Origin of the sequence: Pseudomonas sp. UBA7500, assembly GCF_002478435.1 — a bacterium.
GTDB classification, from domain to species: domain Bacteria; phylum Pseudomonadota; class Gammaproteobacteria; order Pseudomonadales; family Pseudomonadaceae; genus Aquipseudomonas; species Aquipseudomonas palmensis.
Map to the genome: position 1 here is coordinate 114,500 of NZ_DLNW01000018.1, position 55,941 is coordinate 170,440.

50 protein-coding genes and 3 pseudogenes (1 of these 53 running past the window's edge) are annotated in these 55,941 nt (G+C 66.3%); 25 read left to right on the forward strand and 28 right to left on the reverse strand.

The window, feature by feature from the left end; translation table 11 throughout:
* The first annotated feature begins 141 nt into the window (after positions 1 to 141).
* The 7 genes from B4I46_RS08535 (at position 142) to B4I46_RS08565 (ending at position 6,508) form a co-directional block, all read left to right on the forward strand.
* Complete coding sequence (locus B4I46_RS08535; protein ID WP_078481712.1) at positions 142 to 669, forward strand: Csu type fimbrial protein; 528 nt, start codon at positions 142 to 144, stop codon at positions 667 to 669.
* 28 nt (positions 670 to 697) lie between these two features.
* Entirely contained in the window at positions 698 to 1,231 is a 534-nt protein-coding gene (locus B4I46_RS08540) for a Csu type fimbrial protein (protein ID WP_043863971.1), read from the forward strand.
* 16 nt (positions 1,232 to 1,247) lie between these two features.
* Entirely contained in the window at positions 1,248 to 1,781 is a 534-nt protein-coding gene (locus B4I46_RS08545) for a Csu type fimbrial protein (protein ID WP_043863970.1), read from the forward strand.
* A 3-nt stretch (positions 1,782 to 1,784) separates the two neighbouring features.
* Positions 1,785 to 2,282 carry a Csu type fimbrial protein gene (locus B4I46_RS08550; RefSeq protein ID WP_286899637.1) on the forward strand — a complete coding sequence of 166 codons (498 nt, stop codon included), beginning with the start codon at positions 1,785 to 1,787 and terminating at the stop codon, positions 2,280 to 2,282.
* Between the two features lie 45 nt (positions 2,283 to 2,327).
* Complete coding sequence (locus B4I46_RS08555; protein ID WP_376787193.1) at positions 2,328 to 3,113, forward strand: fimbrial biogenesis chaperone; 786 nt, start codon at positions 2,328 to 2,330, stop codon at positions 3,111 to 3,113.
* Between the two features lie 168 nt (positions 3,114 to 3,281).
* Positions 3,282 to 5,522, forward strand: a complete 2,241-nt coding sequence (locus B4I46_RS08560) for a fimbria/pilus outer membrane usher protein (protein ID WP_116055334.1) — start codon at positions 3,282 to 3,284, stop codon at positions 5,520 to 5,522.
* 47 nt (positions 5,523 to 5,569) lie between these two features.
* A complete protein-coding gene (locus B4I46_RS08565) occupies positions 5,570 to 6,508 on the forward strand; it encodes a Csu type fimbrial protein (protein WP_078481722.1) in 939 nt (312 codons plus the stop codon).
* Here B4I46_RS08565 and B4I46_RS08570 read toward each other — a convergent pair.
* Complete coding sequence (locus B4I46_RS08570; protein ID WP_078481709.1) at positions 6,472 to 7,686, reverse strand: MFS transporter; 1,215 nt, start codon at positions 7,684 to 7,686, stop codon at positions 6,472 to 6,474. The two genes, B4I46_RS08565 and B4I46_RS08570, sit on opposite strands and share 37 nt — an antisense overlap.
* A 96-nt stretch (positions 7,687 to 7,782) precedes the next feature.
* On the opposite strand from B4I46_RS08570, the gene B4I46_RS08575 reads away from it, so the two are divergent.
* On the forward strand, positions 7,783 to 8,238 hold the full coding sequence (locus B4I46_RS08575; protein ID WP_043863967.1) for a winged helix-turn-helix transcriptional regulator: 456 nt from the start codon (positions 7,783 to 7,785) through the stop codon (positions 8,236 to 8,238).
* A 105-nt stretch (positions 8,239 to 8,343) separates the two neighbouring features.
* On the opposite strand, the gene B4I46_RS08580 is transcribed toward B4I46_RS08575, so the two are convergent.
* The 3 genes from B4I46_RS08580 to B4I46_RS08590 form a co-directional block, all read right to left on the reverse strand.
* Entirely contained in the window at positions 8,344 to 9,492 is a 1,149-nt protein-coding gene (locus tag B4I46_RS08580) for a M14 family metallopeptidase (RefSeq protein ID WP_286899640.1), read from the reverse strand.
* 48 nt (positions 9,493 to 9,540) lie between these two features.
* Positions 9,541 to 10,053 (reverse strand): DUF4880 domain-containing protein, encoded by a 513-nt coding sequence (locus B4I46_RS08585; protein ID WP_043863965.1) that lies wholly within the window; start codon positions 10,051 to 10,053, stop codon positions 9,541 to 9,543.
* A 434-nt stretch (positions 10,054 to 10,487) separates the two neighbouring features.
* Positions 10,488 to 10,820 (reverse strand): DUF6124 family protein, encoded by a 333-nt coding sequence (locus B4I46_RS08590; protein ID WP_054914395.1) that lies wholly within the window; start codon positions 10,818 to 10,820, stop codon positions 10,488 to 10,490.
* Positions 10,821 to 10,952: 132 nt separating this feature from the next.
* On the opposite strand from B4I46_RS08590, the gene B4I46_RS08595 reads away from it, so the two are divergent.
* The gene (locus B4I46_RS08595) at positions 10,953 to 11,570 is read left to right on the forward strand and encodes a LexA family protein (RefSeq protein ID WP_078481708.1); all 618 of its coding nucleotides are present in this window, start codon (positions 10,953 to 10,955) and stop codon (positions 11,568 to 11,570) included.
* A 72-nt stretch (positions 11,571 to 11,642) separates the two neighbouring features.
* Here the strand turns inward: B4I46_RS08595 and B4I46_RS08600 are convergent, their stop codons facing one another.
* The 4 genes from B4I46_RS08600 to B4I46_RS08615 form a co-directional block, all read right to left on the reverse strand.
* Positions 11,643 to 13,601 (reverse strand): acetyl/propionyl/methylcrotonyl-CoA carboxylase subunit alpha, encoded by a 1,959-nt coding sequence (locus tag B4I46_RS08600; protein WP_104572528.1) that lies wholly within the window; start codon positions 13,599 to 13,601, stop codon positions 11,643 to 11,645.
* Positions 13,598 to 14,416 (reverse strand): gamma-carboxygeranoyl-CoA hydratase, encoded by an 819-nt coding sequence (locus B4I46_RS08605; RefSeq protein ID WP_286899645.1) that lies wholly within the window; start codon positions 14,414 to 14,416, stop codon positions 13,598 to 13,600. Before B4I46_RS08605 ends, B4I46_RS08600 begins: the two co-directional genes overlap by 4 nt.
* A 3-nt stretch (positions 14,417 to 14,419) precedes the next feature.
* The gene (locus tag B4I46_RS08610) at positions 14,420 to 16,024 is read right to left on the reverse strand and encodes a carboxyl transferase domain-containing protein (protein WP_043863960.1); all 1,605 of its coding nucleotides are present in this window, start codon (positions 16,022 to 16,024) and stop codon (positions 14,420 to 14,422) included.
* Between the two features lie 83 nt (positions 16,025 to 16,107).
* On the reverse strand, positions 16,108 to 17,271 hold the full coding sequence (locus tag B4I46_RS08615) for an isovaleryl-CoA dehydrogenase (protein WP_043863959.1): 1,164 nt from the start codon (positions 17,269 to 17,271) through the stop codon (positions 16,108 to 16,110).
* A 204-nt stretch (positions 17,272 to 17,475) separates the two neighbouring features.
* On the opposite strand from B4I46_RS08615, the gene B4I46_RS08620 reads away from it, so the two are divergent.
* Positions 17,476 to 19,149: an AMP-binding protein gene (locus B4I46_RS08620; RefSeq protein WP_286899647.1), complete on the forward strand. Its 1,674-nt coding sequence runs from the start codon at positions 17,476 to 17,478 to the stop codon at positions 19,147 to 19,149.
* Between the two features lie 132 nt (positions 19,150 to 19,281).
* Here B4I46_RS08620 and B4I46_RS08625 read toward each other — a convergent pair whose 3' ends face one another.
* A complete protein-coding gene (locus tag B4I46_RS08625; RefSeq protein ID WP_167400188.1) occupies positions 19,282 to 19,437 on the reverse strand; it encodes a hypothetical protein in 156 nt (51 codons plus the stop codon).
* 142 nt (positions 19,438 to 19,579) lie between these two features.
* On the opposite strand from B4I46_RS08625, the gene B4I46_RS08630 reads away from it, so the two are divergent.
* Genes B4I46_RS08630 through glgB form a run of 3 tightly spaced genes read left to right on the forward strand, consistent with a single transcriptional unit; the run spans position 19,580 to position 27,136 of the window.
* Positions 19,580 to 21,586, forward strand: a complete 2,007-nt coding sequence (locus tag B4I46_RS08630) for an alpha-1,4-glucan--maltose-1-phosphate maltosyltransferase (protein WP_286899649.1) — start codon at positions 19,580 to 19,582, stop codon at positions 21,584 to 21,586.
* A gap of 27 nt (positions 21,587 to 21,613) precedes the next feature.
* Entirely contained in the window at positions 21,614 to 24,922 is a 3,309-nt protein-coding gene (gene treS / locus B4I46_RS08635; RefSeq protein WP_286899652.1) for a maltose alpha-D-glucosyltransferase, read from the forward strand.
* The gene (gene glgB, locus B4I46_RS08640) at positions 24,923 to 27,136 is read left to right on the forward strand and encodes a 1,4-alpha-glucan branching protein GlgB (RefSeq protein WP_286899655.1); all 2,214 of its coding nucleotides are present in this window, start codon (positions 24,923 to 24,925) and stop codon (positions 27,134 to 27,136) included. It begins immediately after the preceding gene.
* Between the two features lie 114 nt (positions 27,137 to 27,250).
* Here glgB and B4I46_RS08645 read toward each other — a convergent pair whose 3' ends face one another.
* From B4I46_RS08645 to B4I46_RS08665, 5 genes are all read right to left on the reverse strand, one after another.
* Positions 27,251 to 28,222, reverse strand: a complete 972-nt coding sequence (locus tag B4I46_RS08645; protein WP_054914401.1) for a PDR/VanB family oxidoreductase — start codon at positions 28,220 to 28,222, stop codon at positions 27,251 to 27,253.
* 23 nt (positions 28,223 to 28,245) lie between these two features.
* The gene (locus tag B4I46_RS08650; protein ID WP_043863953.1) at positions 28,246 to 29,694 is read right to left on the reverse strand and encodes an NAD-dependent succinate-semialdehyde dehydrogenase; all 1,449 of its coding nucleotides are present in this window, start codon (positions 29,692 to 29,694) and stop codon (positions 28,246 to 28,248) included.
* A 45-nt stretch (positions 29,695 to 29,739) separates the two neighbouring features.
* On the reverse strand, positions 29,740 to 30,861 hold the full coding sequence (locus tag B4I46_RS08655) for an aromatic ring-hydroxylating oxygenase subunit alpha (protein ID WP_043863952.1): 1,122 nt from the start codon (positions 30,859 to 30,861) through the stop codon (positions 29,740 to 29,742).
* Positions 30,862 to 31,013: 152 nt separating this feature from the next.
* Positions 31,014 to 32,636 carry a BCCT family transporter gene (locus B4I46_RS08660; RefSeq protein ID WP_043863951.1) on the reverse strand — a complete coding sequence of 541 codons (1,623 nt, stop codon included), beginning with the start codon at positions 32,634 to 32,636 and terminating at the stop codon, positions 31,014 to 31,016.
* Positions 32,637 to 32,831: 195 nt separating this feature from the next.
* Positions 32,832 to 33,923, reverse strand: a complete 1,092-nt coding sequence (locus B4I46_RS08665; protein WP_043863950.1) for a tartrate dehydrogenase — start codon at positions 33,921 to 33,923, stop codon at positions 32,832 to 32,834.
* Positions 33,924 to 34,022: 99 nt separating this feature from the next.
* On the opposite strand from B4I46_RS08665, the gene B4I46_RS08670 reads away from it, so the two are divergent.
* On the forward strand, positions 34,023 to 34,940 hold the full coding sequence (locus B4I46_RS08670) for a LysR substrate-binding domain-containing protein (RefSeq protein WP_054914402.1): 918 nt from the start codon (positions 34,023 to 34,025) through the stop codon (positions 34,938 to 34,940).
* Here the strand turns inward: B4I46_RS08670 and B4I46_RS08675 are convergent.
* Positions 34,937 to 35,236, reverse strand: a complete 300-nt coding sequence (locus B4I46_RS08675) for an RcnB family protein (protein ID WP_043863948.1) — start codon at positions 35,234 to 35,236, stop codon at positions 34,937 to 34,939. The two genes, B4I46_RS08670 and B4I46_RS08675, sit on opposite strands and share 4 nt — an antisense overlap.
* A gap of 249 nt (positions 35,237 to 35,485) precedes the next feature.
* On the opposite strand from B4I46_RS08675, the gene B4I46_RS08680 reads away from it, so the two are divergent.
* On the forward strand, positions 35,486 to 36,238 hold the full coding sequence (locus B4I46_RS08680) for an outer membrane beta-barrel protein (RefSeq protein ID WP_043863947.1): 753 nt from the start codon (positions 35,486 to 35,488) through the stop codon (positions 36,236 to 36,238).
* Between the two features lie 3 nt (positions 36,239 to 36,241).
* On the opposite strand, the gene B4I46_RS08685 is transcribed toward B4I46_RS08680, so the two are convergent.
* Positions 36,242 to 36,808, reverse strand: coding sequence for a GNAT family N-acetyltransferase (locus B4I46_RS08685; protein ID WP_043863946.1), 567 nt, complete (start codon positions 36,806 to 36,808; stop codon positions 36,242 to 36,244).
* Positions 36,809 to 36,939: 131 nt separating this feature from the next.
* Here B4I46_RS08685 and B4I46_RS08690 point away from each other — a divergent pair, with 131 nt between their 5' ends.
* Positions 36,940 to 37,476: a hypothetical protein gene (locus B4I46_RS08690; RefSeq protein WP_043860251.1), complete on the forward strand. Its 537-nt coding sequence runs from the start codon at positions 36,940 to 36,942 to the stop codon at positions 37,474 to 37,476.
* A gap of 58 nt (positions 37,477 to 37,534) precedes the next feature.
* The gene (locus B4I46_RS08695; protein WP_286899658.1) at positions 37,535 to 38,011 is read left to right on the forward strand and encodes a GNAT family N-acetyltransferase; all 477 of its coding nucleotides are present in this window, start codon (positions 37,535 to 37,537) and stop codon (positions 38,009 to 38,011) included.
* A gap of 19 nt (positions 38,012 to 38,030) precedes the next feature.
* Here B4I46_RS08695 and B4I46_RS08700 read toward each other — a convergent pair whose 3' ends face one another.
* The 3 genes from B4I46_RS08700 to B4I46_RS08710 all read right to left on the reverse strand — a co-directional run bounded on the left by B4I46_RS08700 (position 38,031) and on the right by B4I46_RS08710 (position 40,845).
* Positions 38,031 to 38,375 (reverse strand): carboxymuconolactone decarboxylase family protein, encoded by a 345-nt coding sequence (locus B4I46_RS08700; RefSeq protein WP_078481264.1) that lies wholly within the window; start codon positions 38,373 to 38,375, stop codon positions 38,031 to 38,033.
* A gap of 183 nt (positions 38,376 to 38,558) precedes the next feature.
* The gene (gene lpxO, locus B4I46_RS08705) at positions 38,559 to 39,458 is read right to left on the reverse strand and encodes a lipid A hydroxylase LpxO (RefSeq protein ID WP_043860248.1); all 900 of its coding nucleotides are present in this window, start codon (positions 39,456 to 39,458) and stop codon (positions 38,559 to 38,561) included.
* A gap of 136 nt (positions 39,459 to 39,594) precedes the next feature.
* On the reverse strand, positions 39,595 to 40,845 hold the full coding sequence (locus B4I46_RS08710) for a DUF1835 domain-containing protein (protein WP_229590160.1): 1,251 nt from the start codon (positions 40,843 to 40,845) through the stop codon (positions 39,595 to 39,597).
* Between the two features lie 258 nt (positions 40,846 to 41,103).
* Here B4I46_RS08710 and B4I46_RS08715 point away from each other — a divergent pair, with 258 nt between their 5' ends.
* From B4I46_RS08715 to mnmH, 8 genes and pseudogenes are all read left to right on the forward strand, one after another.
* The gene (locus B4I46_RS08715; RefSeq protein ID WP_043860246.1) at positions 41,104 to 41,547 is read left to right on the forward strand and encodes a bifunctional diaminohydroxyphosphoribosylaminopyrimidine deaminase/5-amino-6-(5-phosphoribosylamino)uracil reductase RibD; all 444 of its coding nucleotides are present in this window, start codon (positions 41,104 to 41,106) and stop codon (positions 41,545 to 41,547) included.
* A gap of 123 nt (positions 41,548 to 41,670) precedes the next feature.
* Positions 41,671 to 42,309, forward strand: a complete 639-nt coding sequence (locus tag B4I46_RS08720; protein WP_043860245.1) for a TetR/AcrR family transcriptional regulator — start codon at positions 41,671 to 41,673, stop codon at positions 42,307 to 42,309.
* A gap of 222 nt (positions 42,310 to 42,531) precedes the next feature.
* Positions 42,532 to 43,536: pseudogene (locus B4I46_RS25595) on the forward strand (cache domain-containing protein); the annotation flags it as partial.
* An 87-nt stretch (positions 43,537 to 43,623) separates the two neighbouring features.
* Positions 43,624 to 44,391 (forward strand): methyl-accepting chemotaxis protein, encoded by a 768-nt coding sequence (locus B4I46_RS25600; RefSeq protein WP_370409269.1) that lies wholly within the window; start codon positions 43,624 to 43,626, stop codon positions 44,389 to 44,391.
* Positions 44,392 to 44,579: 188 nt separating this feature from the next.
* Positions 44,580 to 45,350, forward strand: a pseudogene (locus B4I46_RS25605) (MCP four helix bundle domain-containing protein); the annotation flags it as partial.
* A complete protein-coding gene (locus tag B4I46_RS25610) occupies positions 45,345 to 46,208 on the forward strand; it encodes a methyl-accepting chemotaxis protein (protein ID WP_370409268.1) in 864 nt (287 codons plus the stop codon). The pseudogene B4I46_RS25605 and the gene B4I46_RS25610, both read left to right, overlap by 6 nt.
* Positions 46,209 to 46,281: 73 nt before the next feature.
* On the forward strand, positions 46,282 to 47,316 hold the full coding sequence (selD, locus tag B4I46_RS08735; protein WP_043860242.1) for a selenide, water dikinase SelD: 1,035 nt from the start codon (positions 46,282 to 46,284) through the stop codon (positions 47,314 to 47,316).
* Positions 47,316 to 48,413 (forward strand): tRNA 2-selenouridine(34) synthase MnmH, encoded by a 1,098-nt coding sequence (mnmH, locus tag B4I46_RS08740; protein ID WP_054914408.1) that lies wholly within the window; start codon positions 47,316 to 47,318, stop codon positions 48,411 to 48,413. The genes selD and mnmH overlap by 1 nt, the downstream gene beginning before the upstream one ends.
* Positions 48,414 to 48,452: 39 nt before the next feature.
* On the opposite strand, the gene B4I46_RS08745 is transcribed toward mnmH, so the two are convergent.
* The 9 genes and pseudogenes from B4I46_RS08745 to lepA form a co-directional block, all read right to left on the reverse strand.
* On the reverse strand, positions 48,453 to 49,505 hold the full coding sequence (locus B4I46_RS08745; protein WP_054914409.1) for a permease: 1,053 nt from the start codon (positions 49,503 to 49,505) through the stop codon (positions 48,453 to 48,455).
* Positions 49,506 to 49,562: 57 nt separating this feature from the next.
* Positions 49,563 to 50,642, reverse strand: a complete 1,080-nt coding sequence (locus B4I46_RS08750; RefSeq protein ID WP_286899668.1) for a lipocalin-like domain-containing protein — start codon at positions 50,640 to 50,642, stop codon at positions 49,563 to 49,565.
* Positions 50,632 to 52,362, reverse strand: a complete 1,731-nt coding sequence (locus B4I46_RS08755) for a LysR substrate-binding domain-containing protein (protein ID WP_286899712.1) — start codon at positions 52,360 to 52,362, stop codon at positions 50,632 to 50,634. Before B4I46_RS08755 ends, B4I46_RS08750 begins: the two co-directional genes overlap by 11 nt.
* A pseudogene (locus B4I46_RS08760) lies at positions 52,354 to 52,530 on the reverse strand (helix-turn-helix domain-containing protein); the annotation flags it as partial. The pseudogene B4I46_RS08760 and the gene B4I46_RS08755, both read right to left, overlap by 9 nt.
* A gap of 19 nt (positions 52,531 to 52,549) precedes the next feature.
* Positions 52,550 to 53,095 (reverse strand): DNA repair protein RecO, encoded by a 546-nt coding sequence (gene recO / locus B4I46_RS08765; RefSeq protein ID WP_286899670.1) that lies wholly within the window; start codon positions 53,093 to 53,095, stop codon positions 52,550 to 52,552.
* A 34-nt stretch (positions 53,096 to 53,129) separates the two neighbouring features.
* Complete coding sequence (gene era, locus B4I46_RS08770) at positions 53,130 to 54,020, reverse strand: GTPase Era (protein WP_006389299.1); 891 nt, start codon at positions 54,018 to 54,020, stop codon at positions 53,130 to 53,132.
* Positions 54,017 to 54,784 carry a ribonuclease III gene (rnc, locus tag B4I46_RS08775; RefSeq protein ID WP_349681952.1) on the reverse strand — a complete coding sequence of 256 codons (768 nt, stop codon included), beginning with the start codon at positions 54,782 to 54,784 and terminating at the stop codon, positions 54,017 to 54,019. The genes era and rnc overlap by 4 nt, the downstream gene beginning before the upstream one ends.
* Positions 54,781 to 55,665 (reverse strand): signal peptidase I, encoded by an 885-nt coding sequence (gene lepB, locus B4I46_RS08780; protein ID WP_020924690.1) that lies wholly within the window; start codon positions 55,663 to 55,665, stop codon positions 54,781 to 54,783. The genes rnc and lepB overlap by 4 nt, the downstream gene beginning before the upstream one ends.
* A 22-nt stretch (positions 55,666 to 55,687) precedes the next feature.
* Positions 55,688 to 55,941, reverse strand: the 3' portion of a protein-coding gene (lepA, locus tag B4I46_RS08785; RefSeq protein WP_006389296.1) for a translation elongation factor 4. The gene runs 1,540 nt beyond the window's last position; the window shows 254 of its 1,794 coding nt (coding positions 1,541-1,794); the start codon falls outside the window, past its right edge; its stop codon occupies positions 55,688 to 55,690.

Sequence of the window (55,941 nt, forward strand, 5' to 3'; positions counted from 1 at the left end):
GGCTGCCAGTCATGTCGTGCCTGGCAGGTCATGTAGGAAGGTTCTTGTACGCGGCCTATACATTTCCGAGCTTGCTGGCAGGTTTTTCTTCGGCTGCTACCCTCTGGAACAGATGGATCCTGCATTGCAAGGAGGGTAACGGTGAAGGGACGCTCTCTGGCTGCGCTGCTCGGGCTGGTTGTCGCAGACGCTGCCGCCGCCGCAGATTTTCTGGTGGAAGTTCGCGTGGATGTACAGCGCGGTTGCCAGCTGGTGCACCAGACCCGCGATGCCGGCGCCCAGGCCCAGGGCCTGCTCGACTTCGGCCGTACCGCGCGCCTGGACGATCCGCAAGGCCCGCTGACCGGCGCCTTGCTGCAACAACGCCCCCCACGTCTGGAATGCAACCCCGACACGCTGTACCAGGTGAAGGTCGATGGCGGCCAGCATGGCGGCGTCGGCGAGGTGCGCTACCTGGCCAGCGACACGCCACAGGCCCGCCCCATCCCGTACCGTCTCTACCAGGACCCGGCCTGGCGCACTCCGCTGGCGGTGAACATCGCCCAGCACGCACGCGTACCCGACTCGGGGTCGGTGGAACTGCCGCTGTACGCCCGCATCGACACCCTGGCCCAGGTGCCCCGTGTCGGCCATTACTCGGACTTGCTCAAGGTGACCGTCACCTGGTGACCCTGTGCGTGCTAAAGGAACTGGCAGCATGAAGACATCGCAGATTCTGTTGATCAGCCTCGGGCCCTTGCTGTTGTGTCCGATGGCCAATGCCGCCCTCAGCGGGCATATCCAGGCACGCCTGGTGATCAGCGCAGCCTGCCAGATCAGCAATGTGCCGGACGACAGCCCGGCCGGTGGCGGCCTGGGCCTGCTGGACTTCGGCACCCAGGGGCCAAGCTGGGCCCGCCCGCTCAGCGCCAACCTCGACCAGACCGGCGGCAGCGGCACCCTGCAGGTCAGCTGCAACCCCTCGGTGCGGGCCTTCACGGTGAGCATCAATGGCGGCAGCAACGATGCCAACGGCGTGCGCCGCCTGCGCAACGGCAGCGAGCTCATCCCCTACCAGCTGGCGGCCGACCCAAGCGGTGCAGTGCGCTACGGCATCGGCCAGCAGCGCAACTTCTCGATCAGCAGCGCTGCGCAAATCCCCATACCGATCTACGGCGCCGTGGTGGCACACCCCAGGGCGCTGCCGGCCGGCATCTACCGTGACACCCTGATGGTGACCCTGGACTGGTAACAACAAGGAGTGACTCATGCATCCCAACGTCTCACGCATACTCTTCGCCGGGCTTGGCCTGGCCCTTGCCAGCCAGGCCCAGGCGGCCACGGTCACGGGCAATATCAACGCCACCCTGACCCTGACCGCGGCCTGTCAGGTGAACGGTTCGACCGCCACCACCGGGGTCAACTTCGGTAACCTGGATTTCGGCTCGCAGATTGCCCTGTTCACCGAGGCCAGCGCCCAGGTGATCGGCACCGGTGGTGGCGGCGCCATCAGCGTGCTGTGTTCGCCCGGCGCCACGCCGGTGGTGAAGGTGGGCGCAGGCGCGCATGACGCGGCCACCACCGGTGGCAGCCGCGCGCTGGCCATGGGCACCAACTACGTGCCCTATGACTTCTACACCGATGCCGGGCACACCAATCTGCTGGCAATCAACGGCACCATCACCCTCGCCACCAGCACCGGGGTGGCGCAGACCGTCAACCTGTACGGCCGCGCCGTGGGCAAGCCGTCGCTGCCGCCAGGGGTGTACACCGACACGGTGGCGGTCGAGCTGAGCTTCTAGGTCATGCGCCGGTTGCTCGGTGGCCTTGCGGTGCTGGCCTGGGCAGTGCCCATGCCGCTGGATGCCGCGCTCACCAGCACGCTTCAGGTCAGCGCAACGATTGCGGCAGGTTGCCTGGTGGTGGGCGGCGCCAGCAACTACGGCACCCTGGACTTCGGCACCCGTCCGGCGCTCGGCGCTGCCAGCGTGAACACCCAGCTGGCCGGCACCACGGTGACCCTGCAATGCACCCCCGGGGTGGCCCTGAAGATGAGCGTCGACGGTGGCCTGAACAACAACGGGGTACGCAACCTCAAGCGCACCAGCGGTACCTCGCTGGTGGCCTATCAGTTGTACCGCGACGCGGCCTTGTCCCAGGCGCTGGGCATCGGTCAGCTCGTGGCGGTCAGTTACAGCGATCCGACGGCGATCAAGCTGCCGGTGTATGCGCAAGCCCAGTTACCCGGCGTGTTGCCGGCGGGCACCTACACCGACGTGGTGCAAGTGGTGTTGTCCTGGTGAGTGCGCTCCCGGGGTTGTATCGGAACAAGCCAAAGGAGAGGGTGCATGGCGCTGTACGCACGTGGATGGCAAGGGATGGGCAAGTGGCTGCTGGTGGGCGCCTTGCTCGGCGCAGGGGGCGCCCAGGCGGCCACATCGGTGTTGATCTGGCCGATCGACCCGGTGCTGGAGGCCGACCAGAAGGCCGGGGCGTTGTGGTTGGAAAACCGCGGCACCACCCCGGCGAACCTGCAGGTCAGGGTGTTCGCCTGGCGCCAGGACGGGTATGACGACCAGTTCCAGCCCCAGCGCGAGATCATCGGCAGCCCGCCGGTGGCGACCATCAAGCCGGGTGAGAAACAGCTGATTCGCCTGACCCGCACCGGCCAGTCGCCGGCCGGCCAGGAACAGGCCTACCGCATCATAATCGACGAGATCCCACCCGCCCTGCCGGCCAGCGATGCGCAGACTTCCCAGGCGCAGATCCGCTTCCAGATGCGCTACTCGGTGCCATTGTTCGTCTACGGCCAGGGGCTGTGGAGCAAGCCGGACGCCGAGGGCAAGCGTGATGCAGCGGGCGTGGGCACGCCGTTGCTGAGCTGGCGACAGGTATCGCAGCAGGGCAAGCCCTTCGTCGAGATCCGCAACGTGGGGCCGGTGCATGCGCGCCTCACCGATGTGGTGATGCAGCAGGGTGCCCAGAGCAAGCCGCTGGTCGACGGCTTGCTGGGTTATGTACTGCCCGGCGCGACCATGCGCTGGCCGGCACCTGCAGCAGCCTCGGCGGCCAGTGTGCTGAAAGGGCGCGTCAACGGGGCCGAGCCGCCCCAGACCATCAACCAGGGCCACTGAGCCCGGCGCCTCAAGGGCGCATGAAGATGGAGCAGGGGCCAGGGAGGACCCGGACATGGTGGGACGGCGTGCGTGAGTACTTCTCTGGCCTGCACCCGCAGCGTGACGCTGGCGGTGCTGCTGGCGGGCAGCGCGGTCGCAGGCGAACTGCCGCCACCCCCAGCGAGTATGGAGGCTGTCGCCGATGCGCCGTTGTACCTGGAACTGGTGGTCAACCAGATGAGCAGCGCTAGCGTGGTGCTGGTGCACCAGCGGGCCGGGCGCCTGTACATGGCCACCGCCGACCTGCAGGCGGCGGGCGTGCAACTGCCCGGGCAGCCCGGCCCGGAACTGGCGCTGGACGCCATCGATGGCTTGCACAGCGAGTACGACAGCCAGAACCAGCGGCTGCTGGTGCAGGTGCCGGCGGCGTGGCTGCCCAACCAGCGCATCGGCGAGCGCTCGCTGGGGCCGGCCGGCGAGGCGTTGAGCAGTTTCGGCGCCTTGCTCAACTACGACGCCTACTTCAACGACACCGATGAGGGGGGCACCTACCTGGCGGCCTGGAACGAACTGCGGGTGTTCGACAGCTGGGGCACCTTCTCCACCACCGGGCAGTGGCGCCAGCGCCTCGGCGGGGCAGGCTACGAAGGCGCCCAGGAAGGTTTTCGGCGGTACGACACCACCTGGCGCTACACCGACGAAGCGCGCCTGCTGACCTTCGAGGCCGGCGACGTGCTGACCGGCGCCTTGCCCTGGACCAGCTCGGTGCGGGTGGGCGGGGTGCAGCTGTCGCGGGACTTTGCCGTGCGCCCGGACCTGGTGACCTACCCCTTGCCGGCCTTCGCCGGTGAAGCCGCGGTGCCCTCGTCGGTGGACCTGTTCATCAATGGCTACAAGAGCGCCAGTGCCGACCTGCAGCCAGGCCCCTACACCCTGACCAACGTGCCGTTCATCAACGGTGCCGGCGAGGCGGTGGTGGTGACCACCGACGCCCTTGGCCGGCAGGTCTCGACCACGTTGCCGTTCTACGTCACCAGCAGCCTGCTGCAACAGGGGCTGGCGGACTTCTCGGTGGCGGCCGGCGCCCTGCGCCGCGACTATGCCGTGCGCGACTTTGCCTACGGCCCCGGCGTTGCGGCGGGCAGCCTGCGCTATGGCCTGACCGACTACTTCACGCTGGAAAGCCATGCCGAGGCGGCCGGGTCCCTGGGCCTGGGCGGGCTGGGCGGCAACCTGCGGGTGGGCAACTTCGGCGTGCTCAACACGGCGCTGAGCCAGAGCCGCTTCGAAGGTCGCAGTGGCCAGCAGTTGAGCCTGGGCTACCAGTACAACAACCGCTGGCTGGGCTTCAACTACCAGCGCCTGGAGCGTCATGGCGACTACGCCGACCTGTCGCTGGTCGACAGCCCGTATATCCGCCTCAGCCAGCGCAGCGAGCAGGTCACCCTGAGCCTCAACCTGCAACGCTATGGCAGCCTGGGGGCGGGCTACTTCGACGTGCGCGCCGCCGACAACTCGCGCACGCGCCTGCTCAACCTCAGCTGGAGCAAGCCGCTGTGGGGCAACAGCAGCCTGTACCTGTCGGCCAACCGCGACCTGGACGACAGCCAGTGGGCGGTGCAGGCGCAGGTGGTGGTGCCCTTCGACCTGCACGGCACGCTGGCCCTGAGCCTGGAGCGCAACCAGCAGGGCGAGAACCTGCAGCGGGTCAACTACAGCCGCGCCGTACCCGCCCAGGGCGGCGTGGGGTTCAACCTGGGCTATGCCGGCGGCGACCGTGAAACCTACCGTCAGGCCGACCTGACCTGGCGCCTGCAATCGGTGCAGTTGCAGGCCGGGGTGTACGGCAGCAGCGACAACATGACCCGCTGGGCCGACGCCAGCGGCTCGGTGGTGCTGATGGACGCCGGGGTGTTCGCGGCCAATCGCATCGACGACGCCTTCGTGCTGGTCAGCACCGAAGGCTTTGCCGATGTGCCGGTGCGCTACGAGAACCAGGTGGTGGGGCACACCGACAGCCAGGGGCACCTGCTGGTGCCCTACGGCAGCGGCTACTACCGCGGCAAGTACGAGATCGACCCGCTGGAACTTCCCCCCGATGTGCGCTCGCCGAATGTGGAGCAGCGCGTGGCGGTAAGGCGCGGCGCCGGCTACCTGCTGGAATTTCCGTTGCGCCGGGTACTGGCCGCCAGCGTGGTGCTGGTGGATGCCGGCAACAACGAACTGGCCGTGGGCAGCCAGGTACGCCACGAGCAGAGCGGCGCGCTGGCGGTGGTGGGCTGGGATGGCCTGGTGTACCTGGAGGACCTGAGCGAACACAACAGCCTGGTGGTGCAACTGGCCGGAGGCGGCAGTTGCCGGGTGCAGTTCGAGCTCAAGGCGCAGGCCGACCAGGTGCCGCTGATCGGCCCGCTGGTGTGCCAGTGAAGCGCCGGCTGACGGGGCTGCTTGCGCTGCTGGCACTGCTGGCCGGCATGCGCGCCCAGGCGCTGTGCCAGGTGCTGGCAACCACGCCGGCCACTTTCGGCCTGGTCAACTCCACCCTGATACGCACCACGGTGCAGACCACCACGGCGCCCAGTGCCGGCTTGAGCTGCACCGGTTCGCTGCTGACCCTGCTGCGTTCGGATGACTCCTTCAAGGCCACCTTCACCGCCAACAACGGCACCACCGGGCTGGTGGGCCCCACCGGCGACGTCATCCTCTACACGCTGTACGCCAACAACAGCACCAGCTACCCGATCACCCGGGGCCAGCCCTACGATTTTGCGCGCAACGGCATCATCGATGCCCTGGGCCTGCTCGGCGGCACCTCGCCCAAGACCGTGCCCATCTACCTGCGCACGCAAATGACCAGCAACGTGGCGGCCGGCCTGTACCAGGAGACGTTCACCGTGGCCTGGAGCATCGACTATTGCTGGGGGCTGGGTCTGGGCAGCGGCTGCCTGGGGCGGCAGGTGTTCAACGCCACTACCACCCTGACCATCAACCTGACCGTCACCAACGACTGCCAGATCAGCTCACCCAACATCGTGTTCGGCAGCGCGCCGGTGGTCAGCGGGTTCGCCACGGTGAGCCAGAACGTCAACCTGGCCTGTACCAAGGGCAGTGCCTACACGGTGGGGCTGGATGACGGGCAGAACGTGGCAGGCGGGCGTCGGCGCATGAAATCCAGCGCCGGCAACTACCTGGCCTATGACATCTTCAAGAGTGGCGGCGGCGTGCGCTGGGGCAGCCTGAGCAGTGCGCGGCGCGCCAGCAGCGACGCCGACATCAACCCGGGCAACGGCAATGGCAGTGGCAGCGCGGCCGGCAGCCAGGTGTTCAACTACAACGCCAGGGTCTACACCGACCAGGCCACGCCGCCGGCCGGCGACTACCTGGACAGCGTGATACTCGACGTGCAGTTCTGAGCCGGCTGGCGCACGGTGCGCCACCAATACCCCAGTGCCAGCACATTCAACCCCGCGCCCAGCACGCATACCAGCAGCCAGCCGCCCCAGGCGTAGGCCAGCGTCGAGGCCAGCGAGCCCAGTGCACTGCCGATGGAGTAGAACAGCATGTAGGCGGCGGTGAGCCGGCTGTGAGTATCGGCCGGCAGGCGGTAGATCAGGCTCTGGCTGGCCACGTGCAGCGCCTGCAGGCCCAGGTCGAACACCACCACCCCCAGCAGCAGTGCCCACAGCGATTGCTGGGTGAGGGCGATGGCGCCCCACGAACCGATCATCAGCAGCAGCGAGAGGCCGCTGACCCGTTGCCCCAGGCCACGGTCGGCCAGCCCGCCGGCACGCGCGGCGGCCAGCGCCCCGGCTGCGCCGGCCAGGCCGAACAGGCCCACCTCGGTTGCCGACAACGACAGCGGCGGGGCGCTCAGGGGCAGTACCAGCGGGGTCCACAGCACCATGGCCGAGGCGAAGCTGAGCATCGCCAGCAGGGCGCGCTGGCGCAGCACCGGCTGCTCGCGCACCAGTTGCCACAACGACACCAGCAGCGCGCCGTAGCCAGTGTTGGGGCGCGCAGCCGTGTGTGCGGGCAGCACGCGCCACAGCAGCAGGGTCATCAGCAGGGTCAGCGCTGCCGACAGGGCGTAGATCGAGCGCCAGCCGGCCAGATCGGCCATCGCCCCGGACAGGGTGCGGGCCAGCAGGATGCCGATCACGATACCGCTGGTGACCATGCCCACCACATGCCCGCGTTCGGTGTCGGCCGATACGCTGGCGGCATGCGCCACCAGCAGTTGCGCCACCACCGCCAACAGGCCGGTCAGGGCCATGCCGACAAACAGCCAGGCGCTGCTGGTGGCCAGCGCGATCATCAGCAGGGCCAGCACCGACAGCAGCGACTGCAGCACGATCAGCCGGCGCCGCTCGAACAGGTCGCCCAGAGGCACCAGCAGTATCAGGCCCAGGCCGTAGCCCACCTGGGTCAGGGTCACCACCAGCCCCACCAGCGCCGGGTCGATGGCGAAGTCGCGGGCCATCGCGTCCAGCAGTGGCTGGGCGTAATACACGTTGGCCACCGCCAGTGCGCAGGCGACGGAGAACAGCAGGGCGAGCCACGGCGAAAGCCGGGGCGCAGGGGAGGCGGGCATGGCGATATCCTGTGTGGTTGCATAATGAAACTGGTTGTATGCTGAGAGGACCGGTTTTATATTGCAACTACTTTTTTCAGCCTGCCGAGAGCGACCATGGTTCAGCGTACCCGCCTGCAAGATGCCGAATGCCCGGTGGCCCGGTCACTGGACGCGATCGGTGACTGGTGGTCACTGTTGATCGTGCGTGATGCGTTTGATGGCTTGCGCCGCTTTGGCGAGTTTCAGCGCAATCTGGGCATGGCCAAGAACATTTTGGCCTCGCGCTTGCGCCAGTTGGTGGAGCACCGGATTCTGGAGCTGGTGCCGGCGTCGGATGGCAGCGCGTACCAGGAGTACGTGCTGACCGAGAAGGGGCGCGGGTTGTTTCCCTTGATCGTGGGGCTGCGCCAGTGGGGCGAGGCGTTTTTCTACCAGCCTGGCGAGGCGCATTCGGTGCTGGTGGACCGCCAGAGCGGGGCGCCGGTGGGCCCGCTGCAGCTGCGAGCGGCGGATGGGCGGGTGCTGGGGCCGGATGATTGCGTGCGGGTGGCGGGGCCGCCGCCGGCCTGACCTGCCTCATCGCGGGTCAGGCCGCTCCCACAGGGCACTGCAAGCCTTGTGGGAGCGGGCTTGACCCGCGATGGGGAGCGCTGCGGGGCGACGGTGCGCCAGCCCCTAGCGCAGCGCTGCGACCAGCTTCGCCAAGGTGTCGATCACCGCGCTGCCCAGCGCCTTGGAGCGTCCACCCGACCAGCCGGTCACCGCATCGGGCGCGTCGTCGTGGTCCTTGAACGGCATCTCCAGGGTCAGCGACAGGCAGTCATGCGCCTGGCCCACCGCATTGCATGCCAGGGTCATGTTGGCCTGCCCAGGCTTGCTGCGCGGGTAGCCGTGGGTGGTCTGGAAGTCCCGGGTCACGCTGCACAGGGTGCTGCGAAAACGCTCCTCCAGTGCCGCGATCCGATCCGTGTAGCCCGGGTTGCCTTCGCACCCGGCCGTGAACACATGGGGTATTTCCTCATCGCCATGGGCATCCAGGAACAGGTCCACGCCATACAGCTTCATCTGCTGCTGGGCGAACAGCACCTCAGGGGTGTGTTCGATGTTCGCATCCTGCCAGGCGCGGTTGAGGTCCTTGCCCCTGGCATTGGTGCGCAGGTGCCCGGCAGCGGCACCGTCCGGGTTCATGTTGGGGATCAGGTACAGGTCGGCGACCGCCAGCAGGGCCTGCACGGTGGCATCGTTGCCCTGTATGCGGTCGATCACGCCCTCCATGAACCACTCGGCCATGTGCTCGCCGGGGTGCTGCTGGGCGATGATCCACAGCTTGCGCTTGCCCGCGCCCCCGTCGCCCGCCCGCAGCAACGGGATATCGCGCCCTTCGACGCTGCGCCCGGTGGCCAGCAGTTCGACGCCCGGCAAGGCGCTGGCGCGTTCGATCAGCTGATTGTGCCGCGCGCGCGGGTAGGGCTCGAAGTAGGCGAACCAGGCCTGTGTTTCGCGGGGCTCAAGGCTGAAGTGCAGGGCCTTGCCGTCGTAGCGGGTCGGCACGCGAAACCAGTTCTGCTGGTCGTAGGACGCTACCGCCTGGTAGCCCTCCCATGCGGCGCTATAGGACGACTGGCTGGCGTTGTCCAGGCTGAAGGTGTGGGTATGCCCGGGCGTCAGCCCGCTGGCCTTGAAGTGAAACCACTGGAAATGCCCGCTGTGGGTGTCGGGGCGGATGTTCAAGTGAATCCGGGACGGGTTGCCGGCATCGACGAGCAGGATGTTGCCGGCATCGAATGCGCAATCGATGCTAACGGGGGACAGCGTCACGGTCATGGCCAGGCTCCGGTAGAGTTGTTGTGCCAACCACTCTACACCCCTGGATCACGACCAGAAACCGATCGCCAGCGCCGCTGCCAACCCCAGGCCGAGCGCCACCGAGCAGCCTCCCAGCGAAACACCGGCCCAGGCCTGGCGATACCAGTGCCCATCGCCCAGTTGCCGGGCCGGTGCCAGCAGGTTGCGCCAGCGCAGTTCGGTGGCATGGAACGCATGCAGGTGTTCGGGGGCGGCATCCAGCCAGCGGCGAAAGTCGATGCGCTCGCTGGCGGTGATGTCCGGGCTCTGCAGGCGCACATACCATTGCGCCGCCGCAGTGCTGGAGGCGCTGCGCACCGGCAGGGCGGCCTGCAGTACCTGGCCCATGTGCCGTTCCACGGTCGGTGCGCCGATGTCCAGGCGCTGGGCGATGGCGGCGAACGACAGTTGATCGAGACGATTGAGCAGGAACACCTGCTGTACCCGGCGTGGCAGCTTTTTCAGGCGCACGAGCAGGGCATCTTCGCCGAGGTCGGCGCTATCGTGATGGTGTTCAAGGGGCAGCAACAGACGGGTCATGTACGAGCTCCTTGCAGAAAGAAACGACTGAAGAGAAGGGGGCGTCTTCCCTGACGCTGCGACAGCTTAATCTACATGAGATTGATTCTCAAGTGCTGAATCGGCAAAGGCTTGCCTCGGGGTTACATATCGAGACATACATTTGCTATCATCGCTGCCATTCAAGCACCACCCGCCTTCATTAGCCTGAAGAGCCAAAAAAAAAGACCCGGCAAAAAGCCGGGTCAAAAACCGTGATTAGCCTGATGAGGAGATAATCTGAGAGTCCGACCTAAGGGCTTTCAGTTATCCAACCAGTCTCGCGACCAGTTGTTTGCAATAATAATCGTTCTCATTTTCAAGTCAAATGAATTTTCTGTTATCCAGCAAAAAATTCCGCATCGCTGTGCCTGGTCGTTGAACCACGGCCTGCCCCACCGCCGTTCCCGTTGCCATCATCCCTCCCTTGATTGAAGCTCCTGCCGCCTGGCCTGTTCCGCGAGGCTGCGGTCCAGCAGCGCCCTGGCCATGTTGATCATGTGCATCACCGAGAAGGCCATGTCCCGTGAGTTGCCCTTGAGGTTGTCGGCCGACTCGTAGGCGCTGGCCGCGGCGCAGCGCAGCATGCTCGAGGCGTGTTCGGTGGCCGCTTCGGCCGAGAGGTCCTGGCGGGCGATGAACAGCTGGTCGTCCGTGTGGCTGACCGTAGATGGGGTAGGGTTGAGGTAATAGTCCAGTGCGCGGCGTGCCGCTTCGCTGTCCAGGTCGTTGAAAGGGGGTGGGGTCATGGGGCTGCCTTCCTTGTAGTGAGTAGGAAAAGATTACCCTTCAATCCTAAGTACATGTTGTATTGTATTCCATTGCTTAAATACTACAGAGTATGTATTGAGTCGCTGCTGTCAGTCCGTATCGTGCCAGCGATGAAAAAATGGAATGAACTGGCGAAAGCCAGAATGCGCGAGCTGGGCCTCACGCAGGAGAAACTGGCCGAACGCCTCGGGGTGACCCAAGGTGGCGTTGGCCATTGGATTCGGGGAAGGAACAATCCACCGCTGGCCACCATCGACGAGATCCTGCGGATACTGGGCATGGGGCGCATGGGCGTGGTCTGCGACGACGCCGTCGCGGAGCCGTCCGGGGTCTATGCCACACCGGCGCTGGGTGCATTCCGCTACCCGCTGTCGGACTGGGAGCACCTGGCCGAGCCTGTCGAAGGCGCGCCGACCGTGCTCAGCGATCACCTGGCCGATGGCCCGTGCTACTGGCTGACGGTGGAAGGTGACGCGATGAATTCGCCCATGGGCCTGAGCGTGCCGGCGGGCATGATGGTGCTGGTGGACAGCGGTCGAACTGCCGAGATCGGCGCGCTGGTGATCGCGCGCCTGCCCGGCAATCCTGTCGCGGTGTTTCGCCAGCTGGTCGAGGAGGGTGGTCAGCGGTACTTGCAGCCGCTCAATCCCACCTGGCCCAAACTGACGTGGGAGGAGGGCACCGAGGTGCTCGGTGTGGTGGTGCAGGCGTCTATCCGGCTGGGCTGAAAAGCGTCGCTGGCAAGCCGGCCCACACAGGGTTTCGTGGCGCCCACAAAACCCTGTGCAGGTGCAGCGCCGTCAGCCTTCCTGAACCTCCAGCTCCACCAGCGCGGCCCCTTCGCTGACCATCTCGCCTTCCTGGCAATACAGCGCCTTGACCGTCCCGGCCTGGGGTGCGCGGATGCTGTGCTCCATCTTCATGGCCTCCAGCACCACCAGTTGCGTGCCGGCCTCGACCACCTGACCGACCTCCACCAATACCCGCACGATGCTGCCGTTCATGGGCGCACTCATGCCGCCCTGGTGCGCATGGCCGGCGTCCGCCTCGGCAATCGGGTCGAAAGCGCTTACCCCGTGCAGCTCGCCATCCCACTCCAGATACAGCGTTTGCCCACGGCGCACGGCCAGGTGCCTGCGCCGCACGCCTTCGTGCTCGATCACCAGGTGCTCGCCGTCCATGCGCGCGGACACCGACCCGGGGTTCAGGCTCAGTGCCCGGTCTTCGCCATTGCAGCGCAGGTGCAGGGCGGTCTGCGCCGGTACGCCCGGCCTGAAACCGGTGGCGGCTGCCCACGGCGAGTGCCGGTCATCAGCGCGCACGCAGGCGGGGCGCGATTGCTGGAAGGCCTGCCCGGCGGCCTGCCAGAACGCTGTAGGCAACGCGACGGGGGCGGGCAGCAGTTGATCCTGATAGCGCGGGATGAACCCGGTATCCAGTTCGGCCTCGGCGAAGGCGCGGTGGGCCAGGATGCGGCGCAGGAAGGCGATGTTGGTCTTCAGGCCGCCAATGGCGAAGCTGTCGAGCATCGCCAGCAGGCGCAGGCGTGCCTGTTCCCGGTTCTCGCCCCAGGCAATCAGCTTGCCCAGCATCGGGTCGTAGAACGGCGAGATGCTGTCACCTTCGCACACGCCGCTGTCGACCCGGCGCCCTTCGCCCGGCGCCGACTCGCGGTACAGCGCCAGGTGCCCGGTGGCCGGCAGAAAGTCGTTGGCCGGGTCCTCGGCGTACAGGCGTACCTCGATGGCATGCCCGTGCAGCGGCACCTGATCCTGCGTCAGCGGCAGCGCCTCGCCGCACGCCACGCGGATCTGCCAGGCCACCAGGTCCAGGCCGGTGATCGCCTCGGTCACCGGGTGCTCCACCTGCAGGCGGGTGTTCATTTCCATGAAGAAGAATTCGCCGCGGGCATCGAGCAGGAACTCGACCGTGCCTGCGCCCACATAGCCGATGGCCTGGGCCGCACGTACCGCCGCCTCGCCCATGGCCTGGCGCTGCGCCGGGCTCAGGCCGGGGGCCGGGGCTTCCTCGACCACCTTCTGGTGACGACGCTGGATCGAGCAGTCGCGCTCGTTCAGGTACAGGCAGTTGCCATGCTGGTCGGCGAACACCTGGATCTCGACGTGACGCGGCTTGAGCACGTACTTTTCGACCAGCATGCGTGCGTCGCCGAACGACGACAGCGCTTCACGCTGGGCCGAGGCCAGGGCTTCACCCAGCTGGCTTTCCTGCTCGACCACCTTCATGCCCTTGCCACCGCCACCGGCGGTGGCCTTGAGCAGTACGGGGTAGCCGATGCGCTGGGCGGCCGCGCGGAAGGTCTCCAGGTCCTGGGCTTCGCCGTGGTAGCCAGGCACCAGCGGTACCCCGGCCACTTCCATCAGCGCCTTGGCCGCCGACTTGCTGCCCATCGCGTCGATGGCACTGGCCGGCGGGCCGAGGAAGATCAGCCCGGCCTCTTCGATGGCCCGGGCAAAGCCTGCGTTCTCCGACAGAAAGCCGTAGCCCGGGTGTATCGCCTGGGCGCCGCTGGCCTTGGCCGCGGCAATCAGCCTGGGGATGTCCAGGTAGCTCTCGGCCGCCTTGGCGCCACCCAGGTCAACCCGGATATCCGCTTCGCGGCTGTGCCGCGCATCGCGGTCGATGGCGCTGTGCACGGCCACGGTGGTCAGGCCCATGGCCTTTGCGGTGCGCATCACGCGGCAGGCGATCTCGCCACGGTTGGCGACCAGCAGGGTGGTCAGCAGAGGGCGGCTCATGGGCGTGGCTCCTTGTCCGAAGCGGGGGTTTGCCAGGCTGGCGTGCGTTTTTCGAGGAAGGCGCGCAGGCCCTCCTGGCCTTCGGCGCTCACGCGGATACGCGCAATGGCGCCTTCACAGTAGCGGCGCAGGGCAGGGGTGAGCTCACCATTGCCCACTTCGCGCAGCAGCTCCTTGCTGGCGCACATGGCCTGCGGGCTGTTGAGCAGCAGGTTGCCGACCCAGCGCTCGACCTCGGCATCCAGCTGCGCGGCCGGGCAGGTTTCGGCCAGCAGGCCCAGTTCGCGGGCCCGCTCGCCGCTGAAGCGTTCGGCGGTCAGGGCATAGCGGCGGGTGGCGCGCTCGCCCATGGCCTGCACCACGAACGGGCTGATCACCGCCGGCGCCAGGCCGATGCGCACTTCAGACAGGCACAGCTGCGCGTCGTCGGCACCGATGGCCATGTCGCAGCAACTGATCAGCCCCACGGCACCGCCGAAGGCTGCGCCCTGGACCACCGCCAGGGTCGGCACCTTGAGCCGCGCCAGGTTGTACATCAGCTCGGCCAGCTCGCGGGCGTCGTCCAGGTTGGTGTTGTAGTCCAGCTGCGCCGACTGCTGCATCCAGGCAAGGTCGGCGCCGGCACTGAAGTGCCGGCCGCGCCCGCGCAGCACCATGAAACGCAGGCTGGCGTCGTTGCCGATCTGGTCGATGGCGATGATCAGTTCGCGGATCATCTGCGCGTTGAAGGCGTTGTTCTTGGCCTCGCGGCTCAGCCACAGGGTGGCGAAGCCGCGCGGATCGCGAATCAGTTCAAGGGTAGAGAAGTCGCTCATCGGTCACATCCGGAAAATGCCGAAACGGCTCGGTTCGATCGGGGCATTGAGGGCTGCCGAGAGGGCCAGGCCGAGAATCTCGCGGGTTTGCGCGGGGTCGATGACGCCGTCGTCCCACAGCCTTGCGCTGGAATAGTAGGGGTGGCCCTGGTGTTCGTACTGGTCCAGGATCGGCTGCTTGAGCTGCGCCTCGTCCTGCGGGCTGAAAACCTGGCCGCTGCGCTCGCTCTGTTCGCGCTTGACCTGGGCCAGCACGCCTGCGGCCTGTTCGGCGCCCATCACGCCGATGCGCGCGTTGGGCCACATCCACAGAAAGCGCGGGTCGTAGGCACGCCCGCACATGCCATAGTTGCCGGCACCGAAGCTGCCGCCGATGATCACGGTGAACTTGGGCACCTGGGCGCAGGCCACTGCGGTCACCAGCTTGGCGCCATGCTTGGCGATGCCGCCGGCCTCGTACTTCTGGCCCACCATGAAGCCGGTGATGTTCTGCAGGAACAGCAGCGGGATGCCGCGCTGGCAGGCCAGCTCGATGAAGTGCGCGCCTTTCTGCGCGGCCTCGGCGAACAGGATGCCGTTGTTGGCCAGAATCGCCACCGGGTAGCCGTGCAGGTGGGCAAAGCCGCACACCAGCGTGGTACCGAACAGCGCCTTGAACTCGTCGAACAGCGAGCCGTCCACCAGGCGCGCGATCACCTCGCGCACATCGAACGGCTGCTTGGCATCGGCCGGCACCACGCCGTACAGCTCGTCGGCTGCGTACAGCGGGGCGATCGGGGTGCGCACCTGCAGCTGGCCCAGCTTGCGCCAGTTGAGGTTGGCCACGCAGCGCCGGGCGATGGCCAGGGCGTGTTCGTCGTTGTCGGCATAGTGGTCGGCCACGCCGCTGACCTTGCAGTGCACGTCGGCACCGCCCAGGTCTTCGGCGCTGACCACCTCGCCGGTGGCGGCTTTGACCAGCGGTGGGCCGGCCAGGAAGATGGTGGCCTGCTGGCGCACCATGATCGCCTCGTCGGCCATGGCCGGCACGTAGGCACCGCCGGCGGTGCACGAGCCCATCACCACGGCGATCTGCGGGATGCCCTGGGCGCTCATGGTGGCCTGGTTGAAGAAGATGCGGCCGAAGTGCTCGCGGTCGGGGAACACCTCGTCCTGGCGCGGCAGGTTGGCGCCGCCGGAGTCCACCAGGTACACGCAGGGCAGGCGGTTCTGCTGGGCGATGGTCTGGGCGCGCAGGTGCTTCTTGACGGTCAGCGGGTAGTACGAGCCGCCTTTGACGGTGGCGTCGTTGGCCACGATCATGCACTCCACGCCCTCGATGCGGCCGATGCCGGCGATCACGCCGGCGGCAGGCACGTCTTCGCCGTACACCTCGTGGGCGGCCAGCTGGCCGATCTCCAGAAACGGCGAACCCGGGTCGAGCAGGCGGTCGATGCGGTCGCGCGGCAGCAACTTGCCGCGTGAGGTGTGGCGCTCCTGGGCTTTGGGCCCGCCGCCCTGGTGCACGCTGGCGAGCAGGTCACGCAGGCCTTGCACCTGCTCGAGCATGGCCGCGCTGTTGAGCGCGAATTCGGGCGCGCGGGGGTTCAACTGAGACTTCAGAATCATCGTGGCTCCTGGCGCAGCTTCAAGCGGCAAGCTCCAAGCTGCAAGAGTGGGTCTGCGTTATGGCGGCGTTGCCGCTGAGCGCCTCAGCGCGTCTCGTTGAACAGCTCGCGACCGATCAGCATGCGCCGGATCTCGCTGGTGCCGGCGCCGATCTCGTACAGCTTGGCGTCGCGCAGCAGGCGGCCTGCGGGGAATTCGTTGATGTAGCCGTTGCCGCCCAGAATCTGGATTGCCTCGAGGGCCATCTGGGTGGCGCGCTCGGCGGTATAGAGGATCACCCCGGCGGCGTCCTTGCGGGTGGTTTCGGCGCGATCACAGGCCTGGGCCACGGCATACAGGTAGGCGCGGCTGGCATTGAGCTGGGTGTACATGTCGGCGATCTTGCCCTGGATCAGCTGGAACTCGCCGATGCTCTGGCCGAACTGCTTGCGGTCGTGGATGTAGGGCACCACCAGGTCCATGCACGCCTGCATGATCCCGGTAGGGCCGCCGGAGAGCACCACACGCTCGTAGTCCAGGCCACTCATCAGCACCTTCACGCCACCGTTGAGCTGGCCGAGGATGTTCTCCTGGGGCACCTCGACGTTGTCGAAGAACAGCTCGCAGGTGTTGGAACCGCGCATGCCCAGCTTGTCGAACTTGTTGCTGCGGCTGAAGCCGGCCCAGTCGCGCTCGACGATGAACGCGGTGATGCCGTGGGGGCCCTTTTCCAGGTCGGTCTTGGCGTAGATCACGTAGGTGTTGGCGTCGGGGCCGTTGGTGATCCAGGTCTTGCTGCCGTTGAGCACGAAGCGGTCGCCGCGCTGTTCGGCACGCAGTTTCATCGACACCACGTCGGAGCCGGCGTTGGGCTCGCTCATGGCCAGGGCGCCGATGTGCTCGCCGCTGATCAGCTTGGGCAGGTATTTGGCTTTCTGTTCGGCGGTGCCGTTGCGGTTGATCTGGTTGACGCAGAGGTTGGAGTGAGCGCCGTAGGAGAGCGCGACCGAGGCCGAGCCGCGGCTGATTTCTTCCATGGCCACCACGTGGGCCAGGTAGCCCAGGCCCGCGCCGCCGTATTCTTCGCTGACGGTGATGCCCAGCAGGCCCATGTCGCCGAACTTGCGCCACATGTCGGCGGGGAACAGGTTGTCCTGGTCGATCTGCGCCGCACGCGGGGCCAGCTCGGCTGCGACGAACGCCTGCACCTGGTCGCGGAGCATGTCGATGGTTTCGCCCAGGGCGAAGTTCAGGGTCGGATAACGCATGCTGGCACCTTTCTTGTCGATTGTTCTTTGAGTGGCGTGGTGGTTGACCCGCGATCAAGGCGCTGCGATCTGTCACCTTTACGTTAACGTAAACCCCGCACCGAACACTGTCAATCTCCCCATGACCTTTACGTTAACGTTAATTTGCGCCACATTAGGTCTCGCGTGAATCAGCACCCACAACAATCACAATACGGGGTCGTCATGAATCAACCGAGCTACACCCAGGGTCGCCAGGACAAACCGCTGCTGGCCATGACCATCGGCCAGGCCCTGGACAACACCGTGGCGCGCTTTGCCGAGCGCGAGGCACTGGTGGTACGCCACCAGCAACTGCGCTACAGCTGGCGCGAACTGGCCGACAGCATCGACCTGCATGCCCGCGCCCTGATGGCGCTGGGCCTGAAGACCGGCGACCGCCTGGGTATCTGGGCGCCCAACTGCGCGCAGTGGTGCATCGCCCAGTTCGCCACCGCCAAAATCGGCGTGATCCTGGTCAACATCAACCCGGCCTACCGCACCAGCGAACTGGAATACGTGCTGCGCCAGTCTGCCTGCCAGTGGCTGATCTGCGCCGGCACCTTCAAGACCTCCGACTACCATGCCATGCTCGGCGAACTGCTGCCGGAGCTGGCGCACCAGGCGCCAGGCCAGCTCAATGGCGAGCGCCTGCCCGACCTGCGCGGGCTTATCAGCCTCGACGACGCGCCGCCGGGCGGCTTCCTGCCGTGGGCGACGCTGGCCGGCATGGCCGAGCAGGTCGCCCCGGCCGAGTACCAGCAGCGCCAGCAGAGCCTGCAGTTCGACCAGCCGGTGAACATCCAGTACACCTCCGGCACCACGGGCTTCCCCAAGGGCGCGACCCTGAGCCACTACAACATCCTCAACAACGGCTACATGGTCGGCGAGAGCCTGGGCCTGACCGAGCATGACCGCATGGTGATCCCGGTGCCGCTGTACCACTGCTTCGGCATGGTCATGGGCAACCTGGGCTGCATCACCCACGGCACCACCATGATCTACCCCAACGACGCCTTCGACCCGCTGCTGACCCTCGAAGGCGTGGCCCGCGAGCGCGCCACCGTGCTGTACGGGGTGCCGACCATGTTCATCGCGCTGCTCGACCAGCCGCGGCGCGGTGACTACGACCTGAGCAGCCTGCGCACCGGCATCATGGCCGGCGCCACCTGCCCGATCGAAGTGATGCGTCGGGTGATCGACCAGTTGCACATGGGCGAGGTGCAGATCGCCTACGGCATGACCGAGACCAGCCCGGTGTCGCTGCAGACCGGCCCGGACGACGAGCTGGAGCTGCGCGTGACCACGGTGGGGCGCACCCAGCCGCAGCTGGAGAGCAAGATCGTCGACGAACACGGCTGCATCGTGCCGCGTGGCACCATCGGCGAGCTGTGCACCCGCGGCTACAGCGTGATGCTGGGCTACTGGGGCAACCCGGCGGCCACTAGCGAGGCGATCGACCCGGCGGGCTGGATGCACACCGGCGACCTGGCGAGCATGGATGAGCAGGGCTACGTGTGCATTGCCGGGCGCAACAAGGACATGATCATTCGCGGTGGCGAGAACATCTACCCGCGCGAGCTGGAGGAGTTCTTCTTTACCCACCCGTCGGTGGCGGACGTGCAGGTGATCGGCATTCCGGATGAGCGTTACGGCGAGGAGATCGTGGCGTGGATCAAGCTGCACCCTGGGCACAGCGCCACCGATGGGGAGCTGCAGGCCTGGTGCAAGAGCCGCATCGCGCACTTCAAGACGCCGCGACATTTTCGTTTCGTCGAGGAGTTTCCGATGACGGTGACCGGCAAGATCCAGAAGTTTCGCATGCGCGAGATCAGCATCGAGGAGTTGTGCAACCGTTGAGCTCGGCGTTTCAGCCATCGCGGGTCAAGCCCGCTCCCACAGGTATCGCGCATTTCTGTAAACCACCGCACTCCTGTGGGAGCGGGCTTGACCCGCGATGGGCACACCGCAGTGCAACTGCCGGATCCCGGTCTACGCTTGCACCTTCACCGGCGGCTCTTCACTGGGCGGGTCGCCCACGGGCTCCTGCTCCTTGGGCGGCTCAGGCTCCTTCTCGGGCACCGGTGGTGGCAGATTGGGGTCATCGATATTCGGATCGGGCGTTTCAGCAGGAATAGGAATATTCATGGGCCGAACCTCACATAAAGGGCTGTTCAAAGGCTGACCCATTCTTCGACCGTGGCCGCGCCGCATCGCTCATTTTTTATTGAACCCCCACGCCTGCCATTGCTCTGAACCTTACCGTCACAGCGTAACGGAGCGATGTTCGATGACCCGCGATGAGCCTTTCAGCACCGATGAAACCAGCGAGCACACCCTGACCCTGGCCAGGGCGCTGCTGCTGCCGCGCATAGTGATCGAGAACACCGAACCTGTGCTCGACGCCGGCCAGCACGCGGTCAAGGGTACCGTGGGCGAACAGGTCACCGTTACCAGCAAGGTCTTCGCCGACGGCCACGACGTGCTGGCCGTGCGCCTGAGCTGGCGCCGCCTGCAGCACCCCAACTGGCACGAAGTGCCCATGACGCTGCTGGGCAACGACAGTTGGGAGGGGCGCTTCACGGTCAGCGAGGTGGGCCGCCACCTGTTCATGATCGAGGCCTGGATCGACCAGTACGCCAGCTACTGCTACGAGCTGGAGAAGAAGTTCGCCGCCGGCGTCGACGTAGGCCTGGAGCTGGAGGAGGGCCGCCGCCATCTGATGCAGAGCGCCGAGCGCAGCAGCGAGCCGCTGCGTGCGCAACTGGAGGCGGTGGCCCTGCAACTGTCCAGCCTGCCTGCCCAGGCCGGCGTCGAGCTGCTGCTGCACGACGACACCCGCGCCCTGATGGGCCGCGCCGACCACCGTGCCTACCTAAGCCGCAGCGCCGAGTTCCCCCTTGAGGTGGAGCGCGAGCGCGCACGCTTTGCCAGCTGGTACGAGCTGTTCCCGCGTTCGGTCACCGACGACCCGGCCCGCCACGGCACCTTCAACGACGTGCATCAGCGCCTGCCGATGATCCGCGACATGGGCTTTGACGTGCTGTACTTCCCGCCCATCCACCCCATCGGCACCCAGCACCGCAAGGGCCGCAACAATGCCTTGCAGGCCGGCCCCGACGACCCCGGCAGCCCCTACGCCATCGGCAGCGCCGACGGCGGGCACGAGGCCATCCACCCGCAGCTGGGCAGCCGCGAAGACTTCCGCCGGCTGGTGGCCGCCGCCGCCGAGCATGGTCTGGAAATCGCCCTGGACTTCGCCATCCAGTGCTCCCAGGACCACCCCTGGCTCACCGAGCACCCGGGCTGGTTCAGTTGGCGCCCCGACGGCACCATCCGCTATGCCGAGAACCCGCCGAAAAAATACCAGGACATCGTCAACGTCGACTTCTATGCCGCCGACGCGGTGCCCGCCCTGTGGCTGGCCCTGCGCGACGTGGTGCTGGGCTGGGTGCAGGAGGGCGTGACCCAGTTTCGCGTGGACAACCCGCACACCAAGCCGCTGCCGTTCTGGGAGTGGCTGATCGCCAACGTGCGCAGCCAGCACCCGCAGGTGATCTTCCTCGCCGAGGCCTTCACCAAGCCGGCGATGATGGCGCGCCTGGGCAAGGTCGGCTATTCGCAGAGCTATACCTACTTCACCTGGCGCAACACCAAGGCCGAGCTGCAACAGTACTTCAGCGAACTCAACCAGCCGCCGTGGTCGTACTGCTACCGCCCCAACTTCTTCGTCAACACGCCGGACATCAACCCGTTCTTCCTGCACGACTCCGGTCGCCCGGGCTTTCTGATTCGCGCAGCGCTGGCCACCATGGGCTCGGGCCTGTGGGGCATGTATTCGGGGTTCGAGCTGTGCGAGGCGGCGGCGATACCGGGCAAGGAGGAATACCTGGACTCGGAGAAGTACGAGATCCGCCCGCGCGACTACACCCAGCCCGGCAACATCATTGCCGAGATCGCCCAGCTCAACCGCATCCGCCGCCAGCACCCGGCGCTGCAGACCCACCTGGGCATCCGCTTCTACAACGCCTGGAACGACAACATCCTGTACTTCGCCAAGGGCGATCCGGCCAGCGGCAGCCTGATCCTGGTGGCCGTCAGCCTCGACCCGCACAACGCCCAGGAGGCGCACTTCGAGTTGCCGCTGTGGGAGCTGGGCCTGGAGGACGACGCCGAAACCTTCGGCGAAGACCTGGTGAGCGGCCATCGCTGGAGCTGGTACGGCAAGACCCAGTGGATGCGCATCGAACCCTGGCACCAGCCGTTCGGCATCTGGCGCATCACCCCGGCCCGCTAGCCCCCCGCCAACCAGAAGGAGTCGTACATGGCGAAGAAAGCCCGCCCAGCCACGTTCATCAACGACCCGCTGTGGTACAAGGACGCGATCATCTACCAGGTGCACGTCAAGTCGTTCTTCGACTCCAACGGCGACGGCATCGGTGATTTTCCCGGCCTGATCGCCAAGCTCGACTACATCGCCGAGCTTGGGGTCAACACCCTGTGGCTGCTGCCGTTCTACCCCTCGCCACGGCGCGACGACGGCTACGACATCGCCGCCTACAAGGCCGTGCACAGCGACTACGGCAGCCTGGCAGACGTGCGCCGTTTCATCGCCGAGGCGCACAAGCGCAACCTGCGGGTGATAACCGAGCTTGTCATCAACCACACCTCCGATCAGCACCCGTGGTTCCAGAAGGCCCGGCGCGCCAAGCCCGGCTCCAGGGCGCGGGACTTTTATGTGTGGTCCGACACCGATACCAGGTACGACGGCACGCGCATCATCTTCCTCGACACCGAGCACTCCAACTGGACCTGGGACCCGGTTGCCGGCCAGTACTTCTGGCACCGCTTCTACTCGCACCAGCCCGACCTCAACTTCGACAACCCGCAGGTGCTCAAGGCGGTGATCGGGGTGATGCGCTACTGGCTCGACCTGGGCGTGGATGGCTTGCGCCTGGATGCCATCCCGTACCTGATCGAGCGCGATGGCACCAACAACGAGAACCTGCCCGAAACCCACCAGGTGCTGAAGAAGATCCGCGCCGAAATCGACGACAACTACCCCGACCGCATGCTGCTGGCCGAGGCCAACCAGTGGCCCGAGGACACCCAGCTGTACTTCGGCGAAGGGCAGGGCGACGAGTGCCACATGGCCTTTCACTTTCCGCTGATGCCGCGCATGTACATGGCGCTGGCCCAGGAAGACCGCTTTCCGGTCACCGACATCCTGCGCCAGACCCCGGAGATCCCGGCCAACTGCCAATGGGCGATCTTCCTGCGCAACCACGACGAGCTGACCCTGGAGATGGTCACCGACCGCGAGCGCGACTACCTGTGGAACTACTACGCCCAGGATCGTCGCGCGCGCATCAACCTGGGCATCCGCCGGCGCCTGGCACCGTTGCTGCAACGCGACCGGCGCCGGGTCGAGCTGCTGACCAGCCTGCTGCTGTCGATGCCGGGCACCCCGACCCTGTATTACGGTGACGAGATCGGCATGGGCGACAACATCTACCTGGGCGACCGCGACGGCGTGCGCACGCCGATGCAATGGTCCATCGACCGCAACGGCGGCTTCTCCCGCGCCGACCCGGCACGCCTGGTGCTGCCGCCGATCATGGACCCGCTGTACGGCTACCAGTCGGTGAACGTCGAGGCCCAGGCCAGCGACCCGCATTCGCTGCTCAACTTCAACCGTCGCCTGCTGGCGGTGCGCAAGCAACAAAAGGCCTTTGGCCGCGGCAGCCTGACCATGCTCTCGCCCAGCAACCGCCGCATCCTGGCGTATGTCCGCGAATTCACCGGCAGCGACGGCAAGGGCGAAACCATTCTGTGCGTGGCCAACGTGTCCCGCGCCGCCCAGGCGGCAGAGCTGGACCTCTCGGCCTATGTCGACCAGGTGCCGGTGGAGATGCTCGGCGGCAGCGCGTTCCCGCCGATCGGCCAACTGCCGTTTCTGCTGACCTTGCCGCCCTATGGCTTCTACTGGTTCCTGCTCGCGCCCAGGGACCAGATGCCCAGCTGGCATGTGCAGCCCGCGCAGCCGCTACCGGAGTTCACCACCGTGGTGCTCAAGAAACGCATGGAAGAGCTGCTCGAATCGCCGTCGCGCGACACCCTGCAAGACGCCATCCTGCCGCAGTACCTGCCCAAGCGCCGCTGGTTCGCGGGCAAGGGCGCCGCGGTGGAAAAGGTGCGCATCGCCTATGGCGTGCGCTTCGGTGCGGCCACCAGCCCCGTGCTGCTCAGTGAAATCGAGGTCGACAGCGGCGGGCAGACCAGCCGCTATCAGTTGCCGTTCGGCCTGATCGGCGAAGACCAGCTGACCAGCGCATTGCCCCAGCAACTGGCCCTGTCACGGGTACGCCGGGGGCGCCAGGTGGGCCTGATCACCGATGGTTTCGTGCTCGAAAGCTTCATTCGCGCGGTGCTGGCCGGCTTTGCCGATGGCACGCGCCTGAGCTGCAGCGACGGCGAGTTGCAGTTCCAGGCCACCGAGCAACTGGCCGCCCTGGAGCTGGGCGACGAGCCGGCGGTGCGCTACCTGTCGGCCGAGCAGTCCAACAGCTCGGTGGTGGTAGGGGGCAGCCTGGTGCTCAAGCTGATCCGCCGGGTCAATGGCGGCATCCACCCCGAGCTCGAGATGAGCGCCTACCTCACTGCCGCCGGCTACCCGAACATATCACCGCTGCTGGGCTGGTTGAGCCGGGTGGACGCCACCGGGCAGCCGCACCTGCTGATGATCGCCCAGGGCTACCTGAGCAACCAGGGCGACGCCTGGGACTGGACCCAGAACACCCTGGAACGCGCGATTCGCGACGAAATGGAACCCGGCACCCAGGCCCCGCAGACCCATGCCGATGCCTTGCAGGAGCTACAGGCCTTTGCCGCGCAGCTGGGCCAGCGCCTGGGCCAGATGCACAAGGTGCTGGCCGCGCCCACCCAGGACCCGGCGTTCAAGCCGCGGGTGAGTAGCGCGCGCGATGGCAAGGCGTGGGGCAAGCAGGTCAGTGCCCAGCTCAACCAGGCGTTCGACCTGCTGGAGCAGCACCGCGATGAGCTGGATGCCGACAGCCAGGCGCTGGTCGACGACCTGGGCAAGCAGCGCAAGGGCCTGCTCGAACAGGTCAGCGAACTGGCCATGCAGGCGGTCGGTGGCGTGCTGATACGAGTGCACGGCGACCTGCACCTGGGCCAGGTGCTGGTGGTGCAGGGCGATGCCTATCTGATCGACTTCGAAGGCGAGCCGGCGCGCCCGCTGGAGGAGCGACGCGGCAAGCACAGCCCGTACAAGGACGTCAGCGGCGTGCTGCGTTCGTTCGACTATGCTGCTGCGATGGTGTTGCGCAGCGCGTCGGGGGTGGACGTCTCGCCGCCGGCCCGCCAGGCCCGTCAGCGCGTGGCGCGGCGCTACCTGCACCAGGCCCGGCATGCCTTTGTTCAGGCCTACGATCTGGCCACCGCCGACCTGCCGCACGCCTGGGAACAGCCCGGCGGGGCACGCGCGGCGCTGGATCTGTTCAGCCTGGAAAAGGCTGCCTACGAAATTATGTATGAAGCCGAGAATCGCCCGAGCTGGTTGGCCGTGCCCTTGCATGGCCTCCATGGGCTTGTCAGTACGTGGGGAGAATGAATGAGCGCGCACAAGCGGGAACAGGCTGGGTTGGGCACAAGGGATATCGATGACCTGGTCAATGCCAGGCACGGCGACCCGTTCGCGGTGCTCGGGCCGCACCCGGATGGCGCGGGCGGGCAGTGGATACGCGCCTACCTGCCCGATGCCCTGAGCGCCCGGGCGCTGGCCCGTGACAGTGGGCAGGTGCTGCTGGAGCTGGAGCAGGGCAGTGTGCCCGGGCTGTTCAGCGGGCGGTTGCAGCAACCGCAGGCGTACGACCTGCACATCAACTGGGCAGGGGGCGAGCAGGTCACCGAAGACCCCTACAGCTTTACCCAGCTGCTGCTGGGCGAGATGGACCTGTACCTGTTCGCCGAAGGCAATCATCGCGACCTGGCCAAGGTATTCGGCGCGCAGCCCGCGCAGGTGGACGGCATCGACGGGGTGCGCTTTGCGGTGTGGGCGCCGAATGCGCGGCGGGTGTCGGTGGTCGGTCACTTCAACAACTGGGACGGGCGCCGCCACCCGATGCGCAAGCGCGTGCCCAGCGGTGTGTGGGAGCTGTTCATCCCGCGCCTGCAGGCCGGCGAGACGTACAAGTACGAACTGCTCGGGCCCGACGGCATCCTGCCGCTCAAGGCCGACCCGCTGGCACTGGCCACCGAGCTGCCGCCCAGCACCGCCTCGAAGGTGGCCGCCGCGCTGGGCCATGTGTGGCAGGACCAGGGCTGGATGCGCGTGCGTGCGGCGCACCAGGCCACCAACGCGCCGCTGTCGATCTACGAACTGCACGCCGGTTCCTGGCAATGCGAGCTGGATGAAAGCGGTGAAGTGGCTCGCTACTACAACTGGCGCGAACTGGCCGAGCGGCTGGTGCCCTACATCCAGGAGCTGGGCTTCACCCATATCGAGCTGATGCCGATCATGGAGCATCCGTTTGGCGGCTCGTGGGGCTACCAGCCGTTGTCGATGTTCGCGCCCACCGCGCGCTATGGCACGGCCGAGGATTTCGCCGCGTTCATCGACGCCTGCCACCAGGCCCACATCGGCGTGATCCTCGACTGGGTGCCGGCGCATTTTCCCACCGACGAACATGGGCTGGCGCAGTTCGACGGCACCGCACTGTATGAGTACGCCAACCCGCTGGAGGGCTTCCACCAGGACTGGGACACACTGATCTACAACCTGGGGCGCAACGAGGTGCACGGCTTCATGCTGGCTTCGGCATTGCACTGGCTCAAGCATTTTCACATCGACGGGCTGCGGGTGGATGCGGTGGCCTCGATGCTGTACCGCGACTACTCGCGCAAGGCCGGCGAATGGGTACCCAACCGCCACGGCGGGCGCGAGAACCTGGAGGCCATCGATTTTCTGCGCCACCTCAACGACGTGGTGGCCCAGGAGGCGCCGGGGGCGCTGGTGATCGCCGAGGAATCCACCGCCTGGCCGGGTGTCAGCCAGCCGACCCAGCAGGGCGGCCTGGGTTTCAACTACAAGTGGAACATGGGCTGGATGCACGACACCCTGCATTACATCCAGAACGACCCGATCCACCGTGCGCATCATCACAACGAGATGAGCTTCGGCCTGATCTACGCGTATTCCGAGCATTTCATCCTGCCGATTTCCCATGACGAGGTGGTGCACGGCAAGCACTCGCTGATCGACAAGTTGCCGGGCGACCGCTGGCAGAAGTTCGCCAACCTGCGCGCGTACCTGGCCTTCATGTGGTGCCATCCGGGCAAGAAGCTGCTGTTCATGGGCTGCGAATTCGGCCAGTGGCGCGAGTGGAACCATGACGCGGAACTGGACTGGTACCTGTTGCAGTACCCCGAGCACAAGGGTGTGCAGTCGCTGGTGGCCGACCTGAACCGGCTGTACCGCGACGAGAAGGCGCTGCATCAGCAGGACTGCGTGCCGCAAGGGTTCCAGTGGCTGATCGGCGACGATGCGCGCAACAGCGTGTATGCGTGGCTGCGCTGGAGCGCCGAGGGCGAGCCGTTGCTGGTGGTGGCCAACTTCACGCCGGTGCCGAGGGAGGGTTATCGCATCGGGGTGCCGTTTGGCGAACAGTGGGTGGAGGTGCTCAACAGCGATGCCCAGGTGTATGCCGGGTCCAACTACGGCAACCTCGGGGCGGTGAACAGCGAGGCGTTGCCCAGCCATGGGCAGCCGCTGTCGCTGGCGGTGAACCTGCCGCCACTGGCGGTGCTGGTGCTGCGCCCGGCTTGAGACCTTGGGCCTGCTGCGCAGGCCATTCGCGGGTCAAGCCCGCTCCCACAGGGATTGCAGTGTTTTCAGGAACTGCACTGCACCTGTGGGAGCGGGCTTGACCCGCGATTCGATCTACAGGTCCAGCACCAGCCGTGCCGTGCGCGCCCGCGACACGCACAGCATCATGCTCTGCTGCGAAGCCTTCTCTTCATCGCTCAGGTACTGGTCGAAATGCTCGGCCTCACCCTCCAGAATCATGGTCTCGCAGGTGCCGCACACACCCTCGCGGCACAGGCATTCCACCTTGGCCGCCTTGGATTTCTCGATGGCCTGCAAGATGGTCATGCCTTCCTCTACCTGCAACTCCTGCCCCGAGCGCGCCAGCACCACGGTAAACGCCGCACCGGTCACCGGCGCCGCGGCAAACTGCTCCCAGTGCACGCGCTGCTCGGCAATGCCCAGCGATGCTGCGGTGGCGATCACCGCATCGATCAGCGGCTTGGGCCCGCACACATACACATGCGCCGCGTCATCCAGGCCCGCAAACAGCGCGGCCAGGTCCAGCTTGCGCTCCAGGCTGTCGATGTAGAACTGCGTGTTGGCCGCATGCGGCCCGCTACTCAGTTCGGCCTGGAACGCGCCATGCTCGGGGCTGCGAAAGGCATAGTGCAGCTCGTAGGCGGTGCTGCCGGCCTCCAGTTCATGCAACTGCGCCAGAAACGGCGTGATGCCGATGCCGCCGGCGATCAGTACGTGCCGGCCCGCGCTCGGGTCCAGCGCGAACAGGTTGTTGGGGCTGGAGATGGTCAGCACGCTGCCCACCTCGACCTGCTGGTGCATGAACGCCGAGCCACCCTTGGACTGCTCTTCAAGGCGCACGCCGATCTGGTAGCTGCGGGTGTCGCGCGGGTCGCTCATCAGCGAGTAGGCGTTGCTGAACTGGCGCCCGTCGGCGCCCTGCATCTGCACGATCACGTGGCTGCCACCGGTAAATGCCGGCATCGGCGCGCCGTCCTCACGGGCCAGGGTGAAGCGCTTGATCAGCGGCGTCGCCTGCTCGACGGCGGTTACCTGCACACTGAACATCTCGTATTTGTTGGCCATGATTCACCTCGACTGCCACTGGCTCACACGGCCAGGCACAGGTACTTGATTTGCAGATAGTCTTCGATGCCGTAGCGCGAGCCTTCGCGGCCCAGGCCCGACTGCTTGACGCCGCCAAACGGCGCCACTTCATTGGAGATCAGCCCGGTATTGATACCGACCATGCCGTACTCCAGTGCCTCGGCCACCTTGAACACCCGGGCGATGTCGCGGCTGTAGAAGTACGCCGCCAGGCCGTACAGGGTGTCGTTGGCCTGGGCAATCACCTCTTCGTCGCTGCGAAAGCGCACGATGGCCGCCACCGGGCCGAAGATCTCGTCCTGCAGCAGCTGGGTGCCCGGCGCAATGTTGGCCAGCACCGTGGGTGCGAAGAAGTTGCCGCCCAGCGCATGGGCTTCGCCGCCCAGCAGCAGGTCGGCGCCCTTGGCCACGGCGTCGTCGATCAGGCTGCGCACCTTGGCCACGGCCTTGTCGCTGATCAGCGGGCCGACCTGGCTCGCGGCGCTGGTGCCGTGGCCCACGCCCAGGGCGCGCACGCGCTCCACGAAGCGTTCGGTGAACTGCGCATACACGCTGTCATGCACGTAGAAACGGTTGACGCATACGCAGGTCTGGCCGGCGTTGCGGTACTTGGCTGCCAGCGCGCCTTCGACGGCGGCGTCGATGTCGGCATCGTCGAACACGATGAACGGCGCGTTGCCGCCCAGTTCCAGCGACACCTTCTTGATGCTCTGGGCACACTGGCCCATCAGCAGCCGGCCGATCGGGGTGGAGCCGGTAAAGCTCAGCTTGCGCACGGCCGGGTGCCCGGTGAACTGGGCGCCAATGGCCACCGCATCACCGGTGACCACGCTGAACACCCCGGCCGGGATGCCTGCACGTTCGGCCAGCTCCACCAGCGCCAGGGCGCAGAAGGGGGTTTCGTTGGCCGGCTTGACCACGATGGTGCAGCCGGCGGCCAGGGCCGGGGCCACCTTGCGCGTGATCATCGCCGCCGGGAAGTTCCACGGGGTGATGGCGGTGCACACGCCGATGCCCTGCTTGATCACCAGCAGGCGCTTGTCGTTGGAAGGGCTGGGGATGACATCGCCGTAGACGCGCTTGCCTTCCTCGGCAAACCATTCGATGAACGAGGCCGCGTAGCGGATCTCGCCCAGTGCCTCGTGCAGCGGCTTGCCCTGCTCGAAGGTCATCAGCCGGGCCAGGTCGTCTTCGTGTTGCAGCAGCAGTTCGAACCAGCGGCGCAGCACCTGCGCGCGGTCCTTGGCGGTGCGCTCGCGCCAGCCTTGCAGCGCGGCCTCGGCGGCTTCGATGGCGCGTACCGTCTCGGCGCCGCCCATCAGTGGCACGCTGCCCAGGCGCTCGCCGTTGGCCGGGTCGCAGACCTCGACCTGACGACCGTCGTCGGCATCGCACCAGTGGCCGTTGATGTACGCCTGTTGGCGCAGCAGTGTGGGATCGTTGAGTTTCACGCAAGGCACTCCATGCCGCCCCCGGCGTACCGGGGGCGGGCGTTGTCAGTCGTTGAGGTGGGCGACGGCGATCAGGTTGTGGAAGTGGGCGATGCCGTGCTCGCTCATGCCGCTGCGCTCACGGTCGGCCATGATCCGGCCCTGGCCACGGTAGCCGCGGGACTTGAGGCCCTTCTGCACGCTCTCGACCAGGCGCAGGTCCTCGGGGCGGAACACCTCGCGGTACCAGTCGATGAGTTTCTGCTGCTCTTCGGTGATGTCCTTGTTCAGGAAGTACACGTCGTAGTGCTGCAGGGTGGTTTCGGCGTCGACCGGGAACTCGTAGATCACGGTCATGAAGTTCGCGCCTGGCGGCACGTTGAACATGGTGCACGGCCATGCCCAGAAGCCGGCGAAGGAGGGGTCCTTGACGCTTTCGTCGAACTTGAACGACTGCTCCGACGGCTTGGCCAGGCCATATTGCAGGGTCCAGTTGCCGTAGGTGGTGTGGCTGTACTGGCCGACGTCCACCGAGTCGGAGAAGCCCGGGTGCGCCGGGGCGCAGTGGTAGCACTCCAGGTAGTTGTCGACGATGGACTTCCAGTTGGCCGGGGTATCGCTGACGAAACGTGCTGCCAGGTGCAGGTCGTCGATCACCGCGCAGGCCTGGCGCATGCGTGCCTGCAGGCCGGGCAGCTGGTCTTCGACGCTGCCGGCGTCCATGTCCATGTTGATGAAGATGAAGCCTGCGTACTCTTCCACGCGCAGCTGCACCAGGGTGGAGTTCTGCTTGTCGAAGTTGACCACGTTCTCGCAGTTGCGTGCGTGGGCCAGTTCGCCGTCGAGCTTGAAGGTCCAGGCGTGGTACGGGCAGGTGATCACGTTCTTGGCCTTGCCGCTGCCGCTGAGCAACTGGTGGCCACGGTGCGGGCACACGTTGTAGAAGGCGCGCAGCACGCTGTCGCGACCACGCACCACGATGATGCTCTCGCCGATGATCTCGCGGGTGATGTAGGCGTTGTTCTCGGCCACTTCGCTGCGATGACCCACGCAGATCCAGCTGCGCGCGAAGATGTTCTCTTTCTCATGCTCGAACACCGCAGGCTGGGTGTAGAACTTGGCCGGAATGGTGAAGGCCTCGTCTGCGCTGGCGCAGAAATCGGCGGGCAGGCGTTTGAAGTCGTTCATTGCTATCTCCTCACGGGGGCGTCCAGCCAGGCCGGCGCACCGTTGTTCAATTGGCTTTTACTTATTGGTTTACGTGTATCTATTGGTTAACAGAACAGGCAAAAAAAAGACCGTCAGGCCTGCATCCGTGCAGGTGGGTCGGGGTCAGCGACTCAGCGGGCCGTCGCGGTTACCGGGGCCGCTGCGGGTTGTTCAACGGGTTCAGGCTGTTCGGGCTGCTCGCCGGCCAGGCGCGCGGCCTCTTCCTCGATGCGGTGGGCCGGCACGTGGCCGTAGTCCTGCAGCATCCACTTGAAGAAGCCGTAGATCTTGATCAGCAGAATCACCATGAACGGGATCGCGGTCAGCACCACGGCGGTCTTCATGGTCGACAGCGAGGCCTTGGCGAACAGCATGGCCAGCGGTACCAGGGTCAGCACCACGCACCAGAACAGACGGTGGGTGGGGGTGGGGTCGTCGCCTTCGCGCAGGTTGCGGGTACTGGTGGCCGCCACGGCATAGGCGGCAGCGTCCATGTGCGAGGCGCAGAACACCGCCATGATGAACAGGTACACGCCCAGGAACACCTTGCCCATCGGCAGTGCTGTCAGCAGGGCACTGACCGCCGATTCGCCGCCTTGCTCGCTGAGGATCTTCGGTACGTCGATGGCGCCGTTGATGAACTGGTGCATGCTGTAGCTTTCCAGCGCGCCAAAGAAGAACCAGCAGCCCACGCTGCCACCGGCGAGCAGGGCGAACACCACTTCCTTGAGCTGGCGCCCACGGGACACACGGGTCACGAACATGGCCACGCCCGGGGCATAGGACACCCACCACAGCCAGTAGAACACCGTCCAGTTGCGGGTGAACGCGCCGTCGCCGGCCGGGTCGGTGAACAGGCTCATGCGCACATAGTTCTGCACCATCAGGCCGATGGAGTTGGCGGTGTTGTTGATGGTGAACTGGGTCGGGCCCACCAGCAGCACCACGCCGGCGAACACCAGCGCGCCGATGCACACCATCTTGCTCAGGCGCTGCAGGCCGCCATCGATGCCGATGTAGGAACTGAGCGAGAACAGGATGGCCACTGCACCGATCACCATCAGTTGCACTGTGAAGGTGTCGGGGGTACCGGCCAGGTCATGCAGGCCGCGGGTCAGGGTCGAGGCGGTGAGCGCCAGCGACACGGTCAGCGCGCCCATCATGGTCAGCAGGAAGATCAGGTCCACGGTGCGACCGATCGGGCCGGTGGCCTTGAAGCCGGTCACCGCCTCGACGATCGAGGCCAGGTTCAGGCCGCTCTTCTTGCGCACGTGGAAGTGATAGGCCATGGCCAGCGAGGCCAGGGCATAGATCGACCAGGCGCTGATGCCCCAGTGGAAGAACGAGTAGCTGACGCTGTATTCCAGCGCCTGGCTCGATTGCGCGGCAATGTTCAGACCAGGGGTCTGGTAGTAGTAGGCCCATTCCATCACGCCCCAGTACAGGGTCGAGGACCCCATGCCGGCACAGATGAACATGAACACCCAGGTGGGGGTGGAGTACTCGGGCTTGCCGCTGCCGAAGCGGATGTTGCCGTACTTGCTGAACGCCAGATACAGCACGGCCAGCGAACTGCCGAATACCAGCACCTGGACACTGGTGCCGAAGGTACGGGTGGCAATCTCGAACAACTGGTTGGCGGCCTGTTCGGCCTGGGAGGGAAACACGGCGAGGCCGATCACGGTGAGCAGCACGGCAATCAGGCTCACGGTAATCAGGAACACATCTATCTGTTTTTTATTCTTGTGCGACATCATCGTCTCCTGGACGTTGGCGTTCTTATCTGTACCCGGCAGGCAATCCGGGGGGTAATGCGGTAAAGCGTCCTCCTTCTGTTAACTATCAGTTAACGACTATCTTTTGGTTAACAGATTCTGCCTAGAATCTTGTGGGCTCGCAAGAGGTGACGGGCCGGATTGTCTGGCAATTCAGACAACCGGCCCGTTGTTTCACCCTTCGATCAGCGCGGTGATGGCCTGGCCGACCTGTTGGGTGGACTTCTGCCCGCCCATGTCGCGGGTGGTGTCGCCGGCGGCGATCACGCGCTCGATGGCGCCGAGGATGTCGTCGTGGGCGGCGCGGTAGCGCGGGTCGGCGCCGTCATTGCCGAGGAACTCCAGCATCAGCGCCCCGGACCAGATCATCGCGATCGGGTTGGCGATGTTCTGGCCGAAGATGTCCGGCGCCGAGCCGTGGACCGGTTCGAACAGCGACGGGAACCTGCGCTCGGGGTTGAGGTTGGCCGACGGTGCGATGCCGATGGTGCCGGCGCAGGCCGGGCCCAGGTCGGAGAGGATGTCGCCGAACAGGTTGGAAGCCACCACCACGTCGAAGCGGTCCGGCTGCAGCACGAAGCGTGCACAGAGGATGTCGATGTGCTGCTTGTCCCAGCTGATCTCGGGGTAGTTGGCAGCCATCGCGGCGGTGCGCTCGTCCCAGTACGGCATGCTCACGGCCATGCCGTTGGACTTGGTGGCCGAGGTCACGTGCTTGCGCTCGCGGGTCTGCGCCACGTCGAAGGCATACTTGAGAATGCGGTCGACGCCGCGGCGGGTGAACACCGACTCCTGCAGCACGAACTCGTTTTCGGTGCCTTCGAACATGCGACCGCCCAGCGAGGAGTACTCGCCCTCGGTGTTCTCGCGGATCACCACGAAGTCGATGTCGCCCGGCTCGCGACCGGCCAGCGGGCAGGGTACGCCGGGGAACAGGCGCACCGGACGGATGTTCACGTACTGGTCGAAGTCGCGGCGAAACTTGAGCAGCGAGCCCCACAGCGAGATGTGGTCCGGCACCTTGTCGGGCCAGCCGACCGCACCGAAGTACAGCGCATCGAAGCCCTTGAGCTGCTCGAACCAGTCATCGGGCATCATCTTGCCGTGGGCCAGGTAATAGTCGCAGCTGGCCCACTCGAAGAATTCGAACTGGATGTCCAGGCCGTGCTTGCGCGCGGCGGCTTCGACCACGCGGATGCCCTCGGGCAGCACTTCGTTTCCGATACCGTCGCCGGGAATGGCGGCAATCTTGAAGGTCTTGGTCATGGCGGCTCACTCGTTGTTGTTTGGGAACAGGTGAGCGCATGCTATAAGCCATTGGGTCAGAGATAATCTCGCCCAACATGAATTCTTTGTGCACATATCGTGAATAGTCTGCCCAACCTCGAAGACCTCAACATTTTTGTCCAGGTGGCCAAGCGCGCCAGCTTTGCCGCGGTGGCCGAGCAACTGGGCATGTCGGCCGCGTTCATCAGCAAGCGTGTGCGCCTGCTCGAGCAGCAGATGGGCGTGCGCCTGCTGCACCGCACAACGCGGCGGGTGTCGCTGAGCGAGGAGGGCGAGCGGGTCTACCAGTGGGCCTTGCAGATCTTCGAGACGGTGCAGCGCATGGGCGACGACATCAGCACCCAGCACCGCGTGCCGGTGGGCCAGTTGCGTATCGCCAGCAGCCTGGGCCTGGGCCGGCGCTTCGTGGCGCCGGCGCTGTCGGAGCTGGCCGAGCGCTACCCGCAGCTGGATATCCGCCTGGACGTGCACGACCGCCTGGTGGACCTGATCGAGGAGGGGGTGGACCTGGATATCCGCGTGGGCAACGTGATTGCCCCGCACCTGATCGCCAAGCCGCTGGCCCATAACCGGCGCGTGCTGTGCGCCGCACCGGGCTACCTGCAACGGCGTGGCACGCCGCGCCAGCTGGCCGAGCTGAGCAGCCATGACTGCCTGGTGATCAAGGAGCGTGACCACCCGTTCGGCGTCTGGCAACTACAGGGGCCGCAGGGCGAGCAGAGCGTGCGGGTGACCGGCGGGCTGTCGACCAACCACGGCGAGGTGGCGCACCAATGGTGCCTGGACGGGCGGGGGATACTGCTGCGTTCGTACTGGGATGTGCACGACAGCCTGGCCGATGGCCGGCTGGTGCCGGTGCTGGAGGACTATCACCAGGCGGCGGACATCTGGGCGGTATACACCTCGCCCCTGGCCAGCTCGGCGAAAGTACGCGTGGCGGTCGAGTTCCTGCGCCAGTACTTCGCCGAGCGCTACAGCCTGCCGGTGCTGGGCTAGCCCTTGGCGGGCACGATCTTCTTGATGGTGCCGTTGGTGATTTCGATCAGCACGTAGTTGTCCTGGATCTTGACCCACTGGCTGTCTTCGTCGGGCTGGCTCAGGCCCTTTTCCTTCCAGCCGCGCAGGGCCATGTCGTCGCGCTTGTAGAGGTCGGGGGCCTTGTCGTGCACCTTCAGCTCGCGGGTCGGGGACTCGGGGGCGACCACGCTGGGCTCGGCGGCCTGGGCCGGGAGCTGGACCAGCGCGACACTGCCGAGCAGGGCAAGGGTGGTGAACAGTTTGCGTGCAGTCATGCGGTACTCCTGATGGCTGGGGCTTGAAGAATCGGACTGCGCGCTGCTGCAAACATTCCATCGGCTGTATATCTGCGGCGTTGCCTTCGCTGGCAATGCCAGCTCCCACAGGGTTTTGTGAACGCCCGACACGGTTTCTGTGACACAACCCGCACCCCAGAGCCTTCGTCTGAACTTTTTGAAACGCCCGGGGTTCGAAAGGTCGCATTCGACCCCGAGTGCCTTTCACATAAATGGAGACTGAAAGTGATGTCCAAGCGATTCGGCAACCTGCTGCTCAAGACCTCGGCCCTGGCGGTACTGGCCGCCCCCCTGAGTGCGCTGGCCGCAGCCCCCACCGACCCGATTGCAACCTTTGGTGTTCTCGGCGCCTACAACAAGTTCAAGCTCGAAGGCGGCAGCGAGTCCGATACCGACCGCATGGGTGAAGGCGGCCTGTTCTTCAACTTCGGCAACAAGCTCACCGCTGAATCCGGCTTCATCTACCAGGCCGGTGTCGACCTCAAGTACGGCGACCACAACGACACCAAGCTCAAGGAAGGCCAGGCCGACGTGGACCTGGGCTGGCGCGCCGCGATCGATGCGCGCAACTCGGTCGACCTGATCGTGGGCGGCGGCTACAACTGGTCGCGCTACGAGCTGGAATCCAACGGCTACGACATGAAGCTGACCGGTCGCACCCCCTTCGCCAAGGCCGCGCTGGGCTACAACCACCAGTTCGACGACATGACCCTGCGCCTGGAAGCCGGTGCACGCCGTTCGCTGGACAGCAAGGCCAAGCTGCATGTCGAAGACGTGGGCAACGACACTGTCGACCTCAAGGACCGTACCAACCCCTATGCCGAAGTCAGCCTGCTGATGAACCAGAAGGGCTCGATGCCGGTGATGGCCGGCCTGTACTACACCCGCACCGAGTACAAGCTGGACGAAGACTCGGAAGTGGCCGACAACATCAAGCTCAAGCGTGACGAGTTCGGCATCAAGGTCGGCCTTGCGTTCTAAGGGCTAGCGCCCGCGCTTGCGCGACACCACTGCCTCGATGTTCTTGCGCCCGATCAGCCTTGGCTGTTCGGGCGCAGTCATTTCACCCAGCCACTTGTACATCACCAGGCAGTCGACCAGGCCCAGGCGGGCATGCTGGTAGGCCCTGGGCAGGCGCCCGACGGTCTCGAAGCCCAGCGCGTGCCACAGCGCCACGGCCACCTCGTTGCTGGCCACCACCGAGTTGAACTGCATGGCCAGGAAGCCCTCGTTGCGTGCCAGGCGCTGGGAGTGCTCGCACATCAGCCGCGCCACGCCGCGCCCGCGGGCGGCCTCGGCGACCATGTAGCCGCAGTTGCTCACATGGCTGCCGGGGCCTGCGGCATTGGCCTTGAGGTAGTACGCGCCCAGCAACTGGCCCTCGTCCTCGACCACCAGCGTGTGCAGCGGCACCTCCAGCCACAGGTGCCGGGCCTGCTCCAGGCTCAGGTTCGGGTCGTAGGCGTAGGTCTCCCGCGCCGCGATCACGGCCTGAAAGGTGGGCCAGAAGCGGTCGAAATCGGCGGCGGTCATCGGGCGGATCTGCAGCATGGGAATCCTTGGCGGGCGAAGGGGGCGGGTGGGGCGCCATTCTAAGGGATTGCGCCCCGACCGGCGCAATCAACTGAACGCTGGCGCCGGGGCGGGCTCCAAATTCGACCACTGGTTGCGGATACCCAGACATGTCGAAAATCATCACCCAGCCCTTGCCCGTGCAATCGAGCGACGAAGACGACCCGTTGCTGTTCGGCTCGCCCAAGGAGCGCCTGGACTTCTACCGGCGCGAGATCCAGTACGAAACCAGCCTGCTGTCCAACCGGACCAACGCCTACCTCACGGCGCAGTCGTTCCTGGTGATCGCCTTTGCCTCGTCGATGGCCAACCTCAACCCCGAATGGGGCAAGCTGTTCACCCTGGTGGTGCCGTGCCTGATGGCGCTGCTTGGCATCGTCAGCTCGCTCAACGCCTGGCCGGGCATACGCGCGGCCTACCTGATCATCGATCACTGGCACTTCAAGCAGAGCAACCTGCTGCACAGCAAGCCGGCCATGGGCCTGGCCTACGACGAATCGCCGCTGTTCAACGAGCTGGAATCGAGCCACAAGGGCTTTTGCAAGTCGCTGCTGTTCTCCATGCGCACGCCCTGGCTGTTCATCGGCTTCTGGCTGCTGCTGGGCAGCTTCTGCCTGTACATCCAGTTCACCAACCCGGGTGGTTGAGGCCACCGTGCAGGCCGGCTAGAGTGGCGGCTCATGCATTCACAGGGGAAGGGAACCCATGGAGTCGATCACCTTGCGCGCGGCCCGGGCCGGCGATGGGGCAGCGGTATTTGCGGTGACGCACCAGTCGATCACGCAATTGGCGGGTGGGCGCTATTCGGATGAGCAGTTGCGCGGCTGGATGGGCCAGCGAACCCATGAGGATTACGAGCGTTCCATTGCCAAGGGCTCGATGGTGGTGGCATGTCAGGGTGAGACGGTGGTCGGTTTTGTCGACGCTGAACCTGGCGAAGTCACGCGCCTGTTCGTGCTGCAGCAGGCGGCCGGCCAGCAACTGGGCAGCCGCCTGCTGGAGGCGGGCCTGGCCAAGGCCCGGGCGCCGGGCGTGGAGGTGATCAAGGTCGAGTCCACGCTCAATGCCGAGGGCTTCTATCAGCGTCACGGGTTTGTCGCCAAGGGGCGCGACTTCTTCTCCCACGGGGTGGGCGGCGACCCGATCGAGGTGGTGCTGATGGAGCGGCCTGTGCAGCCCTGAGCGCAGGCCCCGGGTCGGGTTACTCCCCGGCCTTGCCCACCGCATCCAGTGCGCGCGCCGAGTACACCAGGGCGGCGCCGGCGTTCATCGCCACGGCCACGCCCAGGGCCTCGGCGATTTCCTCACGGGTGGCGCCTTGCTTGACCGCCTGCGCCGAGTGCACGGCAATGCAGCCGTCGCAGCGGGTGGTCACCGCCACGGCCAGGGAGATCAGCTCGCGGGTCTTTGCGTCCAGGTGGTTGGTCTTGGCCCCGGCGCCGCTGGCGGTCATGTAGCCGTCGACCGTGCCGGGCGAGAGTTGCTTGAGGTCGCCGATACCGGCCATCAGCTGTTTGCGGTAGCCATCCCAGTCCATCATGCTCATCGTCTTCACCTTTTTGTGTTGCGACAAAATGAACAGTGAAGCTAGTTTTTTCGGCACTGGGGCGCCGTTGGTCGATGGTCGGGGTGGGGGCGTACTTTGGTAGGGGCCGTTTTGCCGCAAGGCCGGCCCCCACAGGCTCACGCGCCGCCTGCAGGAGCCGGCCTTACCGGCGAAAGGGCCACCTCAGATATAGATGAACACCAGCAGCAACAGCGCCACCACCGCCCACTTCTCCAGGTAGTAGCGCAGCCGGTTGCGCTTCTTCAGCGCCTTGCCGCGCTCGCGGATCTTGTAGATGCGCGTGAACAGCCGGTTGATCCCGCCGGTCTTGTCGCCCGCATCGTTCGGCGCCGCAGCGGCGGCCATCACCTTGCGGCTGAACCAGCGGTTGAACGCCGTCGCCCAGCGGTACTTCAGCGGTCGCTCCACATCACAGAACAGGATGATGCGGTTGTGCTCGGTGTGGTTGGCCGCGTAGTGGATGTAGGTTTCGTCGAACATCACCGCCTCGCCGTCGCGCCAGTGGTAGTTCTCGCCGTCGACGCAGATATAGCAGGCCTCGTCGTTGGGCGTGTCCAGCCCCAGGTGGTAGCGGTAGGAGCCGGCATACGGGTCACGATGGCGCACAAGTTTGGAGCCCGGCGGCAGGGTGGCGAACATCGCCGCCTTGACCGTGCCGATGCCCTGCAGCAGTTCGGTGGTGCGTGGGCACAGCTTCATGGCCGACGGGTGGCTTTCGCCGTACCACTTCAGGTAGAAGCGCTTCCAGCCGCTCTTGAAGAACGAGTTGAAGCCGACGTCGTCATGGCTCTGCGAACTCTTGATTTCGCCCACGTGCAGCAGTTGCTGGGCTTCGGCACGAATTTCCTGCCAGTTGTCCTGCAGCGGCTTGAGCTCGGGGAAGGCCTCCACCGGCAGGTAAGGCTTGGCCGGCAGCCGGGAGAACAGGTAGAGGAACACGTTGATCGGGGCCAGGAAGCTGGAGTGATCGCCCAGCTGGCGGGTGAGCTTGTGCCGCACGCGCCCGCGCAGGTGCACGTAGGCGATGGAGAAGACAAACAGTAGAACGAGAAAGATTTTCATGGTCGATTAACAGGTCGATGTGGCTATGCGCCATGGCATGAGCAGGCCAGCATAAACAATCAACCGCGTGCTTTGTACATATTGTTACGTTTTGGGGTGCCGACCTTTGGCTAGGTCGGCGGTCGTTCGGCAGGCATCAGGACGGTTGATGGCGCCACACCGGCTGGCCATGGGCATCCAGTGCCCAGTGCGCCAGCCCGGCCTGCAGGCGTACACCGCCTACCCAGCGTTCGGGGGCCGCCTGGTCCAGCCAGTAGGCGTCACCTGCCAGTACCCGCTGGCCCAGGGCCGTGAGGGTCAGGCTGCGTTGCGGCCAGGGCAGGTGAACGTCCGCTTCGAACAGCAACGGCGTGGGCGCATCGATCAGCGGGCGCATCAGCGCATGGAACATCTGGTCGCCCAGGTACGGCAGTGGCTCGCGCCTGCCCATGAGCTCTGCGAACACCCGGCCGAACGCCAGGCTGCCGGCCTCGGCGACGATGCCCAGGGCCAGGCGCTCGGTCAGCGACAGGCCGTCGGCCAGCCCCGGCAGTTCCTGCAACTGGCGCAGCAATGCCGGCGCCAGCAAGGGCAGTGCCGGGCTTGGCGCATGGGCCAGCTGCGCCCAGGCCAGTGGCGAGGGCGCGCAGTACGCCGCCCAGGCACGCCGGGCCAGCGCCAGCGCTGCCTCGTCCAGGCGCCGACGCTGGGGCCACAGCCAGGCCAGCAGGTCCGGCGCGAGCTGGCCGATGCCGATGAAACGCTGCACCCCCGGCACCTGGCTGATCTCGATCAGTTCCAGGCACTCGGGCAACTGCTCGATGCCCGCCAGCACGCGGATCAGGAACAGCTGGTCATAGGCATCCGCCTCGCACCACAGCACGGCGTGCGGGCACCCGTCGAGCTGCGCCAGGGCGGCGTACTCCTCGGCACTGCGCCGCGCCACGTCGGCTTCTGGCATGCCGAACACGCGGCTGATGTAGTCGTTGCGCAGGGCGAGCAACGGTTGCGCCGGCAGTGCCGGTACCGGGCCCATGCACAGCGGGTCGATGAAGGTATGGAAGGCCCCCTTGAAACCGGCCAGGCGCAGGGTATGGGCGATGTCGTTGCCACACCGCCAATGCACGCTGCGGGCTTCGTCGTCGGCTTCGAAGCCGGGGTTGCGTGCGGCAAAGTCGATGGCGTCGACATGCGCCTTGAGCCTTGGCCAGCTGGCAAAGCCCAGCTCCTGCGCGATCAGCCACTGCGCATCGGCCAGGCGTGGGGCGCGGGTGTGGGGCAGGGGCTTGAAGTGCGCCGGCGCAGTGCCGGCCAGCAGGTGCCTGAGCAGGGTCTTGGCGCGTTTGCGCTGGTGTTCGAGGTTGATTCTGCCGTCATGGCAGATGTGCGGGGGCAGGGCGGCGAGCATACGATCTCCTGGGTCGGGCCTTGTCCGCTTGCAGGCCGGGAGTCGTATCGACGAATGAGGCTGTTCTGTACCGGGGCGTGGCCCTTTGCGCGGACGGCAGGCGCGGAGAACGCCAGGGCGTGACTATAGCGAAGCCCGCCGGCAGCGACAACGGGCAACCGGCGTGAGCGCACGATGCGGGAGAAATCGTGCCCTCGCCGTGCAGCAGGAGTACCCTGTCGCCTTCGCTCATTCTGGAACCCACTGGGCAAGGACCTTATGCCGATACTCCCTTCCAACAGCGATTTCATGCAACTGGCCCTGATCGAGGGGCGCCGTGCCTTGCCGGCGTGCCGGCCCAACCCGCCGGTGGGCTGCGTGATGGTCCGCGATCACCAGGTGATCAGCCAGGGCCACACCCAACCGCCGGGGCAGCCCCATGCCGAGGCCATGGCGTTGGCGAAATTGCCGGAAGGGGGCCGGGGTGTGACAGCGTATGTGACCCTGGAGCCCTGTTCGTTCCAGGGGCGCACCCCATCGTGTGCCCTGGCGTTGATCGACAAGGGGGTGGAGCGGGTGTTCGTCGGCATGCTCGACCCGGACCCGCGCAATGCCGGGGCCGGGGTTCGCCTGTTGCGCCAGGCCGGTGTCGAGGTGATCGTCGGGCTGCTGGCCGAAGAGGTCTCCAGGGACCTGCGCACCTACCTGCTGGCCGAGGCCTGAGGCGCCCCACCCACTCCAGCCGCCGGCCTTGCCGGCGAAGGCGCGCCCGCAACCTGGCATGCATAGCCTCATCGCTATGTATTTTTGTATATTGCGAGGGTCTTTCCCCGAAGTGCCATCGCCATGTCCAGCATTCGTCAACGCAACCAGCAGCTGATTCTCGAGGCCGCCAGCGAGGAATTCGCCAGCAAGGGCTACAACGCCGCCCAGACCCGCGACATCGCGGCCCGCGCCGGCGTGCCCAAGGCCAACCTGTACTACTACTTCCAGACCAAGGAAAACCTCTACACCCGGGTGCTGATGGCCTTTCTGGAACCCTTGCTCGCGGCCTCCGCCGTGCTGCGCGCCAGCGATGACCCGCAGGTGGCGCTGCCGGCCTACATCCAGGCGCGCATCCGCATCGTGCGTGACCACCCGTACACCTCCAACGTGTTCAGCAGCGAGCTGCTGCACGGGGCCAAGCAACTGCCCGGGGTGTGCCGCGACCTGCTGCGCGCCGAGGCGCAGCTCAACGTGCACTGCCTGAACAGCTGGATCAAACGCGGCCTGATCGCCCCGGTCGACCCGCAACACCTGATGCTGTTCATCTGGTCGGCCACCCGCACCTACACCAATTTCGGCTGGCGCATGGCCCAGCTCACGGGCGTGCATGCGCCCCAGGGCGACGACTACGCGCTGGCGGCCGCCACCATCACCCGCCTGGTGCTGCAGGGCGCCACGCCTGGCATGCCGGCGCCGCGCCCCATGCGGCCGACCAACTAGAAACAATCCTGCATTTTTTTGTACACGAAACTGTATTAAAGATTTTCACCTCCCCAGCCGAAACAGCGGTGATAGCAAATTGCCAGAACTCACGCTGCTCGGGTGACTGGCGCCTCATGCCCGGGGAGGGTGAAGCGCGCGATGAATATAAAAAACAAGCTGGTCCTTGCGTTTGTACTGGTGGCTTTCATCCCGGTGACGGTGGTCGCGGTGGTCAGCGTGATGAATATCCGCACCCAGGCGGTTGAACAGTTCATCGATGGCAGCACCCGGGAAATACGCCAGATCGACGGCAACATGCGCCAGTTCTTCGACGGGATGCAGCAGAACGTCGATCAGATGTCGGCCGATCCTGTATACAGCGCTGTGCAGACGCTCAAGGACTACCGCGCTGCCGACGCTGCCAGCCAGCCCCTGCCAGCGCCGGCCCAGGGGGTGATCGACGCCTTTGCACGCTTTGGCGCCACCCACCCGGCGGCGGCCATCCTGTCCATCGGCCTGGAAGACGGCACCTACGCCAAGTGGCCGGATGACCCGCAACTGGCCAACTACGACCCGCGCCAGCGCCCCTGGTACAAGGCCGCGATGGCCAGCCCCGGCAAGACCGTGCGCACCCCGGCCTACTACTACGACAAGGACGACGTGGCCCTGGTGGGCACCGCCCGGGCCATGCTCGACGGCGCCGGCAAGCCCCGCGGCGTGTTCGTGGTCAGCGTCTCGCTGAAGAACCTCACCGAACTGGTCAAGAGCATCAAGCTGGGTCAAAGCGGCTACGTGATGCTGATCGAGGACGGTGTGGTGCTGGTCGACCCGCGCGACGACGGGCACAGCTTCAAGCCGCTCAAGGACCTGGGCGAGCCCTACGCCAGGCTCGCGGCCACCGAACAGGGGGCTGCCGACGTCGAGATCGACGGGGTTCGCTACATGGCCAACGTATGGACCTCCCCAGGCCTGGGCTGGCGCTTCGTGGGCCTGATCGAGCAGCGCGAAGTGATGGGCGCCGCCACGCGTATGACCTACCTGGCCGGGATCATCGTGGTGGTGCTGGCGATCTTCTTCGCGCTGATCGGCGCCGCGTTCGCCCGGGTGATCGTCAAGCCCATCGGCCAGGTCAGCACGGGCCTGCAGTCGATCGCCGAGGGCGAGGGCGACCTGCGCCGCGACCTGGTTGTGCAGGGCAAGGACGAAACGGCCGAGCTGGCCGGCTGGTTCAACCGGTTTCTGGCGGCCATCCGCCAGTTGATCCAGCGCATCGGCGCAGCCTCCACCAACCTGCACGACGCCTCGCAGGTCAACAGCGAGGTGGCCACCAACATGAACCAGGCGGCCGGGCGCCAGCGTGAAGCGGTGGAGCTGGTTTCCACCGCATTCAACGAAATGGTCGCCACCGCCAACGAGGTGGCCCGCTCGTGCAGCAACGCCGCCGATTCCGCCGAAAGCGGGCATCGCCGGGTGGCCGAAGGCAAGCAGCAGATCGAGCTGACCACCGAGAACGTCAACCGCCTGGGCAACCGCCTGAGCGAGTCGTCCCAGGCCATGGTCGAGCTGGAGGAGGGCAGCCGCAGCATCAACCAGATCCTGGGCACCATTCGCGCCATCGCCGAGCAGACCAACCTGCTGGCGCTCAATGCCGCCATTGAGGCCGCCCGCGCCGGCGACCAGGGCCGCGGCTTTGCCGTGGTGGCGGACGAGGTGCGCGCGCTGGCCAAGCGCACCGCCGACTCCACCGGCGAAATCGACCAGTTGCTCGGTACCCTCGCCAGCAAGACCCAGGAGGTATCGCAGAAGATGCAAAGCTGCCAGGACCTGTCCCGGGCCAGTGTCACCTCCATCGAAAGCGCGCGCGACAGCTTCGAGGGCATCCAGCTGTCGGTCAACGAGATCCGCGACCAGAACCTGCAGATCTCGGCCGCCGCCGAGGAGCAGCACAGTGTGGCCGAAGAGATCAACCGGCATATCCAGCAGATCTACGACGAAGCGCGCCTGGTCGAAAGCCTGGCCAGCTCGGCGCAGGAGGACTCCGGACGGCTGTCCACGCTGTCGGCCGAATTGAACGCACTGGTGGGCCGCTTCAAGTCCTGACCACCGACAACGTTACAATTAATGTCAATGTGATATCATGGCTTCACTGCCGCCGAGTGATCCCGCCGGCAGTGGAGCAAGCACTCATAAAGAACACTGCCCTCCCGCTTCACCGCCTTGCCTGCAGAACCTGACCGCGCCGCCTGTCCCGGCGCGGGTTGTACTTTTGCAGCCACAAGGAACACCCCATGCTTCTGCGCTCCCTCAACATTTCCCTGCGTGCCGGCCTCAGCTTCGCGCTGATTGCCCTGCTGGCGATGGCCCTTGGCGGCCTGTCGCTGCTGGAAATGCGTCGAATGAACGAACAGTCCAACCAGGTCGACCAGAACTGGCTGCCCTCGATTGTCGCGGCCAACGGCGTAGCGCTGACCAGCACCCAGATCCGCACCCTGACCCTGCGCCTGCTGGTACTGCGCGACGGCGACGACCTGCAGGACCTGATCACGCGTCTGCACCAGCTCGAAGCGCAGCTGGACACCCAGGAGGCGACCTATGCCGGGCTGATCACCCTGGCGCAGGAACAGGCCGCGTTCGCCCGCTACCAGCAGGCCAAGACGCGCTACCTTGCCGATCAGCACAAGGTCGTCCAATTACTGCAGCAGGGGCGCAAGGACGACGCCATCGCGCTGGTGGACGCCGGCCCGTACCTGACCAATGCCGACGGCATGCTCACCGACCTGCTCGAAATCATTGCGCTCAACGACAAGGGCGGGGAGCAGGCGGCCCAACGCAGCACCGAGGTATTCCATGGCGCCATCAGCCTGGTGCTGGCGATTCTGGCCGTGGTGCTGGCTTTGACCGTGGCGCTGGCAGTGCTGCTCACGCGCAGCATCGTGCGCCCGCTGGGCGAAGCCGTGGGCATTGCCCAGACCATCGCCGGTGGCGACCTGTGCGACGAGATCAGCATCAGCGGCAAGGATGAGCCGGCGCGTCTGCTGCTGGCGCTGCGCGACATGCAGGGCAGCTTGCGCGGCACGCTGCAGAAAATCGCCAGTTCCTCCAGCCAGCTGGCCTCGGCCGCCGAAGAGCTGCAGGCTGCCACCGACGACTCCAATCGCGCGCTGCAGCAGCAGAACGACGAAGTGGAGCAGGCGGCCACGGCGGTGAACGAGATGACGGCGGCCGTGGAGGAGGTGGCCCGCAACGCCGTGAGCACCTCCGAGGCTTCGCGCCAGACCGACGAGACCGCCCACCACGGCCGCGAGCAGGTGCAGCGCACCGTCGACTCCATCGGCCAGCTCACCGACGACGTGACCCACACCTGCGAGCAGGTCGAGCACCTGGCGGGCGATGTACGCAACATCGGCCAGGTGCTGGAAGTGATCCGCGCGATTGCCGAACAGACCAACCTGCTGGCCCTCAACGCCGCCATCGAGGCGGCCCGGGCCGGGGATGCCGGGCGCGGCTTCGCCGTGGTGGCCGACGAGGTTCGGGCGCTGGCGCACCGCACCCAGCAGTCCACCCAGGAGATCGAGACCATGATCGGGACCATCGAGCAGGGCACCGGCACGGCGGTCACGGCAATGCGCAACAGCAACCAGCGCGCCCACGCCACCCTGGAAGTGGCGCAGCTGTGCGGTCACGCCCTGGACGAGATCACCCAGGCCATCACCGGCATCAACGAGCGCAACCTGGTGATCGCCAGCGCCAGTGAGGAGCAGGCCCAGGTGGCCCGCGAGGTGGACCGCAACCTGGTCAACATCCGTGACCTGTCGATCCAGACCGCGGCCGGTGCACGCCAGAGCAATGCCGCCAGCCAGGCGCTGGCAGGCCTTGCGGTCGACCTCAACCTGCTGGTGACCCAGTTCAAGGTCTAGCAGTAGCCACCATCACGTAGCGCCCCCGGGTCCCCTGCCTTAGACTCAGGGGCTTGAACCCGGGGGACAACCGATGAACGAACCAGTACGCCTTACCCAGTACAGCCACGGCGCCGGCTGTGGCTGCAAGATTTCACCCAAGGTGCTCGAGGTGATCCTCGCCGGCAGCGGCGCGCAGAACCTCGACCCGCGCCTGTGGGTGGGCAACGCCTCGCGCGACGACGCGGCGGTGTATGCCATCGATGACGAGCGCGGCGTGGTCTCGACCACCGACTTCTTCATGCCCATCGTCGACGACCCCTTCGATTTCGGCCGCATTGCGGCCACCAACGCCATCAGCGACATCTACGCCATGGGCGGCGACCCGCTGATGGCCATCGCCATCCTGGGCTGGCCAGTCAACGTGCTGGCCCCGGAGATCGCCCGCGAGGTGATCCGCGGCGGGCGCGCGGTGTGCGATGCGGCCGGCATTCCCCTGGCCGGCGGGCATTCGATCGACGCCCCCGAGCCGATCTTCGGCCTGGCGGTCACCGGCATCGTCGACAAGCGCCACATCAAGCGCAACGACACCGCCACCGTCGGCTGCCAGCTGTACCTGACCAAGCCGCTGGGCATCGGCGTGCTCACCACGGCGGAGAAGAAGGGCCTGCTGCGCGCCGAAGACGTGGGCCTGGCGCGTGACCAGATGTGCACCCTCAACCGTATCGGCAGCCAGATCGCGCGCCTGGAGGGGGTCAAGGCCATGACCGACGTCACCGGCTTCGGCCTGCTCGGGCACCTGGTGGAAATGGCCGATGGCAGCGGCGTGACCGCGCGCCTGGAAGCGGCGCAGGTACCGCGCCTGGCCAGTGTCGAGCACTACATCGAGCAGGGTTGCGTACCCGGTGGCACGCTGCGCAACTTCGACAGCTATGGCGAGCGCATCGGCCCGTTGAGCGAGGCGCACAAGCTGCTGTTGTGCGACCCGCAGACCAGTGGCGGGCTGCTGGTGGCGGTGGCGCCCGAAGGGCAGGCGGCGTTTCTCGAGCTGACGCAGGCACAGGGCCTGGCGCTGACGCCGATCGGCACGCTGGTGGCGCGCGGCACCCATGCGGTCGAGGTGTGTTGATGCACGACGACTGCACCGACTACCGTTCGATCTTTCTCGACGATGTGCCCCTGATGGATGTGCGCGCACCGGTCGAGTTCGACAAGGGCGCGTTCACCCACGCCAGCAATCTGCCGTTGATGAACGACGACGAGCGCCAGCAGGTGGGCACCTGCTACAAGCAGCATGGCCAGCAGGCGGCAATGGTGCTCGGGCACCAGCTGGTGTCCGGGGCGCTGCGCCAGGCCCGTATCCAGGCCTGGGCGCAGTTCGCCCGGGCCAACCCCGATGGCCTGCTGTACTGCTTTCGCGGTGGCCTGCGTTCGCAGATCACCCAGCAGTGGCTGCGCGATGAGGCCGGTATCCGCTACCGGCGCGTAGGCGGGGGCTACAAGGCCTTGCGCACGTTTCTGCTGGAGGTTGGCGACCAGGCCGTGGCGCAGTGCGATTTCGTGCTGCTGGGCGGCATGACCGGCACCGGCAAGACCGAGGCGCTGGCGCAGCTGGACAATGCGCTGGACCTGGAGCGGCACGCCAACCACCGTGGCTCCAGCTTCGGCCGGCATGCCACTGCGCAGCCGGCGCAGATCGGTTTTGAAAACACCCTGGCGGTGGACCTGCTGAAAAAGCGCAACGCCGGCATCGAGCAGTTCGTGCTCGAGGACGAGGGGCGCATGATCGGCAGCCGCGCGGTGCCGCTGGGCCTGTACCGGCGCATGCAGCAGGCGCCGCTGGTGTGGCTCGAAGACAGCCTGGAATGCCGCGTGCAACGAATCCTGCAGGACTATGTGATCGACCTGTGCGCCGAGTTCGTGCTGGCCCACGGGCCGGAGCAGGGCTTCGAGCACTTTGCCGGGCGGCTGCGCGAGAGCCTGTCGGGCATTGTCCGGCGCCTGGGTGGCGAGCGTTACCAGCGCCTGGCGGCGGCGATGGACGCGGCGTTGCAGGTGCAGCGTGCGAGCGGCGCGGTGGAGCTGCACCGTGCGTGGATCGAGGGCCTGCTGAGCGAGTACTACGACCCGATGTACGCCTACCAGCGCGATGCCAAGGCGGCGCGCATCGAGTTCGCCGGCGATCGGGCCGCGGTGCTGGCCTACCTGCGCGAAAGGCGGCTGTAGGCACCTGTGCCGGTGCTGTGGGGGCGGTACACGCCGGCCCTAGAGCACCAGCAGCGCAACCAGCCCGCTGAGCACCCCCACCAGCATCGTCAGCAGCGCAACCCACACCAGTACCCGCGTATCGAAGGAGGTGCGCAGCATCAGCAGTGACGGCAGGCTCACGCTGGGCAAGGTCATCAGCAATGCCACCGCCGGCGCGGTGCCCAGCCCCAGGGCCATCAGCGTCTGCACGATCGGGATTTCCGCCGCCGTCGGGATCACGAACAGCGTGCCGACCACCGCCAGCGGTACCAGCCACACCAGCCCTGAACCCATGCCGCCCTCGACATGCGGAAACAGCCACACCCGCGCCGCGCCCAGTACCAGCACGGCCAGCACATAGATCGGGATGGTGGTCCAGAACAGCTGCCACAGGGTTTTCATCCAGCGTGCCAGCAGGCTGCCGGGCACCGGGGTACTGGCCACATTGGCCGCGTCCACCGCGGGTTCGGGCAGTACGTCCGGGCGCGAGATGCGCTGGGCGAACAGCGACACCCCCACCACCAGCACCACACCCGCCACCAGGCGCAGGGCACTGAACTCCCAGCCCAGCACGAAGCCCATGAACACCAGCGTGGCCGGGTTGAGCACCGGGTTGGCGATCCAGAACGCCAGCGCCGCGCCTACCGACACATTCTGCCGACGCAGCCCGGCAGCCACCGGTGCCGCGCAGCAACTGCACATCATGCCCGGCAGGGCGAACAGGCCGCCACGCAGGGTCGAGCCCAGCCCGGCCTTGCCGAACAGGCGCAGCAGCCAGTCCCGCGGTATCAGCACCTGAACCAGCGAGCCGAGGATCACCGCCAGCAGCGCCGCCTTCCAGATGGCCAGGAAGTACACCTGGGCATACGCCAGCGCTGCCGTCAGCGGTGCGTACTGGTGATCGTCCAGGATCGAGGCGCCGATGCTGTGGCTGTCGGCGGCAACAAACGACTTGGCGTAGTAGGGCGACCATTTCACGTAGTACAGGCCGATGGCGGCCACCAGCAGGAACGCCAGCGGTTTGCACCACTGCGTCCAGCCACGGGGGGCGGAAGTAGACAGGCCAGGCATGGTGCAACTCCAGGCAAGGGGGCGTTCAGGCAAGAATAGCCGCTGCGTCGGTGGCGCTCAGCGCGAATAGCCGGTCATTTCCAGGTAGCCACGCCCGGCCGTGCTGCCCTGTACCTTCACCGGGCCTTCCCAGTAGGGAAAGCGGGTGCCCATCCAGGCCTGCGGCACCAGGGCGTCGACCTCGATGTCCAGCTGCCGGTCGGGCACCTGCACCCGCCAGCGCGTGGGCACCTGCGGGCCGTCGACCAGTTGGGTGCGGGCCAGCGGCTCAAGTACGATCTGCGCACCGTTGAGCGCGGTGCTGCTGCCGTCGGCGGCAATCCAGGTGCCTGCCCGGTACGGTTGTGCATCGGTCTGACGGACCTGGAACAGCATCAGCCGCGTGCCGTTGTCCAGGTGCAGCGAAAACCAGTCCCAACCGTGCTGGTCGGGGGCCAGCGGCTGGCTGCTCCATTCGCGGTCGAGCCAGGCGTTGCCGGTCACCTCGACGCGCCGGCCCTCGTGCTGTACTTCACCGCGCACGGCATAGAACGGCTGGCTGTAGTAATACGACGCCTGGCCCTGGCCGGACTTCTCGCTGTAGCCCTGATCGCCCTGCAGCACCAGGGGCTGCTGGCTGCTCAGTTGCAGGTCGTAGCTGAAGCCGTTGCCGCCTGCGCGCATCTGCAACTGCTCGATGCCTTGGCCGCCCACCGCCTGCAGCGACCAGTCGTCGATCCAGGCCTTGAACGGTTGCGCCTGCACGTCCGCCTGGCCGACACCGCCACGCGCCAGCGTTTCACTGAACTGATGGCCAAACGGCCCGCTCAACGCCGCGTGCCCCAGCCATACGGCGGGGCTGGCCCAGCCCGGCTGTTCGGCGCCGGGGCGCAGCGCCGAACGGAACAGGGTCCATTGCGCACCCCAGTCGCGGCCCTGTGCATCGCGCAGGTTGGCGGTCACATACCACCATTCGATGCGATACCCCGCATGGGCGCCGTGGTCACGCGGGAACTGCAACGGTTGGCCGCGCACCACCGGGGCAAAGGCTGCGGCGTCCTGGCCCAGGCCGGCAAAACCGGCGGGTGGCGGTGGCGAGGGGTCGCAGGCGCCCAGCAGCAGGCACAGCAGCAGGACGCCCCAGTGTCTAGGTTCCATCGGCATAGTGCCTCAGCAGTTCGGCGGGCTGGCGGCGGGCCAGTTGCCACAGGGGCCCGGCGGCGGCGAGCAGGGCGGTGAACAGGCCCAGCAGCGCCAGTTGCAGCAGCTGGCCAGGGAACACCTGCAACGGCAGGCGCCAGCCGAACGCCTGCACGTTGACCACCGCCACCAGGCACCAGGCCAGCAGCAGGCCCAGGGGAATTGCCAGCAGCACGGTCAGGCTGGCCAGCAGCAGCGTCTGCCCCAGCGACAGCCAGGCCAGGTGCTGGCGCCTGACGCCCAGTGCCCATAGCGGCGCCAACTGGCCGAGCCGGCTCTGGCCCAGGGTCAAAAGGCTGATCAACAGGGCCACGCCGGCCACGCCCAGGATCAGGCTGTTGAGTGCGGCGGTGGCGGCGAAGGTGCGCTCGAACACCTCCACCGACCAGCGCCTGAGGGTGCGCTGGTCCACCAGCCGGGTGCCGTCCAGCGCATAGCGTTGCTGCAGCGCGGCCTTGAGCGTCGCCACCTGCTCGCCCGCCACGCGCAGGTTGAGGGTGTTGAGCGTGGCCTCGGGCCAGGTGCGCCGCAGCCAGTCGGCGTTCACCAGCACCTGCCCGCGCGGGTTGCCGTAGTCGGCGTATACGGCCACCACGTCAAGGGGTGCAGCGCCGGGCAAGCTCAGGCGATCGCCCAGGCCCAGCGCCAGGCGCCGTGCCAACTGTTCGCTGAGCATCGCCCCGGCGCCGCTGGCCAACTGGCGCCACGCTTCGCTGCGCTGTTCGAGCAACGGCCAGTGCTGCGCGTAGGCCGGGTGGTCGATCACCCCCTGCACCTGCACCGGGGCGCCGCCCACGCGCACTTCGGTGCGCCACTGCGCGAGCACGGCGCGCACCCCTGGCTGGGTGGGTAGCCAGGCCGCGATGGCCAGGCCCTGGGCGGTGTCATGCGGGGTCACGTAGAGCTCGGCCGACAGCTGTTGATCGAGCCAGCCCAGAAAGGTCTGGCGGAACCCGGACGTCATGCTGCCCACCCCGACGCTGGCGGCCAGCGCCAGCAGCAACGCCATCAGCGCCAGTGCCAGGGCCGGCAGTTGCTGGCGGCTGTCGGCCACGAACCACTGCGCCAGCGGCCGGTGGCACAGCCCCGCGGCCTCCAGCCCCACGGCCGTGGCGGGGTTGGCGATGCCAACGCCGTGTCCCGCCAGCGCCAGGTGGCACACGGTGCTCGAATACGGCGTCTCGATCGCGATCTTCAGCCCCAGGCCGGCCTGCAGCAACAGCGCGTCCAGGCGCTGGCGCGAGGCGTCCTCCGCATTGAGCGCAATCACATCGGCTTCGGCCAGTTGGGCCAGGCCGACCTGCTGCAGACGCGCCAGGGGATGCCCATCGGGAAATACCGCCACCGCCCGCAGGCTTGCCAGGCGATGGCCGCGCAGGCCTTCGAGTTCGGACTCATCGGCGACCGCGGCCAGGTCCAGCTCGCCCGATACCACCATGTCGCGCAAGGTATTCGAATCGCGGATCTGCAGGTACAGCGGCGTATCGGGATAGCGCTGGCGAAAACGCGTGATCGCGTCGCTGACGATCGCGCCGCTGTAGGCATGGATACAGCCGATGCGCAGGCGCGGCTGGGCCGCGCCGCGGATGGCGCGGATCTTGCGGCCCAGGGTTTCCAGGCCCACGTTCAGGCGGCGGATTTCCTCGTACAGCAGCGTGGCCTCGGGGGTGCGCTGCATGCGCTGGCGCACGCGTTCGAACAGGCGCAGTTCAATCGCGGCTTCGAGCGCGGCCAGGGTGGCGCTGACGGTGGCCGGCGACACATCCAGGCGCCGGGCCGCGGCGGTGACGCTCTCCGTTTCATAGACGGTGCGGAAAGTCTCGACCTGTTTGAGCGTGAAGGTCATGGCCGGGCGCGCCGCGGGTTCAGATGCGTTGCAGATCCATCAGCACCCGGCGCGTGGCCAGGGGCCGGCCCGCCAGGTTCTCGGCCAGCCGCTCGCGCAGATCGCGGCGCAGCGCCGGCTCGATGACGGGGTCGTCGAAGTCGGGCTCGGCCTCGTCCACGCCATAGCCGGTTTCGCGCAGCAGCGTCCATTCGAAGCGGCGCAAGGCGCCGGCCGCGCGCGTGCCGCCCGACAACTGCTGCAAGGCCATGTCGTAGGCGTCGAACAGCAGGGGATGGGCGTCTTCGCGCGGCAACAGCCGCAGCAACAGTTCATTCATGTACCAAGCCGACATCAGGGCAGTGCCGTTCAGGGCGCGCACGCCCATGATCTCGGCGCGGGTCAGGGTCTTGACCTCGCCGTTGCCGGTCCAGGACAGCAGCAGCGGCTGGAACGCCGACAACACCGGACGCAGCACGGAATACGGGCGCTTGGCGCCCTTGGCGACCATGGCCACACAGCCGTGGTCGCGCGAGAAAGTCTGAACGATGAGGGACGTCTCGCGCCACGCCGTGGCGTGGAGCATGTATCCCGGGCGGTCCTGGACGCGAGGCGCCCGTCTACTCATAGCCCAGGTCGCGCAGCGCACTCTCGCGGTCGGACCAGCCCTTGCGCACCTTGATGTAGATCTCCAGGTGCACCGGCTTGTCCAGCAGCTTGGCGATGTCCTGCCGCGCCTCGGAGGCGATGCGTTTCATGTGCATGCCGCCGGTGCCCAGCAGGATGGGCTTGTGGCTGTCGCGCTCCACCACGACGCAGGCGGCGATGCGCGCGCCCTTGTCGGTCTCTTCCCATTGCTCGATCACGACCGTACAGCCGTAGGGCAGTTCGTCGCCCACCAGGCGGAAGATCTTCTCGCGCACCAATTCGGCCGCGATGAAGCGCATCGGCCGGTCGGTCAGGGTGTCTTCCTCGAACATCGGCTCGCCTTCCGGCAGGCGCGCGGCGATTTCCTGCAGCAGCTGGTCGAGCTGCTGGTTCTTGGTGGCGCTGACCGGCACCACGGCGCCGAACGGATGCAACGCCATGATCTTCGAGACGAAGGCGAACAATTCATCGCGGTTCTTGAGCGCGTCGATCTTGCTGACGGCCAGGATGGTGCGCTCCGGCGCCGGCAGCAACGGCAGCAGCTTGGCGTCGCCCTCCGACCACTTGCCAGCCTCGACCACGTGCACCACCACGTCGACGTCGGCCAGCGCCTGCGTCACCACGCGGTTCATCATGCGGTTCATGGCGCCGCCATGACGCGTCTGGAAGCCCGGCGTATCGACGAACACGAACTGCTCGTGGTCGCGCGTCAGCACCCCGTGGATGCGGTGGCGCGTGGTCTGCGCCTTGCGCGACACGATGGAAATCTTGGAACCGATCAACGCGTTCGTCAGCGTGGACTTGCCCACGTTGGGGCGGCCCACGATGGCCACGAAACCGGTACGGAAAGGGGTATCGCTCATTTAGTCTCTTGGGACACTGCCACGGGCAGCGACAACTGCGCGGTCTTGCGCGCCTTGCCCGACTTGCGGGCGGCCTTGGACGCCGGGCTGATGGCCTGCGCCGCCTCCAGCGCCAGCTTGGCGGCCGACTGCTCGGCCGCGCGGCGGCTGGCGCCGGGCGCGTTCACCTTGATCTCGAGCGCCGGAATGGCGCATTCGACCTCGAACTGCTGGCTGTGGGCCGCGCCATGCGTGGCCACCACGGTGTACACGGGCAAGGCCAGCTTGCGGCCTTGCAGGAATTCCTGCAGCAAGGTCTTGGCGTCCTTGCCCAGGGTCTTGGGATCGACCGAGGCCAGCACCGGCTGGTACTGGCGCACGATCACGCGGCGGGCGGCATCGAAACCGGCGTCCAGGAACACGGCGCCGAACAGGGCCTCGACCGTGTCGGCCAGGATCGACGGACGACGGAAACCGCCGCTCTTCAATTCACCCTCGCCCAGGCGCAGGTATTGGGACAGTTCCAGGCGCTGGGCGATATCCGCCAACGAGGCCTGCTTGACCAGATTGGCGCGCAGGCGCGACAGGTCTCCCTCGTCGATTTTCGAATAACGCTCGAACAGCATCGCCGCGACGACGAAGTTGAGCACGGAATCCCCGAGGAACTCCAGGCGCTCGTTGTGGCGCGCACCGTGGCTGCGGTGGGTCAGCGCCTGTTCAAGCAGTGCTGGGTCACCGAAGTGGTGATCCAGCCGGTTTTCTAGCGTGGCTAGCGACATAATCAGTTGAACCGGCCGATGCGGCTGAGATCGCTGAAATTCATCCAGATGAAGAACGCCTTTCCGACGATATTGGATTCCGGCACGAAACCCCAGTATCGGCTGTCGGCGCTGTTGTCCCGATTATCGCCCATGGCGAAGTATTGCCCCTCCGGTACTTTGCAGCGTACCCCATCGCGGGAATATTGGCAGTTCCCGAGGTTGGGAAATTGGTATTGCGGGCGATATTCCTGCGGCCTGCCTTCATCAAGCAGGATATTGTGGCTAACTTCGCCTAATTTTTCTTTATATTGTGCGATATAAGAGACACGGTCGGGTTCGAAATAATCGCCATCCCGCACATGCGTCACCAATTGGCCGTTCACGTACAGCTTTTTGTCGATGTACGCCACTTCGTCGCCCGGCAGGCCCACCACGCGCTTGATGTAGTCGACGTCCGGGTCCACCGGGTAGCGGAACACGAACACGTCGCCGCGCTGCGGCTTGCCGATATCGACCACCTTCTTGTCGATGACCGGAAGGCGCAGGCCGTAGCTGAACTTGTTCACCAGGATCAGATCGCCGGATTGCAGCGTCGGCAGCATCGAACCCGACGGAATGCGGAACGGTTCCACCACGAACGATCGCAGCACGAACACGAACAGGATCACGGGGAAGAAGCTGACCGCGTATTCGATCCACCACGGCACGCGACGGGCCTTGTCGCCGGCCTCGCGCCGCAGGCGCTCGGCTTCTTGCGCATCGCCGATCAGCGCCGCATCGTACTGCGCCATCGCCTCTTGCGCCCGGCGCTCGCGGCCACGCCGCAATACGGCCAGATCGAGCGCCCAGATAATGCCGGTCAGCACCAGCAGAACAAACAGGATCAGGGCAAAGTTCCAACTCATCAGCTAACCGCCTTCTCGGGTTCTATTTGTCTTCCACCTGCAGGATGGCCAGGAAGGCCTCTTGCGGAATTTCCACGGTACCGACCTGCTTCATGCGCTTCTTGCCCGCCTTCTGCTTTTCCAGCAGCTTCTTCTTGCGCGAGATGTCGCCGCCGTAGCACTTGGCCAGCACGTTCTTGCGCAGCGCCTTGACGTTCTCGCGGGCGATGATTTCGGCGCCGATGGCGGCCTGGATCACCACGTCGAACATCTGCCGCGGAATCAGGCCGCGCATGC

Excerpts from the sequence above, each read along its gene's own strand:
- B4I46_RS08540 (WP_043863971.1), top strand. The coding sequence starts at position 698 with ATGAAGACATCGCAGATTCTGTTGATCAGCCTCGGGCCCTTGCTGTTG.
- B4I46_RS08545 (WP_043863970.1), top strand. The coding sequence starts at position 1,248 with ATGCATCCCAACGTCTCACGCATACTCTTCGCCGGGCTTGGCCTGGCC.
- B4I46_RS08550 (WP_286899637.1), top strand. The coding sequence starts at position 1,785 with ATGCGCCGGTTGCTCGGTGGCCTTGCGGTGCTGGCCTGGGCAGTGCCC.
- B4I46_RS08555 (WP_376787193.1), top strand. The coding sequence starts at position 2,328 with ATGGCGCTGTACGCACGTGGATGGCAAGGGATGGGCAAGTGGCTGCTG.
- B4I46_RS08560 (WP_116055334.1), top strand. The coding sequence starts at position 3,282 with ATGGAGGCTGTCGCCGATGCGCCGTTGTACCTGGAACTGGTGGTCAAC.
- B4I46_RS08565 (WP_078481722.1), top strand. The coding sequence starts at position 5,570 with ATGCGCGCCCAGGCGCTGTGCCAGGTGCTGGCAACCACGCCGGCCACT.
- B4I46_RS08570 (WP_078481709.1), bottom strand. The coding sequence starts at position 7,686 with ATGCCCGCCTCCCCTGCGCCCCGGCTTTCGCCGTGGCTCGCCCTGCTG.
- B4I46_RS08575 (WP_043863967.1), top strand. The coding sequence starts at position 7,783 with ATGGTTCAGCGTACCCGCCTGCAAGATGCCGAATGCCCGGTGGCCCGG.
- B4I46_RS08580 (WP_286899640.1), bottom strand. The coding sequence starts at position 9,492 with ATGACCGTGACGCTGTCCCCCGTTAGCATCGATTGCGCATTCGATGCC.
- B4I46_RS08585 (WP_043863965.1), bottom strand. The coding sequence starts at position 10,053 with ATGACCCGTCTGTTGCTGCCCCTTGAACACCATCACGATAGCGCCGAC.
- B4I46_RS08590 (WP_054914395.1), bottom strand. The coding sequence starts at position 10,820 with ATGACCCCACCCCCTTTCAACGACCTGGACAGCGAAGCGGCACGCCGC.
- B4I46_RS08595 (WP_078481708.1), top strand. The coding sequence starts at position 10,953 with ATGAAAAAATGGAATGAACTGGCGAAAGCCAGAATGCGCGAGCTGGGC.
- B4I46_RS08600 (WP_104572528.1), bottom strand. The coding sequence starts at position 13,601 with ATGAGCCGCCCTCTGCTGACCACCCTGCTGGTCGCCAACCGTGGCGAG.
- B4I46_RS08605 (WP_286899645.1), bottom strand. The coding sequence starts at position 14,416 with ATGAGCGACTTCTCTACCCTTGAACTGATTCGCGATCCGCGCGGCTTC.
- B4I46_RS08610 (WP_043863960.1), bottom strand. The coding sequence starts at position 16,024 with ATGATTCTGAAGTCTCAGTTGAACCCCCGCGCGCCCGAATTCGCGCTC.
- B4I46_RS08615 (WP_043863959.1), bottom strand. The coding sequence starts at position 17,271 with ATGCGTTATCCGACCCTGAACTTCGCCCTGGGCGAAACCATCGACATG.
- B4I46_RS08620 (WP_286899647.1), top strand. The coding sequence starts at position 17,476 with ATGAATCAACCGAGCTACACCCAGGGTCGCCAGGACAAACCGCTGCTG.
- B4I46_RS08625 (WP_167400188.1), bottom strand. The coding sequence starts at position 19,437 with ATGAATATTCCTATTCCTGCTGAAACGCCCGATCCGAATATCGATGAC.
- B4I46_RS08630 (WP_286899649.1), top strand. The coding sequence starts at position 19,580 with ATGACCCGCGATGAGCCTTTCAGCACCGATGAAACCAGCGAGCACACC.
- treS (WP_286899652.1), top strand. The coding sequence starts at position 21,614 with ATGGCGAAGAAAGCCCGCCCAGCCACGTTCATCAACGACCCGCTGTGG.
- glgB (WP_286899655.1), top strand. The coding sequence starts at position 24,923 with ATGAGCGCGCACAAGCGGGAACAGGCTGGGTTGGGCACAAGGGATATC.
- B4I46_RS08645 (WP_054914401.1), bottom strand. The coding sequence starts at position 28,222 with ATGGCCAACAAATACGAGATGTTCAGTGTGCAGGTAACCGCCGTCGAG.
- B4I46_RS08655 (WP_043863952.1), bottom strand. The coding sequence starts at position 30,861 with ATGAACGACTTCAAACGCCTGCCCGCCGATTTCTGCGCCAGCGCAGAC.
- B4I46_RS08660 (WP_043863951.1), bottom strand. The coding sequence starts at position 32,636 with ATGTCGCACAAGAATAAAAAACAGATAGATGTGTTCCTGATTACCGTG.
- B4I46_RS08665 (WP_043863950.1), bottom strand. The coding sequence starts at position 33,923 with ATGACCAAGACCTTCAAGATTGCCGCCATTCCCGGCGACGGTATCGGA.
- B4I46_RS08675 (WP_043863948.1), bottom strand. The coding sequence starts at position 35,236 with ATGACTGCACGCAAACTGTTCACCACCCTTGCCCTGCTCGGCAGTGTC.
- B4I46_RS08680 (WP_043863947.1), top strand. The coding sequence starts at position 35,486 with ATGTCCAAGCGATTCGGCAACCTGCTGCTCAAGACCTCGGCCCTGGCG.
- B4I46_RS08685 (WP_043863946.1), bottom strand. The coding sequence starts at position 36,808 with ATGCTGCAGATCCGCCCGATGACCGCCGCCGATTTCGACCGCTTCTGG.
- B4I46_RS08690 (WP_043860251.1), top strand. The coding sequence starts at position 36,940 with ATGTCGAAAATCATCACCCAGCCCTTGCCCGTGCAATCGAGCGACGAA.
- B4I46_RS08695 (WP_286899658.1), top strand. The coding sequence starts at position 37,535 with ATGGAGTCGATCACCTTGCGCGCGGCCCGGGCCGGCGATGGGGCAGCG.
- B4I46_RS08700 (WP_078481264.1), bottom strand. The coding sequence starts at position 38,375 with ATGAGCATGATGGACTGGGATGGCTACCGCAAACAGCTGATGGCCGGT.
- lpxO (WP_043860248.1), bottom strand. The coding sequence starts at position 39,458 with ATGAAAATCTTTCTCGTTCTACTGTTTGTCTTCTCCATCGCCTACGTG.
- B4I46_RS08710 (WP_229590160.1), bottom strand. The coding sequence starts at position 40,845 with ATGCTCGCCGCCCTGCCCCCGCACATCTGCCATGACGGCAGAATCAAC.
- B4I46_RS08715 (WP_043860246.1), top strand. The coding sequence starts at position 41,104 with ATGCCGATACTCCCTTCCAACAGCGATTTCATGCAACTGGCCCTGATC.
- B4I46_RS08720 (WP_043860245.1), top strand. The coding sequence starts at position 41,671 with ATGTCCAGCATTCGTCAACGCAACCAGCAGCTGATTCTCGAGGCCGCC.
- B4I46_RS25600 (WP_370409269.1), top strand. The coding sequence starts at position 43,624 with ATGAACCAGGCGGCCGGGCGCCAGCGTGAAGCGGTGGAGCTGGTTTCC.
- B4I46_RS25610 (WP_370409268.1), top strand. The coding sequence starts at position 45,345 with ATGCAGGGCAGCTTGCGCGGCACGCTGCAGAAAATCGCCAGTTCCTCC.
- selD (WP_043860242.1), top strand. The coding sequence starts at position 46,282 with ATGAACGAACCAGTACGCCTTACCCAGTACAGCCACGGCGCCGGCTGT.
- mnmH (WP_054914408.1), top strand. The coding sequence starts at position 47,316 with ATGCACGACGACTGCACCGACTACCGTTCGATCTTTCTCGACGATGTG.
- B4I46_RS08745 (WP_054914409.1), bottom strand. The coding sequence starts at position 49,505 with ATGCCTGGCCTGTCTACTTCCGCCCCCCGTGGCTGGACGCAGTGGTGC.
- B4I46_RS08750 (WP_286899668.1), bottom strand. The coding sequence starts at position 50,642 with ATGGAACCTAGACACTGGGGCGTCCTGCTGCTGTGCCTGCTGCTGGGC.
- B4I46_RS08755 (WP_286899712.1), bottom strand. The coding sequence starts at position 52,362 with ATGCAGCGCACCCCCGAGGCCACGCTGCTGTACGAGGAAATCCGCCGC.
- recO (WP_286899670.1), bottom strand. The coding sequence starts at position 53,095 with ATGCTCCACGCCACGGCGTGGCGCGAGACGTCCCTCATCGTTCAGACT.
- era (WP_006389299.1), bottom strand. The coding sequence starts at position 54,020 with ATGAGCGATACCCCTTTCCGTACCGGTTTCGTGGCCATCGTGGGCCGC.
- lepB (WP_020924690.1), bottom strand. The coding sequence starts at position 55,665 with ATGAGTTGGAACTTTGCCCTGATCCTGTTTGTTCTGCTGGTGCTGACC.